Annotated in this window: 71 protein-coding genes, 2 rRNA genes, 1 pseudogene and 2 other annotated features (2 of these 76 cut by a window edge); of the genes and pseudogenes, 71 read left to right on the top strand and 3 right to left on the bottom strand. The window is 44.9% G+C overall.

Annotation, left to right across the window (positions count from 1 at the left end; translation table 11 throughout):
- From disA to CXL14_RS02495, 65 genes and pseudogenes are all read left to right on the top strand, one after another.
- Positions 1-54, top strand: the end of a protein-coding gene (disA, locus tag CXL14_RS02815) for a DNA integrity scanning diadenylate cyclase DisA (RefSeq protein WP_003156401.1). The gene continues 1,029 nt to the left of window position 1, outside the view; the window shows 54 of its 1,083 coding nt (coding positions 1,030-1,083); its start codon lies beyond the left edge, outside the window; the stop codon is at positions 52-54.
- 113 nt (positions 55-167) lie between these two features.
- Positions 168-1,268 carry a PIN/TRAM domain-containing protein gene (locus CXL14_RS02810; protein WP_003156403.1) on the top strand — a complete coding sequence of 367 codons (1,101 nt, stop codon included), beginning with the start codon at positions 168-170 and terminating at the stop codon, positions 1,266-1,268.
- Between the two features lie 12 nt (positions 1,269-1,280).
- Entirely contained in the window at positions 1,281-1,979 is a 699-nt protein-coding gene (gene ispD, locus CXL14_RS02805) for a 2-C-methyl-D-erythritol 4-phosphate cytidylyltransferase (protein ID WP_014416743.1), read from the top strand.
- Complete coding sequence (gene ispF, locus CXL14_RS02800; RefSeq protein WP_003156407.1) at positions 1,972-2,448, top strand: 2-C-methyl-D-erythritol 2,4-cyclodiphosphate synthase; 477 nt, start codon at positions 1,972-1,974, stop codon at positions 2,446-2,448. Before ispD ends, ispF begins: the two co-directional genes overlap by 8 nt.
- A 91-nt stretch (positions 2,449-2,539) precedes the next feature.
- Positions 2,540-3,991 (top strand): glutamate--tRNA ligase, encoded by a 1,452-nt coding sequence (gltX, locus tag CXL14_RS02795; protein WP_014416744.1) that lies wholly within the window; start codon positions 2,540-2,542, stop codon positions 3,989-3,991.
- Between the two features lie 2 nt (positions 3,992-3,993).
- Positions 3,994-4,227 (top strand) — a binding site (T-box leader).
- Between the two features lie 73 nt (positions 4,228-4,300).
- Positions 4,301-4,954: a serine O-acetyltransferase gene (gene cysE, locus CXL14_RS02790; RefSeq protein ID WP_014416745.1), complete on the top strand. Its 654-nt coding sequence runs from the start codon at positions 4,301-4,303 to the stop codon at positions 4,952-4,954.
- A complete protein-coding gene (gene cysS / locus CXL14_RS02785) occupies positions 4,951-6,351 on the top strand; it encodes a cysteine--tRNA ligase (protein ID WP_003156411.1) in 1,401 nt (466 codons plus the stop codon). The genes cysE and cysS overlap by 4 nt, the downstream gene beginning before the upstream one ends.
- A 4-nt stretch (positions 6,352-6,355) precedes the next feature.
- Positions 6,356-6,787 (top strand): Mini-ribonuclease 3, encoded by a 432-nt coding sequence (locus tag CXL14_RS02780; protein WP_003156412.1) that lies wholly within the window; start codon positions 6,356-6,358, stop codon positions 6,785-6,787.
- A complete protein-coding gene (gene rlmB, locus CXL14_RS02775) occupies positions 6,771-7,520 on the top strand; it encodes a 23S rRNA (guanosine(2251)-2'-O)-methyltransferase RlmB (RefSeq protein ID WP_003156413.1) in 750 nt (249 codons plus the stop codon). The genes CXL14_RS02780 and rlmB overlap by 17 nt, the downstream gene beginning before the upstream one ends.
- Before the next feature lie 6 nt (positions 7,521-7,526).
- A complete protein-coding gene (rae1, locus tag CXL14_RS02770) occupies positions 7,527-8,039 on the top strand; it encodes a ribosome-dependent mRNA decay endonuclease Rae1/YacP (protein ID WP_003156414.1) in 513 nt (170 codons plus the stop codon).
- A gap of 62 nt (positions 8,040-8,101) precedes the next feature.
- Positions 8,102-8,758 carry an RNA polymerase sporulation sigma factor SigH gene (sigH, locus tag CXL14_RS02765; RefSeq protein ID WP_003156415.1) on the top strand — a complete coding sequence of 219 codons (657 nt, stop codon included), beginning with the start codon at positions 8,102-8,104 and terminating at the stop codon, positions 8,756-8,758.
- A gap of 85 nt (positions 8,759-8,843) precedes the next feature.
- Complete coding sequence (gene rpmG / locus CXL14_RS02760; protein ID WP_003156421.1) at positions 8,844-8,993, top strand: 50S ribosomal protein L33; 150 nt, start codon at positions 8,844-8,846, stop codon at positions 8,991-8,993.
- A 32-nt stretch (positions 8,994-9,025) separates the two neighbouring features.
- Positions 9,026-9,205, top strand: a complete 180-nt coding sequence (gene secE, locus CXL14_RS02755) for a preprotein translocase subunit SecE (RefSeq protein ID WP_003156422.1) — start codon at positions 9,026-9,028, stop codon at positions 9,203-9,205.
- 167 nt (positions 9,206-9,372) lie between these two features.
- A complete protein-coding gene (gene nusG / locus CXL14_RS02750; RefSeq protein ID WP_003156423.1) occupies positions 9,373-9,906 on the top strand; it encodes a transcription termination/antitermination protein NusG in 534 nt (177 codons plus the stop codon).
- A 167-nt stretch (positions 9,907-10,073) separates the two neighbouring features.
- A complete protein-coding gene (gene rplK, locus CXL14_RS02745; RefSeq protein ID WP_003156430.1) occupies positions 10,074-10,499 on the top strand; it encodes a 50S ribosomal protein L11 in 426 nt (141 codons plus the stop codon).
- Positions 10,500-10,593: 94 nt separating this feature from the next.
- The gene (gene rplA, locus CXL14_RS02740) at positions 10,594-11,292 is read left to right on the top strand and encodes a 50S ribosomal protein L1 (protein WP_003156431.1); all 699 of its coding nucleotides are present in this window, start codon (positions 10,594-10,596) and stop codon (positions 11,290-11,292) included.
- 48 nt (positions 11,293-11,340) lie between these two features.
- Positions 11,341-11,483 (top strand) — a sequence feature (ribosomal protein L10 leader region).
- A 63-nt stretch (positions 11,484-11,546) separates the two neighbouring features.
- Positions 11,547-12,047 (top strand): 50S ribosomal protein L10, encoded by a 501-nt coding sequence (gene rplJ / locus CXL14_RS02735; RefSeq protein WP_014416746.1) that lies wholly within the window; start codon positions 11,547-11,549, stop codon positions 12,045-12,047.
- A gap of 41 nt (positions 12,048-12,088) precedes the next feature.
- On the top strand, positions 12,089-12,460 hold the full coding sequence (gene rplL / locus CXL14_RS02730) for a 50S ribosomal protein L7/L12 (protein WP_003156436.1): 372 nt from the start codon (positions 12,089-12,091) through the stop codon (positions 12,458-12,460).
- Between the two features lie 91 nt (positions 12,461-12,551).
- A complete protein-coding gene (locus tag CXL14_RS02725; protein WP_015388780.1) occupies positions 12,552-13,157 on the top strand; it encodes a class I SAM-dependent methyltransferase in 606 nt (201 codons plus the stop codon).
- 246 nt (positions 13,158-13,403) lie between these two features.
- Entirely contained in the window at positions 13,404-16,985 is a 3,582-nt protein-coding gene (gene rpoB, locus CXL14_RS02720) for a DNA-directed RNA polymerase subunit beta (protein ID WP_017419472.1), read from the top strand.
- 62 nt (positions 16,986-17,047) lie between these two features.
- A complete protein-coding gene (rpoC, locus tag CXL14_RS02715) occupies positions 17,048-20,647 on the top strand; it encodes a DNA-directed RNA polymerase subunit beta' (RefSeq protein WP_007410398.1) in 3,600 nt (1,199 codons plus the stop codon).
- A gap of 168 nt (positions 20,648-20,815) precedes the next feature.
- Positions 20,816-21,064, top strand: coding sequence for a 50S ribosomal protein L7ae-like protein (locus CXL14_RS02710; RefSeq protein ID WP_003156443.1), 249 nt, complete (start codon positions 20,816-20,818; stop codon positions 21,062-21,064).
- Positions 21,065-21,179: 115 nt separating this feature from the next.
- The gene (rpsL, locus tag CXL14_RS02705; protein WP_003156445.1) at positions 21,180-21,596 is read left to right on the top strand and encodes a 30S ribosomal protein S12; all 417 of its coding nucleotides are present in this window, start codon (positions 21,180-21,182) and stop codon (positions 21,594-21,596) included.
- Between the two features lie 39 nt (positions 21,597-21,635).
- Positions 21,636-22,106: a 30S ribosomal protein S7 gene (gene rpsG / locus CXL14_RS02700; RefSeq protein ID WP_003156447.1), complete on the top strand. Its 471-nt coding sequence runs from the start codon at positions 21,636-21,638 to the stop codon at positions 22,104-22,106.
- Between the two features lie 52 nt (positions 22,107-22,158).
- Positions 22,159-24,237, top strand: a complete 2,079-nt coding sequence (gene fusA / locus CXL14_RS02695) for an elongation factor G (RefSeq protein ID WP_007410399.1) — start codon at positions 22,159-22,161, stop codon at positions 24,235-24,237.
- A 119-nt stretch (positions 24,238-24,356) separates the two neighbouring features.
- Positions 24,357-25,547: an elongation factor Tu gene (tuf, locus tag CXL14_RS02690; RefSeq protein WP_007410400.1), complete on the top strand. Its 1,191-nt coding sequence runs from the start codon at positions 24,357-24,359 to the stop codon at positions 25,545-25,547.
- A 103-nt stretch (positions 25,548-25,650) separates the two neighbouring features.
- Positions 25,651-26,616, top strand: a complete 966-nt coding sequence (locus tag CXL14_RS02685; RefSeq protein ID WP_014416749.1) for an alpha/beta fold hydrolase — start codon at positions 25,651-25,653, stop codon at positions 26,614-26,616.
- A 248-nt stretch (positions 26,617-26,864) separates the two neighbouring features.
- On the top strand, positions 26,865-27,173 hold the full coding sequence (gene rpsJ / locus CXL14_RS02680; RefSeq protein ID WP_003156464.1) for a 30S ribosomal protein S10: 309 nt from the start codon (positions 26,865-26,867) through the stop codon (positions 27,171-27,173).
- Between the two features lie 39 nt (positions 27,174-27,212).
- The gene (rplC, locus tag CXL14_RS02675) at positions 27,213-27,842 is read left to right on the top strand and encodes a 50S ribosomal protein L3 (RefSeq protein WP_007410402.1); all 630 of its coding nucleotides are present in this window, start codon (positions 27,213-27,215) and stop codon (positions 27,840-27,842) included.
- Positions 27,843-27,869: 27 nt separating this feature from the next.
- Positions 27,870-28,493 (top strand): 50S ribosomal protein L4, encoded by a 624-nt coding sequence (gene rplD / locus CXL14_RS02670; protein WP_007615239.1) that lies wholly within the window; start codon positions 27,870-27,872, stop codon positions 28,491-28,493.
- The gene (gene rplW / locus CXL14_RS02665; protein ID WP_003156467.1) at positions 28,493-28,780 is read left to right on the top strand and encodes a 50S ribosomal protein L23; all 288 of its coding nucleotides are present in this window, start codon (positions 28,493-28,495) and stop codon (positions 28,778-28,780) included. The genes rplD and rplW overlap by 1 nt, the downstream gene beginning before the upstream one ends.
- 31 nt (positions 28,781-28,811) lie before the next feature.
- Positions 28,812-29,645: a 50S ribosomal protein L2 gene (rplB, locus tag CXL14_RS02660; RefSeq protein ID WP_003156470.1), complete on the top strand. Its 834-nt coding sequence runs from the start codon at positions 28,812-28,814 to the stop codon at positions 29,643-29,645.
- Positions 29,646-29,702: 57 nt separating this feature from the next.
- Positions 29,703-29,981 (top strand): 30S ribosomal protein S19, encoded by a 279-nt coding sequence (gene rpsS, locus CXL14_RS02655; protein ID WP_003156472.1) that lies wholly within the window; start codon positions 29,703-29,705, stop codon positions 29,979-29,981.
- A gap of 16 nt (positions 29,982-29,997) precedes the next feature.
- The gene (gene rplV / locus CXL14_RS02650; RefSeq protein WP_003156475.1) at positions 29,998-30,339 is read left to right on the top strand and encodes a 50S ribosomal protein L22; all 342 of its coding nucleotides are present in this window, start codon (positions 29,998-30,000) and stop codon (positions 30,337-30,339) included.
- Between the two features lie 3 nt (positions 30,340-30,342).
- A complete protein-coding gene (rpsC, locus tag CXL14_RS02645; RefSeq protein ID WP_003156476.1) occupies positions 30,343-30,999 on the top strand; it encodes a 30S ribosomal protein S3 in 657 nt (218 codons plus the stop codon).
- A 1-nt stretch (position 31,000) separates the two neighbouring features.
- Positions 31,001-31,435: a 50S ribosomal protein L16 gene (gene rplP / locus CXL14_RS02640; protein ID WP_003156478.1), complete on the top strand. Its 435-nt coding sequence runs from the start codon at positions 31,001-31,003 to the stop codon at positions 31,433-31,435.
- Positions 31,425-31,625, top strand: coding sequence for a 50S ribosomal protein L29 (gene rpmC / locus CXL14_RS02635; RefSeq protein ID WP_003156482.1), 201 nt, complete (start codon positions 31,425-31,427; stop codon positions 31,623-31,625). The genes rplP and rpmC overlap by 11 nt, the downstream gene beginning before the upstream one ends.
- Before the next feature lie 22 nt (positions 31,626-31,647).
- Positions 31,648-31,911 (top strand): 30S ribosomal protein S17, encoded by a 264-nt coding sequence (gene rpsQ / locus CXL14_RS02630; RefSeq protein WP_003156484.1) that lies wholly within the window; start codon positions 31,648-31,650, stop codon positions 31,909-31,911.
- Positions 31,912-31,951: 40 nt separating this feature from the next.
- On the top strand, positions 31,952-32,320 hold the full coding sequence (gene rplN / locus CXL14_RS02625) for a 50S ribosomal protein L14 (protein ID WP_007410404.1): 369 nt from the start codon (positions 31,952-31,954) through the stop codon (positions 32,318-32,320).
- A 36-nt stretch (positions 32,321-32,356) separates the two neighbouring features.
- Entirely contained in the window at positions 32,357-32,668 is a 312-nt protein-coding gene (gene rplX / locus CXL14_RS02620) for a 50S ribosomal protein L24 (protein ID WP_003156486.1), read from the top strand.
- A gap of 26 nt (positions 32,669-32,694) precedes the next feature.
- On the top strand, positions 32,695-33,234 hold the full coding sequence (rplE, locus tag CXL14_RS02615) for a 50S ribosomal protein L5 (RefSeq protein ID WP_003156487.1): 540 nt from the start codon (positions 32,695-32,697) through the stop codon (positions 33,232-33,234).
- 22 nt (positions 33,235-33,256) lie between these two features.
- The gene (gene rpsN, locus CXL14_RS02610; RefSeq protein WP_003156488.1) at positions 33,257-33,442 is read left to right on the top strand and encodes a 30S ribosomal protein S14; all 186 of its coding nucleotides are present in this window, start codon (positions 33,257-33,259) and stop codon (positions 33,440-33,442) included.
- Between the two features lie 31 nt (positions 33,443-33,473).
- On the top strand, positions 33,474-33,872 hold the full coding sequence (rpsH, locus tag CXL14_RS02605; RefSeq protein WP_003156489.1) for a 30S ribosomal protein S8: 399 nt from the start codon (positions 33,474-33,476) through the stop codon (positions 33,870-33,872).
- A gap of 30 nt (positions 33,873-33,902) precedes the next feature.
- A complete protein-coding gene (gene rplF / locus CXL14_RS02600; RefSeq protein ID WP_003156490.1) occupies positions 33,903-34,442 on the top strand; it encodes a 50S ribosomal protein L6 in 540 nt (179 codons plus the stop codon).
- Between the two features lie 34 nt (positions 34,443-34,476).
- Positions 34,477-34,839, top strand: coding sequence for a 50S ribosomal protein L18 (gene rplR / locus CXL14_RS02595; RefSeq protein WP_003156492.1), 363 nt, complete (start codon positions 34,477-34,479; stop codon positions 34,837-34,839).
- Positions 34,840-34,863: 24 nt separating this feature from the next.
- Positions 34,864-35,364, top strand: a complete 501-nt coding sequence (gene rpsE / locus CXL14_RS02590; protein WP_003328273.1) for a 30S ribosomal protein S5 — start codon at positions 34,864-34,866, stop codon at positions 35,362-35,364.
- A gap of 13 nt (positions 35,365-35,377) precedes the next feature.
- Positions 35,378-35,557: a 50S ribosomal protein L30 gene (rpmD, locus tag CXL14_RS02585; protein ID WP_003156497.1), complete on the top strand. Its 180-nt coding sequence runs from the start codon at positions 35,378-35,380 to the stop codon at positions 35,555-35,557.
- Between the two features lie 30 nt (positions 35,558-35,587).
- Positions 35,588-36,028: a 50S ribosomal protein L15 gene (gene rplO / locus CXL14_RS02580; protein WP_003156499.1), complete on the top strand. Its 441-nt coding sequence runs from the start codon at positions 35,588-35,590 to the stop codon at positions 36,026-36,028.
- A 1-nt stretch (position 36,029) separates the two neighbouring features.
- Positions 36,030-37,325 (top strand): preprotein translocase subunit SecY, encoded by a 1,296-nt coding sequence (gene secY, locus CXL14_RS02575; RefSeq protein WP_014416751.1) that lies wholly within the window; start codon positions 36,030-36,032, stop codon positions 37,323-37,325.
- 51 nt (positions 37,326-37,376) lie between these two features.
- Positions 37,377-38,030 carry an adenylate kinase gene (locus tag CXL14_RS02570; RefSeq protein WP_007410407.1) on the top strand — a complete coding sequence of 218 codons (654 nt, stop codon included), beginning with the start codon at positions 37,377-37,379 and terminating at the stop codon, positions 38,028-38,030.
- The gene (gene map / locus CXL14_RS02565; RefSeq protein WP_007410408.1) at positions 38,027-38,773 is read left to right on the top strand and encodes a type I methionyl aminopeptidase; all 747 of its coding nucleotides are present in this window, start codon (positions 38,027-38,029) and stop codon (positions 38,771-38,773) included. Before CXL14_RS02570 ends, map begins: the two co-directional genes overlap by 4 nt.
- A gap of 64 nt (positions 38,774-38,837) precedes the next feature.
- Positions 38,838-39,120: pseudogene (locus CXL14_RS20335) on the top strand (KOW domain-containing RNA-binding protein).
- Positions 39,098-39,316 carry a translation initiation factor IF-1 gene (gene infA / locus CXL14_RS02555; RefSeq protein ID WP_003156508.1) on the top strand — a complete coding sequence of 73 codons (219 nt, stop codon included), beginning with the start codon at positions 39,098-39,100 and terminating at the stop codon, positions 39,314-39,316. Before CXL14_RS20335 ends, infA begins: the two are co-directional and overlap by 23 nt.
- A gap of 33 nt (positions 39,317-39,349) precedes the next feature.
- Complete coding sequence (gene rpmJ / locus CXL14_RS02550) at positions 39,350-39,463, top strand: 50S ribosomal protein L36 (protein WP_003156543.1); 114 nt, start codon at positions 39,350-39,352, stop codon at positions 39,461-39,463.
- 22 nt (positions 39,464-39,485) lie between these two features.
- Positions 39,486-39,851, top strand: a complete 366-nt coding sequence (gene rpsM, locus CXL14_RS02545) for a 30S ribosomal protein S13 (protein WP_003156545.1) — start codon at positions 39,486-39,488, stop codon at positions 39,849-39,851.
- Between the two features lie 20 nt (positions 39,852-39,871).
- Positions 39,872-40,267, top strand: a complete 396-nt coding sequence (rpsK, locus tag CXL14_RS02540; protein ID WP_007410409.1) for a 30S ribosomal protein S11 — start codon at positions 39,872-39,874, stop codon at positions 40,265-40,267.
- A 176-nt stretch (positions 40,268-40,443) separates the two neighbouring features.
- Entirely contained in the window at positions 40,444-41,388 is a 945-nt protein-coding gene (locus CXL14_RS02535; protein WP_003156549.1) for a DNA-directed RNA polymerase subunit alpha, read from the top strand.
- 77 nt (positions 41,389-41,465) lie between these two features.
- Positions 41,466-41,828, top strand: a complete 363-nt coding sequence (gene rplQ, locus CXL14_RS02530) for a 50S ribosomal protein L17 (RefSeq protein WP_003156550.1) — start codon at positions 41,466-41,468, stop codon at positions 41,826-41,828.
- A gap of 131 nt (positions 41,829-41,959) precedes the next feature.
- On the top strand, positions 41,960-42,805 hold the full coding sequence (locus CXL14_RS02525; protein ID WP_101287649.1) for an energy-coupling factor ABC transporter ATP-binding protein: 846 nt from the start codon (positions 41,960-41,962) through the stop codon (positions 42,803-42,805).
- The gene (locus CXL14_RS02520) at positions 42,781-43,650 is read left to right on the top strand and encodes an energy-coupling factor ABC transporter ATP-binding protein (RefSeq protein WP_101287647.1); all 870 of its coding nucleotides are present in this window, start codon (positions 42,781-42,783) and stop codon (positions 43,648-43,650) included. The genes CXL14_RS02525 and CXL14_RS02520 overlap by 25 nt, the downstream gene beginning before the upstream one ends.
- Entirely contained in the window at positions 43,647-44,444 is a 798-nt protein-coding gene (locus CXL14_RS02515) for an energy-coupling factor transporter transmembrane component T family protein (RefSeq protein WP_014304219.1), read from the top strand. The genes CXL14_RS02520 and CXL14_RS02515 overlap by 4 nt, the downstream gene beginning before the upstream one ends.
- A gap of 12 nt (positions 44,445-44,456) precedes the next feature.
- Complete coding sequence (truA, locus tag CXL14_RS02510) at positions 44,457-45,200, top strand: tRNA pseudouridine(38-40) synthase TruA (protein WP_017419475.1); 744 nt, start codon at positions 44,457-44,459, stop codon at positions 45,198-45,200.
- A 159-nt stretch (positions 45,201-45,359) separates the two neighbouring features.
- Positions 45,360-45,797, top strand: coding sequence for a 50S ribosomal protein L13 (rplM, locus tag CXL14_RS02505; RefSeq protein WP_003225844.1), 438 nt, complete (start codon positions 45,360-45,362; stop codon positions 45,795-45,797).
- Positions 45,798-45,817: 20 nt separating this feature from the next.
- Entirely contained in the window at positions 45,818-46,210 is a 393-nt protein-coding gene (rpsI, locus tag CXL14_RS02500) for a 30S ribosomal protein S9 (protein WP_003225846.1), read from the top strand.
- 137 nt (positions 46,211-46,347) lie between these two features.
- Entirely contained in the window at positions 46,348-47,115 is a 768-nt protein-coding gene (locus CXL14_RS02495; protein WP_022552488.1) for a class I SAM-dependent methyltransferase, read from the top strand.
- 13 nt (positions 47,116-47,128) lie between these two features.
- Here CXL14_RS02495 and CXL14_RS02490 read toward each other — a convergent pair whose 3' ends face one another.
- Complete coding sequence (locus tag CXL14_RS02490; protein ID WP_022552489.1) at positions 47,129-47,602, bottom strand: DinB family protein; 474 nt, start codon at positions 47,600-47,602, stop codon at positions 47,129-47,131.
- A gap of 130 nt (positions 47,603-47,732) precedes the next feature.
- On the opposite strand from CXL14_RS02490, the gene CXL14_RS02485 reads away from it, so the two are divergent.
- The 3 genes from CXL14_RS02485 to CXL14_RS02475 all read left to right on the top strand — a co-directional run bounded on the left by CXL14_RS02485 (position 47,733) and on the right by CXL14_RS02475 (position 50,082).
- Positions 47,733-48,176, top strand: coding sequence for a DUF2521 family protein (locus tag CXL14_RS02485; protein WP_011996201.1), 444 nt, complete (start codon positions 47,733-47,735; stop codon positions 48,174-48,176).
- A 60-nt stretch (positions 48,177-48,236) separates the two neighbouring features.
- Positions 48,237-48,950 carry an N-acetylmuramoyl-L-alanine amidase CwlD gene (gene cwlD, locus CXL14_RS02480; RefSeq protein WP_014416759.1) on the top strand — a complete coding sequence of 238 codons (714 nt, stop codon included), beginning with the start codon at positions 48,237-48,239 and terminating at the stop codon, positions 48,948-48,950.
- A gap of 79 nt (positions 48,951-49,029) precedes the next feature.
- Positions 49,030-50,082, top strand: coding sequence for an Mrp/NBP35 family ATP-binding protein (locus tag CXL14_RS02475; RefSeq protein WP_014416760.1), 1,053 nt, complete (start codon positions 49,030-49,032; stop codon positions 50,080-50,082).
- Between the two features lie 32 nt (positions 50,083-50,114).
- Here CXL14_RS02475 and gerD read toward each other — a convergent pair whose 3' ends face one another.
- Positions 50,115-50,672 (bottom strand): spore germination lipoprotein GerD, encoded by a 558-nt coding sequence (gene gerD, locus CXL14_RS02470; protein ID WP_007615280.1) that lies wholly within the window; start codon positions 50,670-50,672, stop codon positions 50,115-50,117.
- 107 nt (positions 50,673-50,779) lie between these two features.
- On the opposite strand from gerD, the gene kbaA reads away from it, so the two are divergent.
- Entirely contained in the window at positions 50,780-51,376 is a 597-nt protein-coding gene (kbaA, locus tag CXL14_RS02465) for a KinB-signaling pathway activation protein (RefSeq protein ID WP_014416761.1), read from the top strand.
- Here kbaA and pdaB read toward each other — a convergent pair whose 3' ends face one another.
- The gene (gene pdaB, locus CXL14_RS02460) at positions 51,377-52,141 is read right to left on the bottom strand and encodes a polysaccharide deacetylase family sporulation protein PdaB (RefSeq protein WP_014416762.1); all 765 of its coding nucleotides are present in this window, start codon (positions 52,139-52,141) and stop codon (positions 51,377-51,379) included.
- Positions 52,142-52,481: 340 nt separating this feature from the next.
- Here pdaB and CXL14_RS02455 point away from each other — a divergent pair.
- Positions 52,482-54,031, top strand: a 16S ribosomal RNA gene (locus tag CXL14_RS02455).
- A gap of 175 nt (positions 54,032-54,206) precedes the next feature.
- Positions 54,207-55,166: ribosomal RNA gene (locus tag CXL14_RS02450) — 23S ribosomal RNA — on the top strand; it runs 1,970 nt beyond the window's last position.
- Together the 16S and 23S rRNA genes form the textbook arrangement of a ribosomal RNA operon.

The following is a 55,166-nucleotide window of genomic DNA, read 5'->3' as shown; positions in this document are numbered from 1 at the left end:
AAAAAAGGCTTAAAACGCCTTCAGGAAAAACACTATATAGATAGACAGCTTTAAGAATCGCTTAAACCTGTCGGAATCCGGGTATATTATTGTTAGTTTTTGTTTATTCTGAATTTGTAGGCTCTGACAGTCTGCTGAAAAAATGCTACTTAAAAGGAGGTGGAGGTATGTTAAAACGAATAGTTCAGGCGTTCTTCATTATTGTGGGCGGCGTTGTCGGTATCTTTTTAATACCTGAATTGTTTGTGCTGTCAAATATACAGGACATACCTTTAATAACAAACGCATATACGTCTGCTGCAATTGGTGCTATTATCTTTTTTCTCATCAGTATATGGACGACAGAATATGTGATTAATTGGGTAAAATGGATTGAAGATTCTTTGCTGAGAGCTCCGGTGCCGGATCTGTTATTCGGGAGTCTCGGATTGGTTTTTGGACTTATCATCGCATATCTCATTGTAAACGTGATTCCGCTGGACAATATTCCGTACCGTATATTCAGCACCATCATTCCGGTCTTTCTGGCTTTCTTTCTCGGTTACCTGGGCTTCCAAGTCGGATTTAAGAAAAAGGATGAACTGATCAGTCTTTTCTCCATTTCTGCAAGAATGCAGAAGAAAAAGGGAAGTGCTGATGAGGAGCAGGAGGAACAGGATAAAAGGCTGAAAATCTTGGATACAAGTGTTATTATTGATGGGAGAATTGCAGATATTTGTCAGACGGGCTTTTTAGAAGGCGTCATTGTCATTCCTCAATTTGTGCTGGAGGAATTACAGCATATCGCTGATTCTTCAGATGTTTTAAAACGTAACAGAGGACGCCGCGGACTGGATATCTTGAATCGCATTCAAAAGGAACTGGATATTACGGTTGAAATTTATGAAGGCGACTTCGAAGACATTCAGGAGGTTGACAGCAAGCTTGTCAAACTTGCGAAGCTGACATCCGGCGTCGTTGTGACGAATGATTTTAATTTAAATAAAGTATGTGAGCTTCAGAAGGTTGCGGTACTGAATATTAATGACCTTGCAAACGCGGTGAAGCCGGTTGTGCTTCCGGGCGAAGAGATGAATGTGCAGGTGATTAAGGACGGGAAAGAGCATAATCAAGGTGTGGCTTACTTGGATGACGGGACGATGATTGTTGTGGAAGAAGGCCGCAATTATATAGGGAAGCATATTGATGTGCTCGTAACCAGCGTACTGCAGACAGCGGCGGGACGAATGATTTTTGCCAAGCCCAAGCTGCTTGAGAAAGCTCTTTAAGAGGGAGTTAATATGGAGTATGTTGTCGTTATTCCGGCTGCCGGACAAGGAAAACGGATGAAGGCCGGGAAAAATAAGCTGTTCATCAGCTTAAAAGGTGCGCCTGTTATTATACACACACTGCGGGTTTTTGAAAGCCACGCACCCTGTCAGAAAATAATCCTGGTGATAAACGAGAGTGAACGGGAAGATTTTCACCAGCTGCTGGCCCAATTTCCGATTCAGACGGAAATTGAGCTTGTTACCGGAGGTGCGGAGCGTCAGCACAGTGTGTACGAAGGACTGAAAGTGATTGATAAGGAATCGGTCGTCCTTGTTCATGACGGAGCGCGCCCGTTTGTCACACATCAGCATATCGATAAGCTCGTTGAAACAGCAGAGGAGACGGGAGCGGCTGTCCTGGCTGTTCCTGTGAAAGACACGATAAAACGGGCGGAAGGCTCCCGGGTTGCGGAGACCTTTGATCGTTCAAGCTTGTGGGCCGTTCAAACGCCGCAGGCTTTTCGTCTTTCTTTATTGAAAACGGCGCATATGGAAGCGGAAAACAAAGGCTTCTTAGGGACGGATGACGCCAGCCTCGTCGAGCGTCTTGATGGATATCAGGTGAGTATCGTTGAAGGCAGCTATACCAATATTAAGCTGACAACGCCGGATGATCTGATATCCGCGGAAGCAATCATGAAAGCGGAAAGTGGGAATCATAATGTTTAGAATCGGACAAGGATTTGATGTGCATCAATTAACGGAAGGCCGTCCTCTCATCATCGGCGGAATTGAAATTCCTTATGAAAAAGGGCTGCTCGGACATTCAGATGCTGATGTATTGCTGCATACAGTCGCAGACGCGTGTCTCGGAGCGGCAGGTGAAGGAGATATCGGCAAGCATTTCCCGGATACTGATCCGGAATTCAAAGATGCGGATTCTTTTAAGCTGCTTCAGCATGTTTGGAACATTGTTAAAGAAAAAGGATACGTACTCGGAAATATAGACTGCACGATTATTGCGCAAAAGCCGAAAATGGCGCCGCATATTGATGCTATGAGAAAACGGATAGCGGAAGGCCTTGAGGCGGACGTTTCTCAAGTAAACGTAAAAGCAACGACGACAGAAAAGCTCGGGTTTACCGGAAGAGCCGAAGGAATTGCCGCTCAGGCAACCGTTCTGATCCAAAAAGCCTGATCATTGTTTTGATGCCCGGTCTATTTGGTGGTAGAATAGATACATATATTCGGCTAGAGGCTACAGACGAGATGAAAGGAAGTATTTGAACATGGGAAATGAAGTACGCGTTCGTTATGCACCGAGTCCGACCGGACATTTGCATATCGGTAACGCCAGAACGGCGCTTTTTAACTATTTATTTGCCCGCAGCCAAGGCGGAAAGTTTATTATCCGGATTGAGGATACGGACAAAAAGCGAAATATTGAAGGCGGAGAGCAAAGTCAGCTCAACTATTTGAAATGGCTCGGCATAGACTGGGATGAAAGTGTGGATGTCGGCGGAGAATACGGCCCGTACCGCCAGTCTGAGCGTAACGACATTTACAAAGAGTACTATGAAGAGCTTCTTGAAAAAGGGCTAGCTTATAAATGTTTCTGTACGGAAGAAGAACTTGAGAAAGAACGTGAAGAGCAAATCGCCCGCGGGGAAATGCCGCGCTATTCCGGCAAACACAGAAACCTGACTCAGGAAGAGCAGGAGCAGTTTTTAGCCGAAGGCAGACAGCCGAGCATCCGTTTCCGCGTGCCGGAAGGGAAAATCATCGCATTTAACGATATCGTAAAAGGTGAGATTTCTTTTGAATCAGACGGCATCGGCGACTTTGTCATCGTCAAAAAAGACGGAACACCGACGTATAACTTTGCCGTCGCGATTGACGATTACTTAATGAAAATGACGCACGTGCTCCGCGGTGAGGATCACATTTCAAATACACCGAAACAGATCATGATTTTCCAGGCATTCGGCTGGGATGTTCCTGTCTTCGGACATATGACGCTTATCGTAAACGAAAGCCGCAAAAAATTAAGTAAACGTGATGAATCAATTATCCAGTTTATTGAGCAGTATGATGAGCTGGGTTACCTGCCTGAAGCGCTGTTTAACTTTATCGGACTTCTCGGCTGGTCTCCCGTCGGTGAAGAAGAGCTTTTCACAAGAGAACAATTCATTGACATTTTTGATGTAAATCGTTTGTCTAAGTCACCGGCTCTGTTTGATATGCATAAACTGAAATGGGTCAACAACCAATACGTCAAAGCGCTGGATCTTGATCAAGTTGTTGAGCTGACCCTGCCGCACCTGCAAAAAGCAGGAAAAGTCGGCACTGAGCTTTCTGCCGAAGAGCAGGAATGGGTTCGTAAATTAATCTCTCTTTACCATGAGCAATTGAGCTACGGCGCTGAAATTGTCGAGCTGACTGATTTGTTCTTTAAAGATGAGATCGAGTATAATCAAGAGGCAAAAGCCGTTCTGGAAGAAGAACAGGTGCCTGAAGTGCTCAGCGTATTTGCTGCGAAGCTTGAAGAGCTTGAAGAATTTACGCCTGAGCTGATCAAAGCCTCAATCAAGGCTGTTCAGAAAGAAACAGGCCATAAAGGCAAAAAGCTGTTCATGCCGATTCGTGTAGCGGTTACCGGTCAGACACACGGTCCGGAGCTTCCGCAGGCCATTGAGCTGATCGGCAGAGAAACAGCCGTAAGACGCCTGAAAAGCATTTAAATATACGATTGTTGACAGGGAAGAGTATAAAACAATGACCATTACAGAAAGAATCTTCATCGGCTGAGAGAGATTCATGCGTCATGTTTTAGAAGTGCGCCCTTAAGACCTTTGAAGAACATTTCTGCGGAAATCAGTATTTAAAGGCGGCCGCCGCCGTTACCGGCTTTTAAGTTGGGAAAACAGTGACTTGTTTTTCAAACAGAGTGGAACCGCGCGGTAAAAGCGTCTCTGTCATGTTTACATGCAGAGGCGCTTTTTTTATAGGCGGAAAACAGACTGGAGCGGGGAGAGAATGGGGGGAAGCATGTGTTTTTTAAAATGCTAAAAGAAGACATAGATACAGTGTTCGATCAAGATCCGGCAGCAAGAAGCTATTTCGAAGTTGTTTTAACTTATTCTGGTTTACATGCTATATGGGCGCATCGGATTGCACATGCTTTATATAAACGGAGATTTTTCTTCCTGGCGCGCCTGATATCACAGATTGCCCGTTTCTTTACCGGAATTGAAATCCATCCCGGCGCGACCATCGGGAGAAGGTTTTTCATTGACCACGGTATGGGGGTCGTCATAGGGGAAACATGTGAAATCGGCAATAACGTGACGGTATTCCAAGGTGTCACTCTCGGGGGAACGGGAAAAGAAAAGGGGAAGCGGCATCCGACCATAAAAGATGATGCTTTAATTGCAACCGGAGCGAAGGTGCTCGGCTCTATTACGGTCGGGCAGGGTTCTAAAGTAGGGGCCGGCTCCGTTGTGCTTCGTGATGTTCCCGACTTTTCGACCGTTGTCGGCATACCGGGGAAAGTCGTCATTCGGAACGGAAGAAAAATCAAACGCGATCTCAATCACCAAGACTTGCCCGATCCGGTTGCTGACCGGTTTAGAGCATTGGAGCAGCAGATTTTTGAACTGCAGGCTGAACTGGAAGATAAAAAAGAAAGGATCAACCAAAAATGACCATTACACTTTATAATACATTGACACGGAAAAAGGAAACATTCGTTCCTCTTGAGGAAGGCAAAGTAAAAATGTACGTGTGCGGACCGACTGTATACAACTATATTCATATCGGAAACGCCCGTCCGGCGATTGTGTATGATACCGTACGCAACTATTTGGAGTATAAAGGATACGATGTTCAATACGTATCGAATTTCACCGATGTTGACGACAAACTGATTAAGGCGGCCAACGAGCTCGGCGAGGACGTCCCGACCGTTTCTGAGCGGTTCATTAAAGCGTATTTTGAAGACGTGGGCGCCCTCGGATGCCGGAAAGCGGATCTTCATCCCCGGGTCATGGAAAACATGGACGCCATTATTGAATTTGTCAGCGAGCTGATTAAAAAAGGCTACGCTTATGAATCAGAAGGCGACGTCTATTTCAAAACAAGGGCCTTCGAAGGCTACGGCAAGCTATCTCAGCAATCAATTGATGAACTCAGATCAGGCGCGCGTATCCGTGTCGGCGAGAAGAAAGAGGATGCGCTGGACTTTGCTCTTTGGAAAGCTGCTAAGGACGGAGAAATTTCATGGGATAGCCCTTGGGGAAAAGGCCGCCCGGGCTGGCATATTGAATGCTCCGCAATGGTGAAAAAGTATTTGGGTGACGAAATCGATATTCATGCCGGCGGTCAGGACCTGACATTCCCGCACCATGAAAACGAAATCGCCCAATCTGAAGCATTAACAGGCAAGACATTCGCAAAATACTGGCTTCACAACGGATATATCAATATCGATAATGAGAAAATGTCAAAATCGCTCGGCAACTTTGTTTTGGTGCACGATATCATTAAGCAATATGACCCGCAGCTTTTGAGATTTTTCATGCTGTCCGTTCATTACCGCCACCCGATCAACTATTCGGAAGAGCTGCTTGAGAAAACAAAAAACGCGTTTAACCGCCTGAAGACGGCCTACAGTAATTTAAACCATCGTTTGATTAGCAGCACGAATCTGACTGACAATGATGAGGAATGGCTCGCTAAAATTGAAGAGCACCGCACTGCGTTTGAAGAAGCAATGGATGATGATTTTAATACGGCGAATGCGATTTCCGTTTGGTTTGATCTGGCGAAGCTCGCCAATTACTACATGCAGGAAGACAATACGGCGGATCACGTCATTAAAGCCTTTATCAGCATGTTTGACAGAATCGGATCTGTTCTCGGACTTACGCTCGGCGAAGAAGAGCTTGTCGACGAAGAGATTGAAGAGTTGATTGAGAAGAGAAATGAAGCCCGCCGCAATCGCGATTTTGCTTTGTCAGACCAGATTCGCGATCAGCTGAAAAGCATGAATATCATTCTTGAAGATACGGCCCAGGGAACTCGCTGGAAGCGGGGAGAGTAAGCGGATGCTTCAATTTGAACAAATCAAAGATTCAAAGCAGTTAAACGGTCTTGCGCTTGCTTATATGGGTGATGCCATTTTTGAAATATACGTCCGGCATCACCTGCTTAAGCAGGGCTTTACGAAACCGAATGACCTTCATAAGAAGGCGAGCCGGATTGTATCGGCAAAATCACAGGCAGACATATTGTTCCGCCTTCAGGACGAATCCTTTTTCACGGAGGAAGAGGAAGCCGTGCTGAGAAGAGGCAGAAACGCGAAATCAGGGACGACGCCTAAAAACACAGATGTACAGACGTACCGCCATAGTACAGCTTTTGAGGCTTTACTCGGATACCTTTTTCTTGAGAAAAGAGAAGAAAGACTGAATCAGCTGATTGCTGAGGCTATACAAGTCGGGACGTCAGGGAGGAAAACAAATGAGTCAGCAACATGATTACGTCATAGGAAAAAACGCTGTGATTGAGACGTTAAAGTCAGATCGCAAGCTGTATAAGTTATGGATGGCGGAAAACACAGTAAAAGGACAGGCGCAGCAAGTTATGGAGCTTGCTAAAAAGCGCGGCGTCACCATTCAATTTGTACCGAGGAAAAAACTCGATCAGATGGTTGAGGGGCAGCATCAGGGTGTTGTCGCCCAGGTGGCGGCATATGAATATGCACAATTAGACGAATTATATAAAAGAGCGGAAGAGAGAAACGAACAGCCTTTCTTTCTCATACTGGACGAGCTGGAAGACCCTCATAATCTCGGTTCCATCATGAGAACGGCTGACGCTGTCGGTGCACACGGCATCGTGATTCCGAAACGCAGAGCGGTCGGACTGACTTCGACGGTCGCAAAAGCTTCGACCGGTGCGATTGAACACATTCCCGTCGTGAAGGTGACCAACCTTGCCCGGACACTTGATGAAATGAAGGAGCGGGGGATTTGGGTCGTCGGAACGGATGCATCCGCCCGGGAAGACTACCGCTCTATGGACGGCAAGATGCCTTTGGCGCTCGTTATCGGAAGCGAAGGCAGAGGAATGGGGCGGCTTGTGAAAGAGAAATGTGATTTTCTCATTAAGCTTCCGATGGCGGGAAAAGTCACGTCTCTGAATGCGTCGGTAGCGGCCGGCCTTCTCATGTATGAAGTCTACCGGAAGCGCAATCCTTTAGGGGAATGAAGACAGATGGACATCCTGTTAGTAGACGGATACAACATGATTGGAGCTTGGCCGCAGCTAAAGGATTTAAAAGCGAACAGTTTTGAAGAAGCGAGAGATGTACTGATCCAGAAGATGGCGGAATATCAGTCCTACACGGGAATCAGAGTCATTGTGGTGTTTGACGCACACCTGGTAAAAGGCATAGAGAAAAAACAAACGAATCACAGAGTCGAAGTGATTTTCACACGGGAGAATGAGACGGCGGATGAGCGGATCGAGAAGCTTGCCCAGGCGCTAAACAATATTGCGACACAGATTCATGTCGCAACTTCCGATTATACGGAGCAGTGGGCGATTTTCGGACAAGGGGCTCTCCGTAAATCCGCCCGGGAGCTCCTGAGGGAAGTGGATACGATAGAACGCCGGATTCAAAGGCGGGTTTCAAAGATCACTTCTGAAAAACCACCGGGTAAAATCGAGCTGTCCGAAGAGGTTTTGAAAACGTTTGAAAAGTGGCGCCGAGGCGGTCTGGATTAGGTTGACGCTTTTTCGCCCATTAATGTATAATATTTCTATCTACGTGCGCCGGGGGGATCGCAGTGAATCTACAGAACAGCAAGGGAAAGTTCAACAAAGTGCAATTTTGCCAGTTGGAGGACGAGCAGGTCATTGAAAAGGTTCATGTTGGGGATAGTGATGCGTTAGATTACTTGATTACGAAGTACCGTAATTTTGTACGGGCGAAAGCAAGGTCTTATTTTTTAATAGGGGCCGACAGAGAAGATATTGTACAGGAAGGGATGATAGGCTTATATAAGTCTATCCGAGACTTTAGAGAGGACAAGCTCACTTCATTTAAAGCTTTTGCAGAATTATGCATTACCCGCCAGATTATTACCGCAATAAAGACAGCTACCCGTCAGAAACACATTCCTTTAAATTCCTATGTTTCTTTAGACAAACCTATTTTTGATGAAGAATCTGACAGAACACTGCTTGATGTCATTTCAGGCGCTAAAACGTTAAATCCTGAAGAGATGATTATTAATCAGGAAGAATTTGATGATATCGAAATGAAAATGGGAGAACTGCTGAGCGATCTGGAGAGAAAGGTGCTTGTTCTGTACTTGGACGGAAGAAGTTACCAAGAGATTTCAGATGACTTAAACCGACACGTAAAATCGATCGATAATGCCCTGCAGCGCGTGAAGCGCAAGCTTGAAAAGTATTTAGAAATAAGAGAGATCAGCCTGTAGCAGGTTTCTGTGTCATATTGACAGAATTTTTCTGACTGTGCTATTTTATTAAGATAAATGAATGTTTAGGAAAAGGTGTAACGACATGAGAAAAAAGATTACGCTGGCATGCAAAACATGCGGAAATCGTAATTATACGACAATGAAAAGCTCTGCATCAGCGGCTGAGCGGTTAGAAGTTAAGAAGTACTGCAGCACTTGCAATTCACATACAGCTCATTTAGAAACAAAATAGTGTTCGCTTTTTAAATTGTGGAGGTCTTTTACATGCGCATGATGAGTTTCTTTAAAGATGTTGGGAAAGAAATGAAAAAGGTTAGCTGGCCTAAAGGCAAAGAGTTAACGCGCTATACGATCACGGTGATTTCAACGGTTATCTTTTTTGTTATCTTTTTTGCCCTCCTTGATACAGGAATTTCTCAATTAATTCGTTTAATAGTTGAATAATGATCAGCAATACGTGCTATAATAGATCATAATATCGTTTGCCAAAACCCGTTCAGCGGGTTTTTTATTGTGTTGTTGAAAAAAGGATTCATAGGCCCTGAGCCTATTTTTTGTTTTACACTTCATTTTTAAATGCGGGGAGGGAAGGACTGCAGAGTCCTGATAGAATGGAAAAGAATTGGTATGTTGTTCATACGTATTCCGGTTATGAAAACAAAGTAAAAGCGAACCTTGAAAAACGTGTGGAATCAATGGGAATGCAGGATAAAATTTTCCGCGTTGTCGTCCCTGAAGAAGAAGAGACTGATATTAAGAACGGCAAGAAAAAAGTAGTCAAAAAGAAAGTGTTCCCGGGTTATGTGCTTGTAGAAATCGTCATGACTGATGATTCCTGGTATGTGGTCCGCAACACGCCGGGCGTTACCGGATTCGTCGGATCAGCCGGTTCAGGCTCAAAGCCGACTCCGCTTCTTCCTGGCGAAGCAGAAACCATCTTAAAGCGGATGGGCATGGATGAGCGGAAAACCGACATTGATTTTGAATTGAATGAGACAGTCAAAGTCATAGACGGACCTTTCGCCAACTTTACAGGATCAATTGAAGAGATTGATTATGATAAGAGCAAAGTGAAAGTATTCGTTAACATGTTCGGCCGTGAAACGCCGGTTGAACTGGAATTTACCCAGATCGACAAATTGTAATGTGAAAAAACTTGAAATTGCTATATATTAATGATAATATAGCAAAGGTACGTCTTGGACTAATCCAAGGCAGCTAGCTTGATATTTCGTCATTCATATAAAGAATGAAACCTTGAGTGGGAGGGTTTACCCTATTACCACATCACGGACTTAAGGAGGTGTGTCTCGTGGCTAAAAAAGTAGTAAAAGTTGTAAAATTGCAAATTCCTGCTGGAAAAGCTAACCCAGCGCCGCCAGTTGGACCTGCACTAGGTCAAGCCGGTGTAAATATCATGGGATTCTGTAAGGAGTTTAACGCTCGTACAGCTGACCAAGCTGGTTTAATCATTCCTGTTGAAATTTCGGTTTACGAAGACCGTTCATTTACATTTATTACAAAAACTCCGCCTGCTGCAGTATTGCTTAAAAAAGCAGCTGGAATTGAGTCTGGTTCTGGTGAACCAAACCGTAATAAAGTGGCAACCGTTAAGCGCGATAAGGTTCGCGAAATCGCTGAAACGAAAATGCCTGACTTAAACGCAGCAGACGTTGAAGCGGCAATGCGCATGGTTGAAGGTACTGCCCGCAGTATGGGTATCGTTATCGAGGATTAATTTGTTTCTTGTCGGGTTGCGAGTTTTCACAAGTTCGCAACCCTTATTCGTGGGAGGTTATTCCGCTATAACCACATAAGGAGGAAATTTTAAAATGGCTAAAAAAGGTAAAAAGTACGTTGAAGCTGCGAAGCTTGTAGACCGTGCGAAAGCTTACGACGTCGCTGAAGCAGTGGCGCTTACTAAAAAAACAAACACAGCTAAATTCGACGCTACAGTTGAAGTTGCTTTTCGTTTAGGGGTTGACCCTCGTAAAAACGATCAGCAAATCCGCGGTGCAGTTGTACTTCCTAACGGAACTGGTAAAACTCAGCGCGTGCTTGTATTCGCTAAAGGCGAAAAAGCAAAAGAAGCTGAAGCTGCCGGTGCAGACTACGTTGGCGATTCTGATTACATCGCGAAAATCCAGCAAGGCTGGTTCGAATTCGATGTAATCGTTGCGACTCCTGACATGATGGGTGAAGTCGGTAAAATCGGCCGTGTGCTTGGACCAAAAGGTCTTATGCCAAACCCTAAAACAGGAACTGTTACATTCGAAGTAGAAAAAGCAATCGGCGAAATCAAAGCTGGTAAAGTAGAATACCGCGTTGACAAAGCTGGTAACATCCATGTTCCGATCGGAAAAGTTTCTTTCGAGGATGAAAAACTTGTTGAGAACTTCACAACAATGTATGATACAATCCTGAAAGCAAAACCGGCTGCGGCTAAAGGTGTTTACGTGAAAAACGTTGCCGTTACTTCTACTATGGGCCCTGGTGTCAAAGTAGACGCTTCTACTTTCAACGTAAAATAATATTTGACTTTAGATCAGCATTCTGATATGATTCAAAATGTTGTAAAATATAATATGTCATTTATACCGTAGACAGCAGGGGCCGTTGAGGCTTAATATCCTGCCGAGGTGTATATATATCACAGCTATTACGTTACGTATGCTTGTATATACAGCCTCCATGTCCACATGGAGGCTTTTTATATGAAATCGTCGTCACAGTCGTGATCACCTAGCGGTATAAGTGTTACACAAAATCTACAGGAGGTGTAACCATGAGCAGCGCAATTGATACAAAAAAAGTTGTTGTTGAAGAGATTGCTTCTAAACTGAAAGAAAGCAAATCAACGATCATCGTTGACTACCGCGGACTTAACGTTTCTGAAGTAACTGAACTCCGTAAACAGCTTCGCGAAGCTAACGTAGAGTTCAAAGTGTACAAAAACACAATGACTCGCCGTGCGGTTGAACAAGCTGAACTTGATGGTTTGAATGATGTCTTAACTGGACCGAATGCGATCGCATTCAGTACTGAAGATGTTGTCGCTCCGGCAAAAGTTCTTAACGAGTTCGCGAAGAATCACGAAGCTCTGGAAATCAAAGCGGGCGTTATCGAAGGAAAAGTATCTTCTGTTGAAGAAGTGAAAGCTCTTGCTGAACTTCCTTCACGCGATGGCTTACTTTCTATGTTGCTTAGCGTACTTCAAGCTCCAGTTCGCAACCTTGCACTTGCAGCTAAAGCAGTTGCAGAACAAAAGGAAGAACAAGGCGCTTAATCTGATTTTACCCTAAAATAAAACAAATGGAGGAATTTCAAATGGCTTTAAATATCGAAGAAATCATTGCTTCCGTTAAAGAAGCAACTGTACTTGAATTGAACGACCTAGTAAAAGCAATCGAAGAAGAATTTGGCGTAACTGCTGCTGCTCCTGTAGCTGTAGCTGGCGGAGCTGCTGCTGGCGGCGCTGCTGAAGAGCAAAGCGAATTCGACCTTATCCTTGCTGGTGCAGGTTCTCAGAAAATCAAAGTTATCAAAGTTGTTCGTGAAATCACTGGTCTTGGCTTGAAAGAAGCTAAAGAACTTGTTGACAACACTCCAAAACCACTTAAAGAAGGTATTGCGAAAGAAGAAGCTGAAGAGCTTAAAGCTAAACTTGAAGAAGTTGGCGCTTCTGTAGAAGTTAAGTAATCTTCACTTGCCTGTAGGGGAAGCTCGCTTTTATGAGGCGGGCTTTTTCTTTGCTTTTCTTTAAGTGCCATTATAAAAGGAGGTTCTAATGATGAGTGAACACTATTATTCAGAAAAACCTTCAGTTAAAAGCGATAAACAGACATGGTCATTTACACTGCGGAACAGATCTTATACATTCACAAGTGACAGCGGCGTTTTCTCGAAAAAGGAAGTTGATTTCGGTTCGCGTGTCTTAATTGAAGCGTTTGAAGAACCGGAGATCGATGGTGACTTCCTGGATGCAGGCTGCGGTTACGGCCCGATCGGTCTGTCACTCGCCGGTGCATTTACAGACCGCACCGTGCACATGATTGACGTGAATGAAAGAGCCGTAGAGCTGTCAAATGAAAATGCAGAAAAAAACGGAATAAAAAACGTTCGAATTTATCAGAGTGATTTATTTTCAAATATTGATTCTGCTCAAACATTTGCTTCTATTATTACAAACCCCCCAATCCGCGCCGGAAAAAAAGTTGTCCATGCCATTTTTGAAAAAAGCGCTGAGCATTTAAGGGCTTCAGGTGAATTGTGGATCGTTATACAGAAAAAACAGGGCGGGCCTTCTGCCATTGAAAAACTGAAGGAGCTTTTTGACGAAGTTTCTGTGGTTCAAAAAAAGAAAGGCTATTATATCATAAAAGCAAAAAAAGTTTGACTTGAATTTTCAGCTATGTTAATATTGTAAAATGCCAATGTATATATTTTGCATGATATGCTGAAATAATCATAGTGCATGTATAAATTATACAAACATGGAAATGCTAATAAAATCGGTATTTGTTTTTGGATGTGGTTTTCTTAATTAGAAACCCTTTTTTCTTTTGTCTTGTAAAAGTATTTTCTTTCTTTGGAAGAAATGCTTATTACACATATAATACGCATGATTTGAGGGGTGAATCAGTTGACAGGTCAACTAGTTCAGTATGGACGACACCGCCAGCGCAGAAGCTATGCTCGCATTAGCGAAGTGTTAGAATTACCAAATCTCATTGAAATTCAAACCTCTTCTTATCAGTGGTTTCTTGATGAGGGTCTTAGAGAGATGTTTCAAGACATATCACCAATTGAGGATTTCACTGGTAACCTCTCTCTTGAGTTCATTGATTATAGTTTAGGTGAGCCTAAATATCCTGTAGAGGAATCAAAAGAACGTGATGTGACTTACTCAGCTCCGCTAAGAGTGAAGGTTCGTTTAATTAACAAAGAAACTGGAGAGGTAAAAGACCAAGATGTCTTCATGGGTGATTTCCCTATTATGACAGATACAGGTACTTTTATCATTAACGGTGCAGAACGTGTTATCGTATCTCAGCTTGTTCGGTCTCCAAGTGTATATTTCAGTGGTAAAGTAGACAAAAACGGTAAAAAAGGTTTTACCGCGACTGTCATTCCAAACCGTGGCGCATGGTTAGAATACGAAACTGATGCGAAAGATGTTGTGTATGTCCGCATTGATCGCACACGTAAGTTGCCGGTTACGGTTCTTTTGCGTGCTCTCGGCTTCGGTTCCGACCAAGAGATTCTCGATCTCATTGGTGAGAACGAATATCTCCGCAATACACTGGATAAGGACAACACTGAAAACAGTGACAAAGCGCTTCTTGAAATCTATGAGCGCCTTCGTCCCGGAGAGCCGCCTACAGTAGAAAACGCAAAAAGCTTGCTGGATTCCCGTTTCTTCGATCCGAAGCGATACGACCTTGCGAATGTAGGACGCTATAAAATTAATAAAAAGCTTCATATCAAGAACCGCCTGTTTAACCAGCGACTTGCAGAAACACTGGTGGATCCGGAAACCGGTGAAATTCTCGCTGAAAAAGGGCAGATTCTTGACAGAAGAACACTTGATAAAGTACTGCCATACTTAGAAAATGGAATCGGCTTCAGAAAACTTTATCCTAACGGCGGCGTCGTCGAGGATGAAGTGATGCTTCAATCCATTAAAATCTATGCTCCTACCGATGCAGAAGGAGAGCAGACGATCAATGTGATCGGCAATGCTTACATCGAAGAGGCGATTAAAAACATTACGCCTGCTGATATTATTTCTTCTATCAGCTACTTCTTCAACCTCCTGCACGGAGTGGGCGACACTGATGATATCGACCATCTCGGAAACCGCCGTCTGCGTTCTGTAGGTGAGCTCCTGCAAAACCAATTCCGTATCGGTTTAAGCCGGATGGAACGTGTCGTACGTGAAAGAATGTCTATTCAAGACACAAATACAATCACGCCGCAGCAGCTGATTAACATCAGACCTGTTATTGCGTCTATTAAAGAGTTCTTCGGAAGCTCACAGCTTTCTCAATTCATGGATCAGACGAACCCGCTTGCTGAATTGACGCACAAACGCCGTCTGTCAGCTCTCGGACCGGGCGGTTTGACACGTGAGCGCGCAGGTATGGAAGTACGTGACGTTCACTACTCTCACTATGGCCGTATGTGTCCGATTGAAACGCCTGAGGGCCCGAACATCGGTTTGATCAACTCATTGTCATCATTTGCGAAAGTAAACCGCTTTGGTTTCATTGAGACGCCATACCGCCGCGTTGATCCTGAAACAGGAAAAGTAACGCCTAGAATCGACTACCTGACTGCTGATGAAGAGGATAACTATGTCGTAGCCCAAGCGAATGCTAAGCTGAGCGATGACGGTTCTTTCTTGGATGACAGCATCGTAGCGCGTTTCAGAGGGGAAAACACCGTTGTAGCCCGCAACCGCGTGGATTACATGGACGTATCTCCTAAACAGGTTGTTTCTGCTGCGACAGCATGTATTCCGTTCTTGGAAAACGATGACTCGAACCGCGCCCTCATGGGAGCGAACATGCAGCGTCAGGCTGTGCCTTTGATGCAGCCGGAAGCTCCGATCGTCGGAACGGGTATGGAATACGTATCCGGTAAAGACTCCGGTGCAGCCGTTATTTGTAAACACCCTGGTATCGTTGAACGGGTGGAAGCGAAAAACGTATGGGTGCGCCGCTATGAAGAAATTGACGGCCAAAAAGTAAAAGGCAACCTGGATAAGTACAGCTTGCTGAAATTTGTCCGCTCCAACCAAGGTACGTGCTACAACCAGCGTCCGATCGTCAGTGTCGGCGATGAAGTAGTCAAAGGAGAAATCCTTGCTGACGGACCTTCAATGGAGCTTGGTGAACTTGCTCTCGGCCGCAACGTAATGGTCGGCTTCATGACATGGGATGGTTACAACTATGAGGATGCCATCATCATGAGTGAACGCCTTGTGAAAGATGATGTATACACATCTATTCACATTGAAGAATATGAATCAGAAGCACGTGATACAAAGCTTGGGCCGGAAGAGATCACCCGCGATATTCCAAACGTAGGGGAAGACGCGCTTCGCAATCTTGATGACCGCGGAATTATCCGTATCGGTGCGGAAGTCAACGACGGAGACCTTCTCGTAGGTAAAGTAACGCCTAAAGGTGTAACTGAGCTTACGGCTGAAGAACGCCTTCTGCATGCGATCTTTGGAGAAAAAGCGCGTGAAGTCCGTGATACTTCTCTCCGTGTGCCTCACGGCGGCGGCGGAATTATCCACGACGTAAAAGTCTTCAACCGTGAAGACGGCGACGAACTTCCTCCGGGAGTGAACCAGCTTGTACGCGTATATATCGTTCAGAAACGTAAGATTTCTGAAGGTGATAAAATGGCCGGACGTCACGGAAACAAAGGGGTTATCTCGAAGATTCTTCCTGAAGAAGATATGCCTTACCTTCCTGACGGCACGCCGATCGATATCATGCTTAACCCGCTGGGTGTACCATCACGTATGAATATCGGTCAGGTATTAGAACTTCACATGGGTATGGCTGCCCGCTACCTCGGCATTCACATCGCGTCACCTGTATTTGACGGCGCGCGTGAAGAAGATGTGTGGGAAACACTTGAAGAAGCAGGCATGTCAAGAGACGCTAAAACAGTTCTTTATGACGGCCGTACGGGAGAACCGTTCGACAACCGTGTATCAGTCGGAATCATGTACATGATCAAACTGGCGCACATGGTTGATGATAAACTTCATGCCCGTTCTACAGGTCCTTACTCACTTGTTACGCAGCAGCCTCTCGGCGGTAAAGCCCAATTCGGCGGACAGCGTTTCGGTGAGATGGAGGTTTGGGCGCTTGAAGCTTACGGCGCAGCTTACACGCTTCAAGAAATCCTGACTGTGAAGTCCGATGACGTGGTCGGACGTGTGAAAACATATGAAGCCATCGTCAAAGGCGACAATGTTCCAGAGCCTGGTGTTCCGGAATCATTCAAAGTATTGATCAAAGAGCTTCAAAGCTTAGGTATGGACGTAAAAATCCTTTCAGGCGATGAAGAAGAAATAGAAATGAGAGATCTAGAAGACGAGGAAGATGCGAAACAGGCTGACGGCCTTGCATTATCAGGTGATGAAGCGCCGGAAGAAACAGCATCTCCAGACGTTGAACGTGACGCAGTAACGAAAGAATAGTCTCTGATTGATAAAGGCAAGTGACATCGGTTAATCCGAAGATAAAAAGGGAGGTAGGCCCCTTGCTAGATGTGAACAATTTTGAGTATATGAACATCGGTCTTGCTTCACCGGATAAAATCCGTTCATGGTCTTTTGGTGAAGTGAAAAAGCCTGAAACGATAAACTATCGTACATTGAAACCTGAAAAGGACGGCCTGTTCTGCGAACGCATTTTCGGACCGACTAAGGACTGGGAATGTCATTGCGGCAAGTACAAGCGGGTTCGTTATAAAGGCGTAGTTTGTGACCGTTGCGGAGTTGAAGTAACGCGGGCTAAAGTCCGTCGTGAGAGAATGGGGCATATTGAACTGGCTGCCCCGGTTTCTCACATTTGGTATTTCAAAGGTATTCCGAGCCGTATGGGTCTTGTATTGGATATGTCACCGCGTGCGCTGGAAGAAGTTATTTACTTTGCTTCTTACGTCGTAACTGACCCGGCCAATACACCGCTCGAAAAGAAACAGCTTTTATCTGAAAAGGAATACCGTGCGTATCTGGATAAGTACGGAAACAAATTCCAAGCCTCTATGGGTGCGGAAGCCATTAATAAACTTCTGCAGGACATCGACCTTGTCAAAGAAGTTGATATGTTAAAAGAAGAGCTGAAGACTTCTCAAGGACAGCGCCGTACACGTGCGATCAAACGCCTTGAAGTGCTTGAAGCCTTCCGTAATTCAGGAAACAAGCCGTCTTGGATGATCCTCGACGTGCTTCCGGTTATTCCGCCTGAATTAAGACCGATGGTTCAGCTTGACGGCGGACGTTTCGCAACGTCTGACCTGAACGACCTTTACCGTCGTGTCATCAACCGTAATAACCGTTTAAAACGTCTGTTAGACCTCGGCGCGCCAAGCATCATCGTTCAGAACGAAAAACGTATGCTTCAGGAAGCAGTCGATGCTCTGATTGACAACGGACGCCGCGGCCGTCCGGTTACCGGACCGGGTAACCGTCCGCTTAAATCTCTTTCTCACATGCTGAAAGGGAAACAAGGGCGTTTCCGTCAGAACCTTCTCGGTAAACGTGTAGACTACTCAGGACGTTCCGTTATCGTCGTAGGTCCGCATCTGAAAATGTATCAGTGCGGTTTGCCGAAGGAAATGGCGCTTGAGCTCTTCAAGCCTTTCGTCATGAAAGAGCTTGTTGAAAAAGGCCTTGCTCACAATATCAAGAGCGCAAAACGCAAAATCGAACGCGTGCAGCCTGAAGTATGGGATGTACTTGAATCTGTCATTAAGGAGCATCCGGTCTTACTGAACCGTGCCCCTACTCTTCACAGATTAGGTATCCAGGCTTTCGAACCGACGCTTGTTGAAGGACGCGCCATCCGTCTTCACCCGTTAGTATGTACAGCTTATAACGCTGACTTTGACGGTGACCAAATGGCGGTTCACGTACCTTTATCAGCTGAGGCTCAAGCTGAAGCACGTATTCTGATGCTTGCAGCCCAAAACATCTTGAACCCTAAAGATGGTAAACCGGTTGTTACGCCGTCTCAGGATATGGTATTAGGAAACTACTACCTGACGCTTGAGCGCGCCGGAGCAGTCGGCGAGGGTATGGTCTTCAAGAATACAGACGAAGCGCTTCTTGCTTATCAAAACGGTTATGTTCACCTTCATACGAGAGTAGCTGTTGCAGCGAACTCCCTTAAGAATGTGACATTTACTGAAGAACAGCGTTCAAAATTGTTAATTACAACTGTCGGTAAGCTCGTCTTCAATGAAATTCTTCCGGAATCATTCCCTTACATGAATGAACCAACGAAGAGCAACATTGAAGAGAAGACACCTGACCGTTTCTTCTTAGATAAAGGTGCTGACGTAAAAGCTGTGATTGCTGAGCAGCCGATCAACGCACCGTTTAAAAAAGGTATTCTCGGTAAAATCATCGCGGAAATCTTTAAACGATTCCATATCACGGAAACGTCTAAAATGCTTGACCGCATGAAAAACCTCGGTTTCAGATATTCAACGAAAGCCGGCATCACAGTAGGGGTTTCTGATATCGTCGTTCTCGATGACAAACAGGAAATCCTTGAAGAAGCACAAAGCAAAGTTGATAATGTCCTGAAACAGTTCAGACGCGGTTTAATCACCGAAGAAGAACGTTATGAAAGAGTCATTTCAATTTGGAGTTCAGCGAAAGATGTTATCCAAGGCAAACTGATGAAATCATTAGACGAAGTCAACCCGATCTACATGATGAGTGACTCAGGAGCCCGTGGTAACGCATCTAACTTTACACAGCTTGCGGGTATGCGCGGTCTGATGGCCAACCCGGCTGGACGAATCATTGAATTGCCGATTAAATCAAGTTTCCGTGAAGGTCTGACAGTATTGGAGTACTTTATCTCCACTCACGGTGCGCGTAAAGGTCTTGCCGATACCGCCCTGAAAACAGCTGACTCAGGTTACCTTACACGCCGTCTTGTTGATGTTGCGCAGGATGTTATCATTCGTGAAACAGATTGCGGAACAGACCGCGGTATTCTTGCAAAACCGCTCAAAGAAGGCACGGAAATCATCGAGCGTCTGGAAGAGCGTCTGATCGGACGTTTCGCCAGAAAACAGATCAAACATCCTGAAACGGGTGCTGTGCTCATTAACGAAAATGAATTGATCGATGAAGATAAAGCGCTGGAAATCGTTGAAGCCGGAATCGAAGAAGTGTGGATCCGTTCTGCGTTCACATGTAACACTCCTCATGGTGTATGTAAACGATGCTACGGACGTAACCTTGCAACCGGAACTGATGTTGAAGTCGGCGAAGCAGTAGGTATTATCGCCGCTCAATCTATCGGTGAGCCTGGAACACAGTTAACGATGCGTACGTTCCACACAGGCGGGGTTGCCGGAGACGATATCACACAAGGTCTTCCGCGTATCCAGGAGCTTTTCGAAGCGCGTAATCCGAAAGGTCAAGCGACGATTTCTGAAATTGACGGTACAATTGCCGAAATCAATGAAGTACGCGACAAACAGCAGGAGATTGTTGTTCAGGGCGCTGTTGAGACACGTTCATACACGGCTCCTTACAACTCACGCCTGAAAGTGGCTGAGGGTGATCAGATTACCCGCGGTCAAGTGCTGACAGAAGGTTCAATCGATCCGAAAGAACTTCTTAAAGTCACTGACCTGACAACGGTTCAGGAATATCTTCTGCATGAGGTTCAGAAGGTTTACCGTATGCAGGGGGTTGAAATCGGCGATAAACACGTAGAAGTAATGGTTCGCCAGATGCTTCGCAAAGTCCGTGTGATCGATGCCGGAGATACTGATGTTCTCCCTGGCACATTGCTTGATATTCACCAATTCACAGAAGCGAACAAAAAAGTGCTGCTTGAAGGCAATCGACCTGCTACAGGACGTCCTGTCCTTCTCGGTATCACGAAAGCTTCACTCGAGACGGATTCATTCTTGTCTGCCGCATCATTCCAAGAAACAACACGCGTTCTTACAGATGCTGCGATTAAAGGCAAGCGCGATGAACTTCTCGGCCTGAAAGAGAATGTTATCATCGGTAAACTGGTTCCGGCCGGTACCGGTATGATGAATTACAGAAAAGTAAAACCTGTTTCAAACGTTCAGCCTTCGGAAGATATGGTTCCGGCTGAATAACAGAAACTGCTGCAGGAAAGGCTGTTTCGACAGCTTTTCCTCAGTATTACAATTATTCTGGCGGGGGACTGCACTAAAAAATGTCATACGTTGTTGACATCCGTCCCGCAGAGTGATAATATAACCAAGGTGCTCGAAATAAAACCTGTTACTTTGGAGGATATGTTTATGTCTTATGATAAAGTATCACAGGCCAAATCAATTATTATTGGTACGAAGCAAACAGTGAAAGCTCTAAAACGAGGTTCAGTGAAGGAAGTCGTCGTGGCAAAAGACGCGGATTCAGTTCTTACGGCTGGCGTTATCCAGCTTGCAAAGAACCAAAATACCGCTGTCTGTATGGTGGATTCCATGAAAAAGCTCGGCAAAGCCTGCGGAATTGAAGTGGGAGCAGCAGCTGTTGCCATTATGTTATAGCGTACTTTTTGTTTTTATATAAGATATCAATCTTGTGTAAAGACATTGTTTTTTGCCTAATGATGAACCACCTGGGTATGTGGGTTATAAAACGTAATGAAGGGAGGAACACAACATGCCTACAATTAATCAGCTAATTCGCAAGGGACGCGTGAGCAAAGTTGAAAACTCTAAGTCACCTGCACTAAACAAAGGATACAACAGCTTTAAAAAAGAGCACACTAACGTATCTTCTCCACAAAAACGCGGGGTATGTACTCGTGTGGGTACAATGACACCGAAAAAACCGAACTCAGCACTTCGTAAATATGCTCGTGTTCGTTTGACTAACGGAATCGAGGTTACTGCCTACATTCCTGGTATCGGTCACAACCTGCAAGAGCACAGCGTTGTACTGATCCGCGGCGGACGTGTAAAAGACTTACCGGGGGTACGCTACCACATCGTTCGTGGCGCGCTTGATACTGCCGGAGTTGAAAACCGTGCGCAAGGCCGTTCTAAATACGGTACGAAACGTCCTAAAGCAAAGTAATCAAATAAATCATTAAAACTATGAAGGGAGGATATTCAGATGCCACGTAAAGGTCCTGTAGCAAAAAGAGATGTTTTACCTGATCCGCTTTACAACTCTAAGCTGGTATCCCGCCTGATCAACAAAATGATGATCGACGGTAAAAAAGGTAAATCTCAAACAATCCTATACAAGTCATTCGATATCATTAAAGAACGCACTGGCAATGATGCAATGGAGGTTTTCGAACAAGCATTGAAAAACATCATGCCTGTACTTGAAGTAAAAGCACGCCGTGTAGGTGGAGCTAACTACCAAGTGCCTGTAGAAGTTCGTCCTGAACGCCGTACAACTCTTGGTCTTCGCTGGTTGGTTAACTATGCGCGTCTTCGCGGAGAAAAAACAATGGAAGAGCGCCTGGCTAACGAAATTCTTGATGCAGCTAACAACACTGGTGCTGCCGTTAAGAAACGTGAAGACACTCACAAGATGGCAGAAGCGAACAAAGCATTTGCTCACTACCGCTGGTAGGATTCATATAATCAAAATAATAATTCCCTAATAAGGAAGGAGAAATTACCCAATGGCAAGAGAGTTCTCCTTAGAAAAAACTCGTAATATCGGGATCATGGCTCACATCGATGCCGGTAAAACGACTACTACAGAACGGATCTTGTTCTACACAGGCCGTATCCACAAAATTGGCGAAACTCACGAAGGTGCTTCGCAAATGGACTGGATGGAGCAGGAACAAGAACGCGGTATCACAATCACTTCTGCAGCAACGACTGCACAGTGGAAAGGTTACCGTGTAAACATCATCGATACACCGGGACACGTAGACTTCACAGTTGAAGTTGAACGTTCACTCCGTGTACTTGATGGTGCGGTTGCCGTACTTGATGCTCAATCAGGTGTTGAGCCTCAGACAGAAACAGTATGGCGCCAAGCAACAACTTACGGAGTACCGCGTGTTGTATTTGTCAACAAAATGGACAAAATCGGCGCAGACTTCCTTTACTCTGTAGGCACTTTAAGAGACCGTCTTCAAGCTAACGCTCACGCAATTCAATTGCCGATCGGCGCTGAAGACAACTTCGAAGGTATCATCGACTTAGTAGAAAACGTTGCGTATTTCTACGAAGATGACCTTGGAACTCGTTCAGATGCGAAAGAAATCCCTGAAGAGTACAAAGAGCAAGCTGAAGAGCTTCGCAGCAGCCTGATTGAAGCTGTAGCTGAGCTTGATGAAGAGCTTATGGAAAAGTACCTTGAAGGTGAAGAAATCACTATCCCTGAACTGAAAGCTGCTATCCGTAAAGGTACACTGAATGTTGAATTCTACCCTGTACTTGTTGGTTCTGCTTTCAAAAACAAAGGTGTTCAGCTTGTACTTGATGCTGTTCTTGACTACCTTCCTGCGCCAACTGATGTTGCTGCAATCAAAGGTGTACGTCCTGATACAGATGAAGAGATCGTTCGTCATTCTTCTGATGAAGAGCCGTTCTCTGCACTTGCATTTAAAGTTATGACTGACCCTTATGTCGGTAAGCTGACATTCTTCCGCGTATATTCCGGTACACTTGATTCCGGTTCATATGTAAAGAACTCTACAAAAGGCAAGCGTGAGCGCGTAGGACGTATCCTTCAAATGCACGCTAACAGCCGTGAAGAGATCTCTACTGTTTACGCTGGAGACATCGCAGCTGCTGTAGGTCTAAAAGATACTTCTACTGGAGATACTCTATGTGATGAGAAGGATCTTGTAATCCTTGAATCAATGGAATTCCCAGAGCCTGTTATCGACGTAGCGATTGAGCCTAAATCAAAAGCTGACCAAGATAAAATGGGTATCGCTTTAGCGAAACTTGCTGAAGAAGATCCTACATTCCGTACACAAACAAACCCTGAAACGGGTCAAACAATCATCTCTGGTATGGGTGAGCTTCACCTTGATATCATTGTTGATCGTATGAAGCGTGAGTTCAAAGTTGAAGCTAACGTTGGTGCTCCTCAAGTTGCGTACCGTGAGACATTCCGTACCGGTGCAAAAGTTGAAGGTAAATTCGTACGTCAATCAGGCGGACGCGGTCAGTTCGGTCACGTTTGGATCGAATTTGAACCGAACGAAGAAGGCGCTGGCTTTGAATTCGAAAACGCAATCGTCGGTGGTGTTGTTCCTCGTGAATACATCCCAGCCGTACAAGCAGGTCTTGAAGACTCTCTTGAAAATGGTGTCCTAGCCGGATTCCCGCTAATCGACATCAAGGCGAAACTTTTTGATGGATCTTACCATGATGTTGACTCAAATGAAATGGCGTTTAAAGTCGCTGCTTCTATGGCATTGAAAAATGCAGTCAGCAAATGTAACCCAGTTCTTCTTGAACCAATCATGAAAGTTGAAGTTGTTATTCCTGAAGAATACATGGGAGACATCATGGGTGATGTTACTTCTCGTCGCGGACGCGTAGAAGGTATGGAAGCTCGCGGTAACGCTCAAGTTGTGCGTGCGATGGTACCTCTTGCTGAAATGTTCGGTTACGCTACTGCCCTTCGTTCTAACACGCAAGGACGCGGTACGTTCACAATGTTCATGGATCACTACGAAGAAGTGCCGAAGAGCATCGCTGAAGAAATTATCAAAAAAAATAAAGGCGAATAATTGATTTTGCCACTTAACTCAAGTATAACTACTATTGTAAGATGAGGGAGTGAAAGCTTGCTTTCACTTTCTATCACTCTATACATTACTAATTAAAAGCTCTTAAGGAGGATTTTAGAATGGCTAAAGAAAAATTCGACCGTTCCAAATCACATGCCAATATCGGTACAATTGGACACGTTGACCATGGTAAAACAACATTAACTGCTGCTATCTCAACAGTACTTCATAAGAAATCTGGTAAAGGTACAGCTATGGCGTACGATCAAATTGATGGTGCTCCAGAAGAACGTGAGCGCGGTATCACAATCTCTACTGCACACGTTGAGTACGAAACTGACACTCGTCACTATGCACACGTTGACTGCCCAGGACACGCTGACTATGTTAAAAACATGATCACTGGTGCTGCGCAAATGGACGGAGCTATCCTTGTAGTATCTGCTGCTGATGGCCCAATGCCACAAACTCGTGAGCACATCCTTCTTTCTAAAAACGTTGGTGTACCATACATCGTAGTATTCCTTAACAAATGCGACATGGTAGACGACGAAGAGCTTCTTGAGCTTGTTGAAATGGAAGTTCGCGATCTTCTTAGCGAATACGACTTCCCTGGTGATGATGTACCAGTTGTTAAAGGTTCTGCTCTTAAAGCTCTTGAAGGTGACGCTGAGTACGAAGAAAAAATTCTTGAACTTATGGCTGCAGTTGATGAGTACATCCCAACTCCAGAACGCGACACTGACAAACCATTCATGATGCCAGTTGAGGACGTATTCTCAATCACTGGTCGTGGTACAGTTGCTACTGGCCGTGTAGAACGCGGACAAGTTAAAGTCGGTGACGAAGTTGAAATCATCGGTCTTCAAGAAGAGAACAGCAAAACAACTGTTACAGGTGTTGAAATGTTCCGTAAGCTTCTTGACTACGCTGAAGCTGGAGACAACATCGGTGCACTTCTTCGCGGTGTAGCTCGTGAAGACATCCAACGTGGACAAGTACTTGCTAAACCAGGTACAATCACTCCACACAGCAAATTCAAAGCTGAAGTTTACGTTCTTTCTAAAGAAGAGGGTGGACGTCATACTCCATTCTTCTCTAACTACCGTCCTCAGTTCTACTTCCGTACAACTGACGTAACTGGTATCATCAATCTTCCAGAAGGCGTAGAAATGGTTATGCCTGGAGATAACACTGAAATGATCGTTGAACTTATCTCTACAATCGCTATCGAAGAAGGAACTCGTTTCTCTATTCGTGAAGGCGGACGTACAGTTGGTTCAGGCGTTGTTTCTACAATCACTGAGTAATCGACTCGTTCATTAATGCGGGGTCCCTTATGGGGCCTCGTTTTTTTGTTTCCCCGCTGATTCCATGTATAATAGAACGTATACAAATTTTAGGAGCAGAGCGATGATCGATAACTTCAAGAAAACCAATCGTATTTCAATGCTTCAGCAATTGCTGATTAATGGCAGTGAACAAACCATTATGATTAATGGTGATGACAGGAGTAATCCGCTGCTTTTATTTTTGCACGGCGGTCCCGGCACGCCTCAAATCGGCTATGCGAGAAAATATCAGAATAAGCTGGAAAAGTATTTCACCGTTGTGAACTGGGATCAGAGAGGGGCGGGTCTCTCTTATTCAAAGGAAATTCCGGGTTCATCTATGACTTTGGATCAGCTGACAGCTGACGCCATTCATTTGACCGAACGCTTATGCAAGCAATTCAGCAGGCAAAAAATATATATCGCCGGCTATTCGTGGGGTTCAGTTCTGGCGCTTCATGTTCTTCAAGAAAGGCCTGATTTGTATTATGGGTATATCGGTATCAGTCAGGTGGTTAATATTCAAAAGGAAGAAACGGAAGCTTACCGGCTGATGATGGAATGGAGCAGGCAACGCAAACATTTCCTGCTGGAAAAGACGCTGAGCTTTATCGGAGCGCCTCCATGGGAGAAACAGCTGCAGCGAACGTTGTTTCTGCTTTGTATCGAGATGAGGGGAGGGGGCTTTACCCATCATCCGATCGGCGCTCTTAAAGCAGGGGGGCGAATGCTGTTTGGTGAACCGTACGGTGTGAGAGGGAGCTTCTTAGCCGTGCGGGGTCAAATGTTCAGCCTGAAACACCTGTGGGAGGATCTCATTTTCTTTGATGCCGGGGAATCAGTTTCTTCTATTATAATACCGTGCTGTTTTATGTCAGGGAGATACGATTTGACGGTCCCGGGGACGACGTCTTATGAATATTATCAGAAGGTTGATGTGCCGTATAAAGAATGGCATTGGTTTGAGAACTCAGCCCATTCGCCTCACTTGGAGGAGCCGGATCGCTTTGCCGAAGTTGTCAGCCGGTTCGCGTCGTTCCATCTCTGAAAGAAAACAGGCATATCCTTGATTAATCATGGTATCACCTGTATAATAATCAAAGTGTGAAAACCACAAGGTTCTTTAAATAAACCTTGCAACATACGTCTATTTTCTGTATAATAGTGTATGTTGGTCTTTGACTGCGATGAAGTGAGAGGTTGCTGACACACCCGGCCGCTTTGCCATGGCAAGGTGATCAGGTTTTTCTCACGGAGAACTGTCTAACGTGATGTAGGCGAAAAGGAGGGAAAATAATGGCAAAACAAAAAATTCGTATTCGTTTAAAAGCATATGATCATAGAATCCTTGATCAATCTGCAGAGAAGATTGTTGAAACGGCAAAACGTTCTGGTGCCAGCGTATCTGGTCCGATTCCGTTGCCAACTGAAAAATCAGTTTACACAATCCTTCGTGCGGTGCACAAATACAAAGATTCTCGTGAGCAATTTGAAATGCGTACACATAAACGTTTAATCGACATTGTGAACCCAACACCACAAACTGTTGATGCTCTCATGCGATTAGACTTACCATCTGGTGTCGATATCGAAATCAAACTTTAATTCTAAAATATAGAATGATCTTAATAGGAGGTGTGACGAATGACCAAAGGAATCTTAGGAAGAAAAATTGGTATGACGCAAGTATTCGCAGAGAACGGTGATCTTATCCCGGTAACTGTTATTGAAGCAGCTCCAAACGTTGTTCTTCAAAAGAAAACAGCTGAAAATGATGGCTATGAAGCGATCCAGCTTGGTTTTGACGATAAGCGTGAAAAGCTTTCAAACAAACCGGAAAAAGGACACGTTGCAAAAGCGGAAACTGCTCCTAAGCGCTTCGTTAAAGAATTACGCGGCGTGGATATGGATGCGTATGAAATTGGTCAGGAAGTCAAGGTTGAAATTTTCTCTGCAGGAGAAATCGTAGATGTAACAGGAGTATCTAAAGGTAAAGGTTTCCAAGGTGCAATCAAGCGCCACGGACAATCTCGCGGACCTATGTCTCACGGTTCACGCTACCACCGTCGTCCTGGTTCAATGGGACCTGTAGATCCTAACCGTGTATTCAAAGGTAAACTATTACCTGGACGCATGGGCGGAGATCAAATCACTGTCCAAAACCTTGAAATCGTAAAAGTAGATGCTGAGCGCAATCTTCTTTTGATTAAAGGTAACGTACCTGGTGCGAGAAAAACTTTAATCACTGTTAAAAGTGCTGTTAAATCTAAATAAGTCTCTTAGGAAAGGAGGAAATTGATCATGCCAAAAGTAGCATTATACAACCAAAACGGTTCTACTGCTGGTGATATCGAATTAAACGCTTCTGTATTTGGAATTGAGCCAAATGAGAGCGTAGTATTCGACGCTATTCTTATGCAAAGAGCTTCCTTACGTCAAGGATCTCACAAAGTAAAAAATCGTTCTGAAGTACGCGGCGGAGGTCGCAAACCATGGCGTCAAAAAGGTACAGGTCGTGCCCGTCAAGGTTCAATCCGTTCACCGCAATGGCGCGGAGGTGGTGTCGTATTCGGCCCAACACCACGCAGCTATTCTTACAAATTACCTAAAAAAGTTCGCCGCTTGGCAATCAAATCAGTATTGTCTTCTAAAGTGAACGACAACAACATTATTGTTCTTGAAGATCTTACTCTTGATACGGTTAAAACAAAAGAAATGGCAGCTATCCTTAAAGGATTATCTGTTGAGAAAAAAGCTTTAATCGTAACTGCGGATGCAAACGAAGCAGTATCTCTTTCTGCACGCAACATCCCTGGAGTTACAGTTGTTCAAGCTAACGGAATCAACGTGTTAGACGTTGTCAACCACGAGAAGCTTCTGATTACAAAAGCTGCGGTTGAAAAAGTAGAGGAGGTGCTTGCATAATGAAAGATCCTCGTGATGTTCTTAAGCGCCCCGTCATTACTGAACGTTCTGCTGATTTAATGACTGAAAAAAAATATACTTTTGAAGTTGATGTAAGAGCTAATAAAACAGAAGTGAAAGATGCAGTTGAAAGTATCTTTGGAGTGAAAGTTGACAAAGTCAACATCATGAACTACAAAGGGAAATCAAAACGTGTCGGCCGCTACACTGGTATGACTAGCCGTCGCAGAAAAGCGATCGTAAAACTTACTGCAGACAGCAAAGAAATCGAAATTTTTGAAGCTTAATTATCTGTAAAAAGAAGGAGGGAAATTCAAAATGGCGATTAAAAAGTATAAACCGACCTCTAACGGACGTCGTGGCATGACAACTTCAGATTTTGCTGAAATCACGACTGACCAGCCGGAAAAATCCTTGCTTGCGCCCCTTCACAAAAAAGGCGGACGTAACAACCAAGGTAAATTGACTGTACGTCACCAAGGTGGCGGACACAAACGCCAATACCGTGTTATCGACTTCAAACGCGATAAAGATGGTATACCTGGACGCGTTGCTACAGTTGAGTACGATCCAAACCGTTCAGCTAACATTGCACTAATCAACTATGTAGACGGAGAAAAACGTTACATTCTTGCACCAAAAGGAATTCAAGTAGGTACTGAAATCATGTCCGGCCCTGAAGCTGACATCAAAGTAGGTAACGCACTTCCGCTTATCAACATCCCAGTTGGTACAGTTGTGCATAACATTGAATTAAAACCTGGTAAAGGCGGACAGCTTGTACGTTCAGCTGGTACATCTGCTCAGGTTCTTGGTAAAGAAGGCAAATACGTTCTTGTACGTCTTAACTCTGGTGAAGTTCGCATGATCCTTTCTGCTTGCCGCGCTTCTATCGGTCAAGTAGGTAACGAGCAGCACGAACTGATCAACGTTGGTAAAGCAGGACGCTCTCGCTGGAAAGGCATCCGCCCTACAGTCCGCGGTTCTGTAATGAACCCTAACGATCACCCGCACGGTGGTGGTGAAGGTCGCGCGCCAATCGGACGTAAATCACCAATGTCTCCTTGGGGCAAACCGACTCTTGGATTCAAGACACGTAAGAAAAAGAACAAATCTGATAAATTTATCGTACGTCGTCGTAAAAATAAATAACGGGGTTGTCTACGGTTCATTTCGGACCGTAGTGCAATCACGAAGGGAGGTTCCAAAATGGCTCGCAGCTTGAAAAAAGGACCATTTGTCGATGGACACTTGATGACAAAAATCGAGAAATTAAATGAAACGGACAAGAAACAAGTTGTAAAAACTTGGTCTCGCCGTTCAACTATTTTCCCACAATTTATCGGTCACACTATCGCAGTATATGACGGACGTAAACACGTGCCTGTATTCATTTCTGAAGACATGGTAGGCCACAAGTTGGGCGAATTCGCACCGACTCGTACTTACAAAGGCCACGCCAGTGACGATAAAAAAACAAGACGCTAAGAGAGGAGGCTTTTAAATGCAAGCTAAAGCTGTTGCAAGAACAGTCCGTATTGCTCCTCGTAAAGCACGTCTAGTAATGGACCTGATTCGAGGTAAGCAAGTAGGCGAAGCAGTATCTATCCTGAACTTAACTCCGAGAGCTGCTTCTCCGATCATCGAAAAAGTTTTAAAATCTGCTATCGCAAATGCTGAGCACAACTACGAGATGGACGCTAACAATCTGGTTATTTCTCAGGCATTTGTTGACGAAGGCCCAACGTTAAAAAGATTCCGCCCGCGTGCTATGGGACGTGCGAGCCAAATCAACAAACGTACGAGCCACATTACAATCGTTGTATCAGAAAAGAAGGAGGGATAAGTAGTGGGTCAAAAGGTAAATCCAGTCGGTCTTCGTATCGGAGTCATTCGTGATTGGGAATCTAAGTGGTACGCTGGTAAAGATTACGCTGACTTCCTGCACGAAGATTTAAAAATTCGTGAATTCATTAGCAAACGCCTTTCTGACGCTTCTGTTTCTAAAGTAGAAATCGAGCGCGCAGCAAACCGCGTTAACATTACGATCCACACTGCTAAGCCTGGTATGGTAATCGGTAAAGGCGGATCTGAAGTTGAAGCACTTCGTAAAGCCCTTAACAGCCTTACTGGCAAGCGTGTACACATTAACATTCTTGAAATCAAAAGAGCAGATCTTGATGCTCAGCTTGTAGCTGACAACATCGCTCGTCAACTAGAAAACCGTATTTCTTTCCGCCGTGCGCAGAAACAACAAATCCAACGCACTATGCGTGCTGGAGCACAAGGTGTGAAAACAATGGTTTCCGGCCGTCTTGGCGGAGCTGACATTGCTCGTTCTGAATACTACAGTGAAGGAACTGTTCCATTGCACACTTTACGTGCTGACATCGACTATGCAACATCTGAAGCTGACACAACTTACGGTAAGCTTGGTGTAAAAGTCTGGATCTATCGTGGAGAGGTTCTTCCTACTAAGAAGAAAACTGAGGAAGGAGGAAAATAATATGTTATTACCAAAACGCGTTAAATATCGCAGAGAGCATCGCGGAAAAATGCGCGGTCGCGCTAAAGGCGGTACTGAAGTACATTTTGGTGAGTACGGTATCCAGGCTCTTGAAGCTTCTTGGATCACGAACCGCCAAATCGAAGCTGCACGTATTGCGATGACTCGTTACATGAAACGTGGCGGTAAAGTTTGGATTAAAATTTTCCCTTCAAAACCTTACACTGCTAAACCGCTTGAGGTACGGATGGGTTCCGGTAAAGGGGCTCCTGAAGGCTGGGTAGCTGTTGTAAAACCGGGCAAAGTTTTATTTGAAATTTCTGGTGTGTCTGAAGAGGTAGCTCGTGAAGCTCTTCGTCTTGCATCTCACAAATTGCCAATTAAAACGAAGTTCGTAAAACGTGAAGAAATTGGTGGTGAATCAAATGAAAGCTAATGAAATTCGTGACCTTACCACTGCTGAAATTGAACAAAAAGTAAAGTCTCTTAAAGAAGAACTTTTCAATCTTCGCTTTCAATTAGCGACAGGACAACTTGAAAATACTGCTCGCATTCGTGAAGTGCGCAAAGCTATCGCGCGCATGAAAACTGTGATTCGTGAAAGAGAAATTGCTGCCAACAAATAATCACTGAGGGGAGGTCGTGAGCATGAGCGAACGTAACCAACGCAAAGTTTACCAAGGCCGTGTTGTTTCTGACAAAATGGATAAAACCATCACTGTTGTTGTTGAAACATACAAAAAGGATCCTATTTACGGTAAACGCGTAAAATACTCAAAGAAATTCAAAGCACATGATGAAAATAACCAAGCTAAAATCGGAGACATCGTAAAGATCATGGAAACTCGTCCATTATCTGCAACTAAGCGTTTTCGTCTAGTAGAAGTTGTCGAAGAAGCTGTTATTATCTAATAAAGTTCGGAATTCTTTTTCCGAAGGGAGGTAACAAATAATGATTCAACAAGAGACTCGTTTAAAAGTTGCTGACAACTCCGGTGCGCGTGAGGTACTTACTATTAAAGTTCTTGGCGGTTCTGGACGTAAAACGGCTAACATTGGTGATGTAATTGTTTGCACGGTTAAACAAGCAACACCAGGAGGCGTTGTCAAAAAAGGTGAAGTCGTAAGAGCTGTTATCGTTCGTACAAAAAGCGGAGCACGCAGAACTGACGGATCATACATCAGCTTCGATGAGAATGCATGTGTTATCATCCGTGACGACAAGAGCCCGCGTGGAACTCGTATCTTCGGACCGGTTGCCCGTGAATTACGTGAAAACAACTTCATGAAAATTGTTTCTCTGGCTCCAGAAGTTATCTAATGAAATAAATGCCTTACTCAAGGAGGTGCGATCAGGATGCATGTGAAAAAAGGCGATAAAGTAATGGTTATCTCTGGTAAAGATAAAGGCAAACAAGGTACGATCCTTGCTGCTTTCCCTAAAAAGGACCGCGTTCTAGTTGAGGGCGTAAACATGGTGAAGAAGCACTCTAAACCAACTCAAGCAAACCCTCAAGGCGGTATTTCTAATCAAGAGGCGCCAATTCATGTATCAAACGTTATGCCGCTCGATCCTAAAACAGGTGAAGTGACTCGCGTAGGATACAAAGTGGAAGATGGCAAAAAAGTTCGTGTTGCAAAAAAATCTGGGCAAGTCTTAGATAAATAGTATTTAAAGGAAGGGAGGTCTATCTCATGAACCGCCTTAAAGAAAAGTACAATAAAGAAATTTCACCTGCTTTGATGACGAAGTTCAACTACGACTCTGTTATGCAGGTGCCAAAAATCGAAAAAATCGTAATCAACATGGGTGTCGGTGATGCTGTTCAAAACGCGAAAGCAATCGACAGTGCTGTTGAAGAATTAACGTTTATCGCAGGTCAAAAACCTGTCGTTACTCGTGCGAAGAAATCAATTGCTGGATTCCGTCTTCGTGAGGGAATGCCTATCGGTGCGAAAGTAACTCTTCGCGGAGAGCGCATGTATGATTTCCTTGATAAACTTATTTCTGTATCTTTACCGCGTGTACGTGACTTCCGCGGGATTTCTAAGAAATCTTTCGACGGTCGCGGAAACTACACTCTTGGTATTAAAGAACAGTTAATCTTCCCTGAAATTGACTACGATAAAGTAACAAAGGTTCGCGGAATGGACATCGTTATCGTAACGACTGCTAACTCTGACGAAGAGGCTCGTGAGCTATTAACTCAAGTAGGTATGCCGTTCCAGAAATAATCAATGAAAGGGAGGCGAAATCGTGGCTAAAAAGTCAATGATTGCGAAACAACAACGTACACCAAAGTTTAAAGTGCAAGAGTACACTCGCTGTGAACGCTGCGGACGTCCGCACTCAGTCATTCGTAAATTTAAACTTTGCCGTATTTGTTTCCGTGAGCTTGCATATAAAGGACAAATTCCTGGCGTGAAAAAAGCCAGCTGGTAATCCCCAAGAATGGGAAGGAGGTAATTATATAATGGTTATGACAGATCCAATTGCAGATATGCTGACTCGTATTCGCAATGCAAACATGGTACGTCATGAGAAGCTTGAAATTCCTGCTTCTAAATTGAAAAGAGAAATTGCTGACATTTTAAAGCGTGAAGGTTTCATTCGTGACGTTGAGTTCGTAGAAGACAGCAAACAAGGTATCATCCGCGTTTTCTTGAAATACGGACAAAACAACGAGCGCGTTATCACTGGTCTTAAAAGAATCAGCAAACCAGGTTTGCGTGTATACGCTAAATCAAATGAAGTACCTCGCGTACTTAACGGTCTTGGAATCGCGATTATTTCTACATCACAAGGTGTTTTAACGGACAAAGAAGCCCGTGCAAAACAAGCTGGTGGAGAAGTTCTAGCATACGTTTGGTAAGAAGTTTAACAAGAATGGAGGTGTTTTAGTATGTCTCGTGTAGGTAAAAAACTGCTTGAGATCCCTTCTGGAGTTACAGTAACGCTGAACGAAGGCAACACTGTAGCTGTAAAAGGACCAAAAGGAGAATTAACTCGTACTTTCCATCCTGATATGGAAATCAAAATTGAGGACAACGTGCTTACAGTTACTCGTCCTTCTGATCACAAAGAGCACCGTGCGCTGCATGGTACGACTCGCAGTCTGCTTGGAAACATGGTTGAAGGCGTATCTAAAGGATTTGAAAGAGGTTTGGAATTAGTCGGTGTCGGTTATCGTGCGGCTAAATCCGGAAACAAACTTGTTTTAAACGTTGGATACTCTCACCCTGTTGAGATCGTTCCTGAAGAGGGCATCGAAATCGAAGTTCCTTCTCAAACTAAAGTAGTTGTAAAAGGTACAGACAAAGAGCGTGTAGGAGCTATCGCTGCTAACATCCGCGCTGTACGTTCTCCAGAGCCTTACAAAGGTAAAGGAATCCGCTACGAAGGTGAAGTTGTTCGCCGTAAAGAAGGTAAATCTGCTAAGTAAGACCGCTTAAAGTGAAGAAAGGAGTGACCTAAGGATGATTACGAAAACTAGCAAAAATGCTGCTCGTCAAAAAAGACATGCCCGTGTTCGTGCTAAACTTTCAGGCACAGCTGAAAGACCTCGTCTGAATGTGTTCCGTTCAAACAAACACATTTATGCTCAAATCATCGATGATGTAAATGGCGTTACACTTGCTAGTGCCTCTACTCTCGATAAAGATTTGAACGTGGAAAGCACTGGTGACAGCGCTGCTGCTGCTAAAGTCGGTGAACTCGTTGCGAAACGCGCTTCTGAGAAAGGTGTTTCTGACGTAGTATTTGACCGCGGCGGATACTTATACCATGGACGTGTAAAAGCTCTGGCCGATGCAGCTCGTGAAGCCGGACTGAAATTTTAATAAAAAAAGGAGGGACACATGATTATGCGTCGTATTGACCCAAGCAAATTAGAGTTAGAAGAACGCTTAGTTACGGTTAACCGCGTAGCGAAAGTTGTTAAAGGTGGTCGTCGTTTCCGTTTCGCAGCTCTAGTCGTTGTCGGTGACAAAAACGGTCACGTAGGTTTCGGTACTGGTAAAGCACAAGAAGTACCTGAAGCAATCCGCAAAGCTGTTGAAGATGCGAAAAAGAATTTGATTGAAGTACCAATGGTTGGAACTACGATTCCACACGAAATCATCGGACGTTTCGGTGCAGGCAATATCTTGTTGAAACCTGCTTCTGAAGGTACTGGAGTTATCGCTGGAGGCCCTGTACGTGCGGTACTTGAGCTTGCTGGCGTTGCTGATATCCTTTCTAAGTCTTTAGGTTCTAACACACCGATCAACATGATCCGTGCAACACTTCAAGGTTTAAGTGAGCTTAAACGTGCCGAAGACGTTGCGAAGCTTCGTGGAAAATCTGTAGAAGAACTGTTAGGATAAGGAGGGAACATTAATGGCTAAATTAGAAATTACCCTCAAACGCAGTGTAATCGGTCGCCCGGAAGATCAGCGCGTTACTGTAAGAACACTTGGTTTAAAGAAAACAAACCAAACTGTCGTTCATGAAGATAACGCTGCGATCCGCGGTATGATTAATAAAGTATCTCATCTAGTTTCTGTTAAAGAACAATAAAAATAAATTATAGGCTAAGGAGGTGTCCTAATGAAACTTCATGAATTAAAGCCTTCAGAAGGTTCACGTAAAGTACGCAATCGCGTAGGTCGTGGTATTGGTTCTGGTAACGGTAAAACAGCTGGTAAAGGTCACAAAGGTCAAAACGCTCGTTCTGGCGGCGGTGTACGCCCTGGATTCGAGGGGGGACAAATGCCTTTATTCCAACGTCTTCCTAAGCGCGGTTTTACAAACATCAACCGTAAGGAATACGCTATTGTGAACGTAGACAAATTGAACGGTTTTGCGGAAGGAACGGAAGTCACTCCTGAACTTCTTCTTGAGACTGGTGTTATTAGCAAACTTAATGCAGGAGTAAAGATTCTTGGCAACGGTAAATTAGAGAAAAAATTAACTGTAAAAGCCAATAAATTCTCTGCTTCTGCGAAAGAAGCTGTTGAAGCTGCTGGCGGTACAGCTGAGGTGATCTAACTTGTTTAAGACAATCTCCAACTTTATGCGTGTGAGTGATATTCGGAATAAAATCATTTTTACATTACTCATGCTTATCGTCTTTCGCATAGGTGCGTTTATCCCTGTGCCATATGTAAATGCTCAGGCGTTGCAGACACAAAGTTCGATGGGGGTTTTTGATCTCCTTAACACATTTGGCGGCGGTGCGCTTTATCAGTTTTCCATTTTTGCGATGGGAATTACGCCTTACATCACTGCTTCGATCATCATTCAGCTGCTTCAGATGGATGTTGTGCCGAAGTTTACCGAGTGGTCTAAGCAAGGTGAAGTCGGCCGCCGTAAATTAGCTCAGTTCACGAGATATTTTACGATTGTGCTTGGTTTTATCCAGGCATTAGGTATGTCTTACGGGTTTAACAACCTGGCAAACGGTATGCTGATTGAAAAATCCGGCATATCGACATATCTGATTATTGCTTTAGTACTCACTGGAGGAACTGCTTTTTTAATGTGGCTGGGAGAACAAATTACTTCCAATGGAGTAGGTAACGGAATTTCGATCATCATCTTCGCGGGGATTGTGGCTAGTATTCCGAAAACTGTTGGGCAGATTTATGAGACTCAATTTGTCGGCAGCAGCGATCAGCTGTTTATTCATATTGTGAAAATCGCCTTACTGGCGATTGCGATTTTGGCCGTTATTGTTGGTGTTATTTTCATTCAGCAGGCCGTACGCAAAATCGCGATTCAATATGCAAAAGGGCAAGGTCGTTCACCTGTTGGCGGAGGCCAGTCAACTCACCTTCCGCTTAAAGTGAATCCGGCAGGGGTTATTCCGGTAATCTTTGCGGTTGCGTTTCTTATTACGCCGCGTACTATCGCGTCATTTTTCGGAGAAAACAATGTGACAAAGTGGATTCAAGCCAACTTTGACAATACACATCCGGTGGGCATGGCGGTTTATGTCGCATTAATTATCGCCTTTACGTACTTCTATGCTTTTGTGCAGGTAAACCCTGAACAAATGGCTGATAACCTAAAAAAACAGGGTGGCTATATCCCGGGGGTTCGTCCAGGGAAAATGACTCAAGATAGAATTACGAGCATTTTGTATCGACTTACGTTTGTGGGTTCTATATTCTTAGCCGTGATTTCCATTCTTCCTATCTTTTTCATTCAATTCGCTGGATTGCCTCAAAGTGCACAGATTGGCGGAACATCATTGTTAATTGTCGTCGGGGTAGCCTTGGAGACAATGAAGCAGCTGGAGAGCCAGTTAGTGAAACGTAATTACCGAGGATTTATGAAAAATTAGAGGACTGGTTTTAACCATTCCTCTAAATAAGAGAGGACGGGGGAAATCCGAATGAACTTAGTCTTAATGGGACTTCCTGGAGCCGGTAAAGGCACACAGGGAGAACGAATTGTTGAGGATTATGGGATACCTCATATCTCAACGGGAGATATGTTCCGTGCTGCTATGAAAGAAGAAACACCACTCGGACTCGAAGCAAAGTCTTATATTGATAAAGGCGAGCTCGTACCGGACGAAGTCACAATCGGCATTGTCAAAGAAAGACTCGGCAAAGATGATTGTGAAAGAGGTTTTCTTCTGGACGGATTTCCGCGAACAGTCGCTCAGGCTGAAGCTCTTGAAAACATTCTTGAGGAATACGGCAAGCCGATTGATTATGTCATTAACATTAAAGTAGACAAAGACTCTTTAATGGAACGTTTGACTGGACGCAGAATTTGCAGTGTTTGCGGCACAACCTATCATTTGGTTTTCAATCCGCCGAAAACGCCGGGTGTTTGTGATAAAGACGGAGGAGACCTTTATCAACGGGCAGATGATAATGAGGAAACCGTCTCAAAACGGCTTGAGGTCAACATGAAGCAGACTCAGCCTTTACTCGATTTTTATTCTGAGAAAGGGTATCTTGTCAACGTCAATGGCCAGCAGGACATTAACGACGTGTACAAAGATGTGAAAGAGCTTCTTGGAGGATTGAGCAAATGATTATCTGTAAGACCCCTCGTGAGCTTGGCATCATGCGGGAAGCAGGGCGAATCGTGGCTTTGACTCATGAAGAGATGAAAAAGCACATTAAACCAGGAATCTCGACAAAAGAATTGGATCAAATTGCCGAACGTTTTATTGAGAAGCAGGGTGCAATCCCATCTTTTAAGGGGTATAATGGGTTTCGCGGGAGCATTTGTGTATCAGTTAATGAAGAACTCGTTCACGGAATTCCCGGTAAAAGGGTTTTGCGTGACGGTGACATTATCAGCATTGATATCGGTGCTAAATTAAATGGTTATCATGGTGACTCTGCTTGGACATATCCGGTAGGAAACATCAGTGATGATGATAAACGATTGCTGGAAGTGACAGAGGAGTCTTTATATAAAGGCTTGAAGGAAGCAAAACCAGGTGAACGTTTGTCGAATATTTCCCACGCAATACAAACGTATGTCGAAAATGAGCAGTTTTCAGTTGTTAGGGAGTATGTCGGACATGGTGTTGGTCAAGACTTGCATGAGGATCCGCAAATTCCTCATTACGGTCCGCCAAACAAAGGACCTAGGCTGAAGCCTGGTATGGTTCTCGCTATAGAACCGATGGTTAACGCTGGCAGCCGATATGTGAAAACATTGGCTGATAACTGGACGGTTGTAACGGTAGATGGGAAAAAGTGTGCTCATTTTGAACATACGATTGCGATTACGGAAACGGGTTTTGATATACTGACAAAAGTCTAGATGATGAAATGAATTCCATGACACATGTTTTTCATTCCGCACCTGGGCAGATTGTAGGTTTACAATTGGTCGGAAGAAAAACCGGCTAGCTGCTGTCATCGGAATGAAGATTCATCATCGTGTACTAAAGCAGACGGAGAAAAGCGTACATTTCATTCTCCTTAGAAAAAGAATATCAATCATTCACCCTTTATGATTGCGTATCTCCGGAAGTTCAGAACAGTATAAACGAAACAGGGCGTGTGACAAACGGATAACTGAGATTTTCTCTTTTGAAATTTGTCAGAGAGCAAGTTACTGATTTGAAGAAGGGAGAACACTTGAATGGCGAAAGACGATGTAATTGAAGTGGAAGGTACGATTGTCGAAACACTGCCAAACGCGATGTTCAAAGTTGAACTCGAAAATGGCCATACGGTTTTGGCTCACGTATCTGGTAAAATCCGCATGCACTTCATTCGCATTTTACCTGGAGACAAAGTTACGGTAGAATTATCTCCATATGACTTAACTCGTGGCAGGATTACGTACCGTTACAAATAAAGCACTCCGGAAACTGAAGGAGGTTGGAAACACATGAAAGTGAGACCATCAGTTAAACCAATCTGCGAGAAATGTAAAGTTATTCGCAGAAAAGGAAAAGTAATGGTGATCTGTGAAAATCCAAAGCATAAACAAAAACAAGGATAATTAATAAGGAGGTGCCCAGAGAATGGCTCGTATTGCTGGTGTAGATATCCCACGTGACAAACGTGTTGTTATTTCTTTAACATATGTCTTCGGAATTGGCCGCACAACGGCTCAGCAAGTCTTGAAAGAGGCTGGTGTTTCTGAAGATACTCGTGTGCGTGATCTTACTGAAGAAGAACTTGGTAAAATCCGTGATGTTATTGACAAACTGAAAGTAGAAGGTGACCTTCGCCGTGAAGTTTCTCTTAACATCAAGCGTCTGATCGAAATCGGAAGCTACCGCGGAATCCGCCATCGCAGAGGTTTGCCTGTTCGCGGACAAAACTCTAAAAACAATGCGCGTACTCGTAAAGGTCCGCGTCGTACTGTAGCTAACAAGAAAAAATAAGTAAGGGAGGTACCTAAACAATGGCTGCTGCTCGTAAACAAAACACGCGTAAACGTCGCGTGAAAAAGAATATTGAGTCAGGAATCGCTCATATTCGTTCAACTTTCAACAACACGATCGTTACGATCACTGATACTCATGGTAATGCTCTTTCTTGGTCTAGTGCCGGAGCTCTAGGATTCAGAGGTTCTCGTAAATCTACTCCTTTTGCTGCGCAAATGGCTGCTGAAACAGCTGCTAAAGGTTCAATCGAACACGGACTTAAAACTCTTGAAGTAACTGTTAAAGGACCAGGTTCTGGCCGTGAAGCTGCAATCCGTGCTTTACAAGCTGCCGGACTTGAAGTTACAGCTATCAGAGACGTAACTCCTGTTCCTCATAATGGATGCCGTCCACCAAAACGTCGCCGCGTGTAATTTGTTTGTATAGATTTTGTGTCCCTGTCAATAATGGGTTATGATACAGTTATTTATGAAACGAATGCACCGACTCGTTGCCTGAGCACATACGGGACTAAACAATGGGGAATTTCGGATGGAATCTCATATGATTCTATTCGAGGTTTCGACGTTTTGAAGGAGGGTTTTAAGTAATGATCGAGATTGAAAAACCAAAAATCGAAACGGTTGAAATCAGCGACGATGCCAAATTTGGTAAGTTTGTCGTAGAGCCGCTTGAGCGTGGATATGGTACAACTCTGGGTAACTCCTTACGTCGTATCCTCTTATCCTCACTCCCTGGTGCCGCTGTAACATCGATCCAGATAGATGGTGTACTGCACGAATTCTCGACAATCGAAGGCGTTGTGGAAGATGTTACAACGATAATCTTGCACATTAAAAAGCTTGCATTGAAAATCTACTCTGATGAAGAGAAGACGCTTGAAATTGATGTACAGGGCGAAGGAACTGTCACAGCAGCTGATATTACACACGACAGCGATGTTGAAATCCTTAATCCGGATCTTCATATCGCGACTCTTGGTGAGAATGCGAGTTTCCGAGTTCGCCTTACTGCACAAAGAGGACGTGGGTATACACCTGCTGATTCGAACAAAAGAGACGATCAGCCAATCGGCGTGATTCCGATCGATTCAATCTTTACGCCAGTTTCTCGTTTATCTTATCAGGTAGAAAACACTCGTGTAGGCCAGGTTGCAAACTATGACAAACTTACACTTGATGTTTGGACTGACGGAAGCACTGGACCGAAGGAAGCAATTGCTCTCGGTTCAAAGATTTTAACTGAACACCTTAATATATTCGTCGGTTTAACTGACGAAGCTCAGCATGCTGAAATCATGGTTGAAAAAGAAGAGGACCAAAAAGAAAAAGTTCTTGAAATGACGATTGAGGAACTTGATCTTTCTGTCCGTTCTTACAACTGCTTGAAGCGTGCGGGCATTAACACGGTTCAAGAACTTGCGAACAAGACGGAAGAAGATATGATGAAAGTTCGCAACCTGGGACGCAAATCGCTTGAAGAAGTGAAAGCGAAACTAGAAGAACTTGGACTCGGCCTTCGCAAAGACGATTGATCTAGTTTCCATGTGAACTAGGATTTTCGTGTGTTTTTTATTTAGAAACAGCATTCCATTAAAGGAGGGGACATCACATGTCATACAGAAAACTAGGACGTACGAGTTCACAGCGTAAAGCTATGCTTCGTGATCTTACAACAGATTTGATCATCAACGAAAGAATTGAAACAACTGAAACACGTGCGAAAGAACTTCGCTCTGTTGTTGAAAAGATGATCACTCTTGGTAAGCGCGGTGACTTGCATGCTCGTCGTCAAGCTGCTGCATACATTCGCAACGAGGTTGCTAATGAAGAAAATAACCAAGATGCACTTCAAAAATTATTCTCTGACATTGCAACTCGTTACGAGGAGCGCCAAGGCGGATACACACGTATTATGAAGCTTGGTCCTCGCCGTGGTGACGGTGCACCAATGGCAATCATCGAATTGGTTTAATCACATATTTTTGTGTATCTAAAGAAGGGCGGGACAGTTTCTAACTGGATCTATGCCCTTTTTTTAGATATCAGAACTTTTTATCATGAGACAGAAAAGCAGAGCTATAGCTGAGAGGAGGTCAGGCGCCCGTGGATCAAAAACAGCTTATATCCGTAAAAGACATTCTATTCCGATACCGCAAAGATGCAGAAAGACCGGCGCTGGACGGTGTGAGTCTGGAGGTATACGAAGGAGAATGGCTTGCTATCGTAGGCCACAACGGTTCAGGGAAGTCGACTTTGGCCAGAGCGTTGAACGGGCTGATTTTGTCTGAGGCCGGAGAAATTGAAGTCGGCGGCATCAAGCTGACTGAGGATACCGTGTGGGATGTGCGAAAAAAAATAGGGATGGTCTTTCAGAATCCCGATAACCAATTTGTCGGAACGACTGTTCGCGATGATGTGGCTTTTGGTTTAGAAAACAATGGTGTTCCGCGCGAAGAAATGATTGAGAGAGTAGATTGGGCTGTCACACAAGTCAATATGCAGGATTTTCTTGATCAAGAGCCGCACCATCTCTCCGGAGGTCAAAAACAAAGAGTGGCGATCGCGGGAATTATTGCCGCGCGTCCTGATATTATGATTTTGGATGAAGCGACATCCATGCTTGACCCGATTGGGAGAGAAGAAGTCCTTGAGACTGTCAGACGCTTAAAAGATCAGGGCATGGCCACCGTCATTTCGATAACACATGACCTGGAAGAAGCCGCAAGGGCGGACAGGATCATTGTGATGAACGGCGGCAGGAAATATGCAGAGGGCACGCCTGAAGAGATTTTTAAATTAAACGAAGACTTGGTTCGCATCGGTCTTGATTTGCCTTTCTCATTCCAGCTCAGCCTGCTTTTGAAAGAAAGCGGACTGGGGTTAACGAAAAACCATCTGACTCAGGAAGGGCTGGTGAATGAGCTGTGGACATTAAAATCAAAGATGTAGAACACCGCTATCAAATGAAGACACCGTTTGAACGGCTGGCTCTGTATGATATCAATGCCATGATAAAAGAGGGCAGCTACGTTGCCGTCATCGGGCATACAGGGTCGGGCAAATCGACGCTCCTGCAGCATTTAAACGGTTTGCTGAAACCGACTAAAGGACAGCTTGAACTCGGGAGCACGATTCTGGCAGCCGGTAAAAAGAATAAAGACCTTAAGACTTTGCGAAAAAAAGTCGGAATCGTTTTCCAATTTCCCGAACATCAGCTGTTTGAAGAGACTGTGCTGAAGGACATCGCATTCGGACCGATGAATTTCGGTGTAAAAAAAGAAGACGCTGAACGGAAAGCAAAAGAAATGCTGGGGCTTGTGGGCCTTCCGGAAGACATTTTGAATCGTTCACCATTTGAGCTCAGCGGCGGCCAGATGCGCAGAGTGGCGATTGCCGGCGTTCTCGCGATGGAGCCGGAAGTGCTGGTTTTGGATGAACCGACGGCCGGTCTTGATCCGAGAGGGCGCCAGGACATTATGGACATGTTCTATGCGCTTCATCAGCGGGGAAACCTGACTACCGTTCTCGTCACCCACAGCATGGAGGACGCCGCCCGCTATGCTGACGAAATGATCGTCATGCACAAAGGAACCATTAAAGCGACGGGGAGTCCGCGTGACTTGTTTGTAAAAGGTGAAGAGATGGCCGAAATGGGACTGGATCTTCCTGAATCGGTAAAGTTTCAGAGACGGCTTGAGAAGGCTCTCGGAGTCAAGTATGAGAAACCCATGCTGACCCTGCAGGATGCCGCCAGTGAAATTAAGGCTTTCTTTCAGGAGGAAAAGGACCAATGATGGACAGCATGATTATCGGAAAGTATGTTCCCGGATCATCGCTTATTCACCGATTGGACCCGCGAACAAAACTTGTCAGCATCTTTCTTTTTGTATGTATCGTTTTTTTAGCAAACAACGTACAGACGTACGCTTTGCTCGGTTTGTTTACATTCGGGGTGATTGCCTTAACACGCGTGCCGTTCAGCTTTTTGCTGAAGGGGCTTAAGCCGATTATCTGGATTGTGGCGTTTACCTTTTTATTACACATTTTCATGACACATGAAGGATCTGTCATTTTTCAGCTTGGCTGGTTTAAAGTGTATGAGGGCGGACTTATACAGGGGATTTTTATCTCCCTCCGTTTCGTTTACCTTATCTTTATGACGACGCTGCTGACGCTGACAACAACGCCGATTGAAATAACGGATGGAATGGAGCAGCTCCTGAATCCTTTTAAAAAGGTGAAGCTGCCCGTACACGAACTCGCATTGATGATGTCGATATCGTTGCGATTTATCCCGACATTGATGGAAGAGACAGATAAAATCATGAAGGCGCAAATGGCAAGGGGTGCGGACTTTACAAGCGGCCCGGTGAAAGACAGAATCAAAGCGGTTGTTCCGCTGCTTGTCCCGCTGTTTGTCAGCGCCTTTAAACGCGCGGAAGAGCTCGCGGTCGCCATGGAGGCGAGAGGCTACCAGGGCGGTGAGGGGAGAACGAAATACAGAAAGCTCGTCTGGACCGGAAAGGATACCGGAGCTATTCTGCTCATCATCGTATTAGCCGTGTTATTGTTTTTCTTAAGAAGTTAGAGGTGCTGCTGAATGAGAGTGAAATGTACCATTGCTTATGACGGGCATTTATTTAACGGATATCAGGTTCAGCCTGGAAAGCGGACCGTTCAAAGTGAATTGGAAAAAGCCCTGGCCGTCATCCATAAAACGGACGGCAGAGTGCCTGTTTACTCATCCGGCCGCACGGACAGCGATGTTCATGCTGCCGGGCAGGTCATTCATTTTGATACGCCGCTGTCCATCCCGGCTGAGAAATGGCCGTTTGCGCTCAATGCCCTGCTGCCTGATGATATTGCCGTCAAAACAGCAGAGATTGCGGATGATGGGTTCCATGCACGATTTAGCGCGGTCCAAAAGGAATATCGCTACATTGTATATACGGAGAAACACCCGGACGTATTTAAACGACATTACGCTTACCATTTTGCATATCAGCTTAATGTGCAGAAAATGAGGGAAGCTTCAAGGCACCTCATCGGGACACATGATTTCACAAGCTTTTGCGCGGCTGATACCGCGGTTCAGGATAAAGTCAGAACGATTTACGAGCTGGATTGGACTGAGACCGGAGACGGCCTGCAGATGCGGATCACCGGAAACGGTTTTCTCTATAATATGGTCAGAATCATTGCCGGAACATTATTGGATACAGGAGCTGGAAAATTTTCTCCCGATGATGTAAAAGCAATGCTCGAAGCGAAGGATCGCGAAGCCGCGGGGCGCACCGCACCGGGGCACGGGCTGTATTTATGGAGCGTTTGCTATGACAACTAAACCAGGTGTAACATTTTCTTGACAGAGTCTGCATAAAGTTATAAGATATCATATGGTATGTATTTCAACCCCACGATAAGCCCCGGAACTTATTGTGTTGTGAAATAGAACGTAATCGTAGATTATTGAAAATGACAGATCATTTAGGAGGGAAATTCAATGCGTACAACACCTATGGCTAACGCAAGTACTATTGAACGCAAGTGGTTAGTTGTTGATGCAGCAGGCAAGACTTTAGGACGTCTTTCTACAGAAGTTGCATCTATCCTTCGCGGAAAACACAAACCGACTTACACACCGCACGTTGATACTGGAGATCATGTGATCATCATCAACGCTGAAAAAATCGAGTTAACTGGTAAAAAGTTAACTGATAAAATCTACTACCGTCACACTCAACATCCAGGCGGATTAAAATCAAGAACAGCTCTTGAAATGCGTACAAACTACCCTGAGAAAATGCTTGAGCTTGCTATCAAAGGCATGCTTCCAAAAGGTTCTCTAGGTCGTCAAATGTTCAAAAAATTGAACGTATACCGTGGTTCTGAGCATCCACATGAAGCACAAAAACCTGAAGTTTACGAACTTCGCGGTTAATTAAAAAGGAGGTTACCAATTTGGCACAGGTTCAATATTACGGTACTGGCCGTCGTAAAAGTTCTGTAGCGCGTGTGCGCTTAGTTCCAGGAGAAGGTCGTATCGTCGTTAATAATCGTGAAATCAGCGAGCACATCCCATCTCCGGCTCTAATCGAAGATATCAAACAACCATTAACTTTAACTGAAACAGCTGGTACTTATGATGTTTTAGTAAACGTACATGGAGGCGGCTTATCTGGTCAAGCTGGAGCAATCCGTCATGGTATCGCTCGTGCTTTGCTTGAAGCAGATCCAGAATACCGTGCAACACTTAAACGTGCTGGTCTTCTGACTCGTGACGCTCGTATGAAAGAACGTAAAAAATACGGTCTTAAAGGCGCTCGTCGTGCACCTCAGTTCTCAAAACGTTAATCGTTTTGGATTGCAAAAACCACAACTTCTTGGTTGTGGTTTTTTTGTATTTTTTTCTCATATTCAAGAGGTTATCCGATGTTTTTCTAGAATTGTTTGTTATACTCTATTCATTACCAATAAGGAGCGCAGTTATAATGAATAAGTTAGTCATACATAACAGCAAGGCATGGGATAAAAAAGTCGAAACAGGCAATGAATGGACGGTTGCGGTTGATTCTCATACGATTGGTGAAGCGAAAAAAGGCAATTGGAGCATCAGGATGACCCCCGGAAAAGATGTGCCGGCGGATTGGTTTCCGCCCATAGACGGTCTGAAGGTTCTTTGTCTCGCTTCAGGAGGAGGACAGCAAGGCCCGGTCCTGGCTGCTGCAGGAGCGGATGTCACCATCTTTGACAATTCGGAAAAACAGCTTGCGCAAGACAAAATGGTTGCCGAGCGGGACGATCTTACGCTTCGGACTGTAAAAGGCAGCATGAATGATCTGAGCTGTTTTGATGATGAGTCATTTGATTTTATCGTGCACCCGGTATCGAATTGCTTTGTTGATACGGTTCTTCCGGTATGGAAAGAAGCTTATCGCGTATTGAAAAAAGGCGGGTCTTTAGTCTCCGGTTTTGTAAATCCCGTCGTGTTCTTATTTGATATGGATTTAGAGCAGGAAGGCGTACTAAAAGTAAAGTATTCCATTCCGTTTTCGGATGAAAAAGATCTGAGTAAGAAAAAGGTAAAGGAACTTATTGATAATCATGAAGCGCTTGAATTCGGCCATACGCTGGAGGATCAAATTAAAGGTCAGATTGACGCAGGCTTTATGGTTGCCGGTTTTTACGAGGACAAAGGCGGCCTCGTGCTGGATGAATACATTAATACATACTCCGTAACAAGAAGCATTAAAATATAAAAACGGCATCCCGTCAGAGGTGCTGTTTTTTTGCGGCTTTTTCCTGCGGACGGCTGATCACATTAGCCGAAACCGGCTCTATCCCAATTTCTCTGGCCCAAACCGACAGTTGTCCCATATGGTGAATCTCATGCGCAAGGATGTGGCGGAGAATATCTTCTTTAGGAAAGGTTTGGTCCATCCAGTCCGGATTAACAAGATCCGGTCCTTTGCGGGAGACCGCATGAATGACATCCTCCCGATACTGTTCAGACAGCTTTCTGAGATCCTGAATGCTCGTATAGTCAGACTCAGCAGGTAAAACATCATCTTTACCTAAAATGGCACGAGCCCAGCTGATCTCGACATCAATGATATGAAATAAAGTCCGCAAGATGCTCTCCATTCCGCCCGTCCGGGTTTTCGTCAGTTCCTCCCGGCTCAGCTTTTCACATATCATAAACCACTCGTCACGCACCATCCAATTGTATTGAAACAGCTTTTTCATAACGTCACCTCAGCTCTTTCTTCTTCCAGTTAACATAAAACTCCTTCATTTGGGAGGATTTCCACTATCAACAAAGCATGCTTTTTCCCTTTTCCTTTCAAAATAACAGTAAAAAGGAGCGTGGCTGGCAATGGCAGAAGTATTATCTTTTTCAGACGTGAAACGGCAGAAGGATTTTGAGCTTGAGAAGAGTTTACTAAAGGAGCTGTCACTGACGCAGATCATTCAGTCCGTAAAAGCATGTCTTACCCCTTTGTTTCCCTTTCTTCAAGACGAAAACGGCATTCTGAGTGAAGGATGCATAGATTTTGCAATTGAAGCGTATTTATTAGGCGGCCGGTTCGGCGTCTTTGGCTATTATGGTGAGTCTTTGCAGAGGGCAAACGCCCGTTCGGCTGAAGAAGAGGAAGAACTGACGGTCGATTTTTTTGAATATCTTTGCAATTGGACGCATGAGCAATATTCTTCCGTTAAACAAAAAGAAATCTATGAAGCGTCCTGCCGGTTTATCAACAGCTGGTGGACGGAAGGATTTCTGCAAAGAGAAAAACAATGTAAGCTCCGCATGAGGTAATCATAATTTCTTCCCTTGTCCCATACTTATTAATAACGGGGACAAGCGGGAGGGAAAGGTATGGCAAAAAAGCTGAAATGGCTCGGTTTTTTACTTGGCTTTATCATATTATTGTGTTTATTCCGGTTTCAATTCCATAATGATGATTCCTGGCGGCCGTGGAGTCTGCCGCTGAGCGGAAAAATCATCTATCTCGATCCGGGACACGGCGGGCCGGACGGAGGCGCCACGGGAGGCAGTCACCTTGAAAAGGACATTACTCTCGAAGTGGCCTCCAGGGTAAGAGACTATTTGCAGGAGCAGGGAGCTTTGGTCATTATGACGCGGGAGACGGATACTGATTTAGCTCCTGAAGGGACGAAAGGCTACAGCAGACGCAAAGCGGAAGATCTGAGAAAGCGCGTGGAAATCATCAACCGTTCAGAGGCGGAGCTTTATATCAGCATTCATCTGAACGCCATACCGTCACCGAGATGGAGCGGCGCCCAAAGCTTCTACTATGGAAAATACGAAGAAAATGAAAAAGTGGCAAAATATATACAGGACGAATTGAGAATCAATTTGGAGAATACAACGAGAAAGGCAAAACGGATACACGGCATTTACTTAATGCAGAATGTAACCAAACCGGGCGCGCTGGTGGAAATCGGATTTCTGTCCAATCCCGCGGAAGCGAAAAGGCTCGGACAGCCCAAATATCAGGACAAAATCGCTTCTTCCGTGTATAAGGGCGTATTGAGATACTTCACAGAGAAAGGAGACCCTCCCGAGTAAGGAGGGTTTTTCGCCGATTCTATGTTTAATATATGGTATAATACCATTTGTAAACGAATACACAAAGGGTGAGGGTTCGATGATAAGAGAAGATGAAGTAAGAAATATAGTCGGAAACATGCGCGAACCTTTTCTTCATAGACCGCTGGGAGAATTGGATGCCATTAAAGAAGTAAAGATCAAGCCGGAAAAACGGCATGTCAGTGTAAAAATTGCACTGGCAAAAACGGGGACGGCTGAACAGATGGGCATTCAGCAGGAAATCGTATCCGTTCTGAAAGAAGCGGGTGCGGAAACTGTGGGACTGCGGTTTGAAGAGCTGCCGGAAGAAACATTGGCGAAATTCAGCCGGCCGGCTGCTGAAAGCGAAACCCTGCTGAATAGGAAACATCCGCCGGTCTTTCTTGCGGTGGCAAGCGGAAAAGGCGGTGTCGGCAAATCAACGGTTTCCGTCAACCTGGCCATTTCTCTTGCGCGGCTCGGAAAAAAAGTCGGCTTGATTGACGCGGATATATACGGATTCAGCGTGCCGGACATGATGGGTATTACAGTTCGCCCGACAGTAGAAGGAGAAAAACTGCTTCCTGTCGAAAGATTTGGAGTAAAGGTTATGTCGATGGGCTTTTTCGTCGAAGAAAACGCTCCGGTTGTGTGGAGAGGGCCGATGCTGGGCAAGATGCTGAATAACTTCTTCCATGAAGTTGACTGGGGAGAGGTTGACTATATCGTTCTTGATCTGCCGCCCGGCACGGGTGATGTGGCGCTCGATGTACACACAATGCTTCCGAGCTGCAAAGAGATTATCGTATCAACGCCGCACCCTACAGCCGCATTTGTAGCGGCGAGAGCGGGTTCTATGGCGATTAAGACCGATCATGAAGTTGTAGGGGTCATTGAAAATATGGCTTACTATGAAAGTGCAAAAACCGGCGAGAGAGAATATGTGTTCGGTCAAGGCGGGGGAGATAAGCTTGCAGAGGAATTGCAAGTCCCGTTGCTTGGCAGAATTCCTTTAAAACAGCCTGATTGGGACAAGGACCAGTTTGCGCCTTCTGTCTATGACAGAAGTCATTCGATCGGGGAAATTTATATGGGGATCGCCCAGAAAGTCATTGAAAAAACAGCTGAATAAAAAAGGGGCCGGGATCAACACGGCCCGGCCTTTTATTGGCTTTCTTTTTCAGAGCTTGAAGCCGCTTTTTTCAATTCATCCTCGAATTGCTTTTTGAAAAGCGGGCTGGAAAGTGTCTCTGTAATTACATCTTCTAAGTAACTGCGGAACTTTTGGCTTTTCACCAGCTCATAGTATTTTTTATCCATGCCGGGGTCCTGCATGATCTGCATAAAACTTTTCTGATAATCAGGGTCTTTCATCAGTTTTTTTATGATTTTTTCATGCTCAGGCTGAAGAGTTTTTGCAAAGCTCTCGGCGAACTTTGAGTCTTCAAAGATGGTTTTCCAGAACTCCGCCCCTTTTTTAGAGGTGAGGGTTTTCTCTATTGTGCCTTTAATGGCATTTTGATCAATCACCAATGCCTCATTCATCGCATCATCATTTAATATTTCCTTAATTGCCTTTTTTCCATCATCGGTCTTTAATATATCAACAACCATTTTTTTAGTCTGGTCATAATCCATATCCGCTGCTTGGTCTTTTGGAGCACAAGCTGTTACAGATAATACAACAAAACAGCTTATCAATAGCGTTTTGGCTTTTGACATGCATAAGCTCCTTCCTTACTTGTACTTATTTTTAATATGATTCATCGGAATGGATTTATACATAACAAAATATCGCTGAACGCGATTGTCAGGGGGATGAATAAGAGATGAAAAGCCGCGGGCTTGTTCGATTTTTCTTTTCGATTTTAGCTGTGGGCGCTCTTATTACAAGCGTCGTGGGATTTGCTCTGAAGTGGGGGGAGTACAAGGGGTTCTTCCTGAATTTTGATGCCGGTCAGATTTTCTCCGTTCTGATCTGGTTTATCGGGGTAGGCATGATTTTCAGTGTGATCAGCCAGATGGGATTCTTCGTTTTTTTGACGGTGCACCGGTTTGCCCTTGAAATTCTCAGATCAAGCTCGCTTTGGAATCTGCTTCAGCTGTTTATCATTCTGTTTGTCGCTTTTGATTTAATGTACGTCAGATTTTTGTTTTTCGGAGAGCGGGATGACTCGATTGCGGGGTTTGTCTGGCTGCCGCTGGCTCTGCTTGCCGTCGGCCTGTTGACGGCATATATAAAACAAAAGCAGTCCTCAAAAAATACGTTCGTTTCATCATTATTTTTAATGGTCGTTATTACAGCGCTTGAATGGGTTCCCGCGCTACGAGTGAATAATGAGGACTGGCTTTATTTAATGCTGATTCCGCTGATGGGCTGCAATGCGTTTCAGCTGCTAATGCTGCCGAAGTTTGCCCAGAGGTAGTTATTTCACTTCTGATGACTTGACGTCAGTATTTGCGATCAGGTCGCCGACTGTCACGTTTTTCAGTCCTTTTTGCTTTAAATTGTGAATAATGGCGGGGAGCGCTTCTTCAGTCTGTGTTGCTGAATCAGAGGCGTGCAGCAGGACAATGTCGCCGCCTTTTATATGACTGTTTACATTTTCAATGATTTTATCAGGGCCGGGATTTGTCCAATCCTGCGAGTTAACGCTGTAATGAACCACTGAATAGTGGTACTTCTGTGCAATGGTAAGAACCTTTTTATTAAATTGTCCGGTCGGCGGGCGGAGTAAATGAACATTCTTCACACCCAGCTTTTTAAATGCAGTCTGGGCCCGGAGGATATCTTTTTTTATTTCATTGTCCTCTAGGTTGGTATAATTCTTATACGCATATCCCATGCTGCCGATTTGATGTCCGTCTTTTACCATACGTTCAACTGTGTCCGGGTGCCGTTCCGCCCAAGAAGCTGACAGAAAAAAAGTGGCGTTTTTAATACCGTTTGCTTTTAGCGCGTTCAGAATAGGAACCGCCTTTTCGTCGCCCCAGCTGATATCGAATGTTAATGCGACTTCGCCCGCTTTCGTCTCCCCTTTTGAAATAGCCTTCGGGCCGCTATCAGTTAAAAATACAGGAAGGGGGACGGCTCTCTGTATATAAAAAAAGCTGGCTGCTGCAAATGCGGCAATGATAATAATAAGCAGCTGTTTTATCCTTCTGATGTGCCACACGTAGAAGTGATTCACTGATGACGCCTCCTTATCTTGTCCATGCTTGATTACATCGTATGCCGCGGCGGAGATGAATATAACGAAATACGTTTTAAAAAAAATGAAAAAAACACTTGCTAAATTTAAAGAATGCATGGTATATTATTAAACGTCGCTGATGAACAGCAGACAACAACAAAAAGCTTCGGAAACAACTTAAAAAAAGTTGTTGACATAAAAGAAGCTGAGTGGTAAGATAATAAAGTTGCTTCAACAAGCGGTAATGATCTTTGAAAACTAAACAAGACAAAACGTACCTGTTAATTCAAAGTTTTAAATAAATCGCACAGCGATGTGCGTAGTCAGTCAAACTACTTTATCGGAGAGTTTGATCCTGGCTCAGGACGAACGCTGGCGGCGTGCCTAATACATGCAAGTCGAGCGGACAGATGGGAGCTTGCTCCCTGATGTTAGCGGCGGACGGGTGAGTAACACGTGGGTAACCTGCCTGTAAGACTGGGATAACTCCGGGAAACCGGGGCTAATACCGGATGCTTGTTTGAACCGCATGGTTCAGACATAAAAGGTGGCTTCGGCTACCACTTACAGATGGACCCGCGGCGCATTAGCTAGTTGGTGAGGTAACGGCTCACCAAGGCAACGATGCGTAGCCGACCTGAGAGGGTGATCGGCCACACTGGGACTGAGACACGGCCCAGACTCCTACGGGAGGCAGCAGTAGGGAATCTTCCGCAATGGACGAAAGTCTGACGGAGCAACGCCGCGTGAGTGATGAAGGTTTTCGGATCGTAAAGCTCTGTTGTTAGGGAAGAACAAGTGCCGTTCAAATAGGGCGGCACCTTGACGGTACCTAACCAGAAAGCCACGGCTAACTACGTGCCAGCAGCCGCGGTAATACGTAGGTGGCAAGCGTTGTCCGGAATTATTGGGCGTAAAGGGCTCGCAGGCGGTTTCTTAAGTCTGATGTGAAAGCCCCCGGCTCAACCGGGGAGGGTCATTGGAAACTGGGGAACTTGAGTGCAGAAGAGGAGAGTGGAATTCCACGTGTAGCGGTGAAATGCGTAGAGATGTGGAGGAACACCAGTGGCGAAGGCGACTCTCTGGTCTGTAACTGACGCTGAGGAGCGAAAGCGTGGGGAGCGAACAGGATTAGATACCCTGGTAGTCCACGCCGTAAACGATGAGTGCTAAGTGTTAGGGGGTTTCCGCCCCTTAGTGCTGCAGCTAACGCATTAAGCACTCCGCCTGGGGAGTACGGTCGCAAGACTGAAACTCAAAGGAATTGACGGGGGCCCGCACAAGCGGTGGAGCATGTGGTTTAATTCGAAGCAACGCGAAGAACCTTACCAGGTCTTGACATCCTCTGACAATCCTAGAGATAGGACGTCCCCTTCGGGGGCAGAGTGACAGGTGGTGCATGGTTGTCGTCAGCTCGTGTCGTGAGATGTTGGGTTAAGTCCCGCAACGAGCGCAACCCTTGATCTTAGTTGCCAGCATTCAGTTGGGCACTCTAAGGTGACTGCCGGTGACAAACCGGAGGAAGGTGGGGATGACGTCAAATCATCATGCCCCTTATGACCTGGGCTACACACGTGCTACAATGGACAGAACAAAGGGCAGCGAAACCGCGAGGTTAAGCCAATCCCACAAATCTGTTCTCAGTTCGGATCGCAGTCTGCAACTCGACTGCGTGAAGCTGGAATCGCTAGTAATCGCGGATCAGCATGCCGCGGTGAATACGTTCCCGGGCCTTGTACACACCGCCCGTCACACCACGAGAGTTTGTAACACCCGAAGTCGGTGAGGTAACCTTTTAGGAGCCAGCCGCCGAAGGTGGGACAGATGATTGGGGTGAAGTCGTAACAAGGTAGCCGTATCGGAAGGTGCGGCTGGATCACCTCCTTTCTAAGGATTTTAACGGAATATAAGACCTTGGGTCTTATAAACAGAACGTTCCCTGTCTTGTTTAGTTTTGAAGGATCATTTGATTCTTCGAGATGTTGTTCTTTGAAAACTAGATAACAGAAGTAATTCACATTCAATTAGTAATGCAAGATATCACGTAGTGATTCTTTTTAACGGTTAAGTTAGAAAGGGCGCACGGTGGATGCCTTGGCACTAGGAGCCGATGAAGGACGGGACGAACACCGATATGCTTCGGGGAGCTGTAAGCAAGCTTTGATCCGGAGATTTCCGAATGGGGAAACCCACCACTCGTAATGGAGTGGTATCCATATCTGAATACATAGGATATGAGAAGGCAGACCCGGGGAACTGAAACATCTAAGTACCCGGAGGAAGAGAAAGCAAATGCGATTCCCTGAGTAGCGGCGAGCGAAACGGGACCAGCCCAAACCAAGAGGCTTGCCTCTTGGGGTTGTAGGACACTCTGTACGGAGTTACAAAGGAACGAGGTAGATGAAGAGGTCTGGAAAGGCCCGCCATAGGAGGTAACAGCCCTGTAGTCAAAACTTCGTTCTCTCCTGAGTGGATCCTGAGTACGGCGGAACACGTGAAATTCCGTCGGAATCCGGGAGGACCATCTCCCAAGGCTAAATACTCCCTAGTGACCGATAGTGAACCAGTACCGTGAGGGAAAGGTGAAAAGCACCCCGGAAGGGGAGTGAAAGAGATCCTGAAACCGTGTGCCTACAAGTAGTCAGAGCCCGTTAACGGGTGATGGCGTGCCTTTTGTAGAATGAACCGGCGAGTTACGATCCCGTGCAAGGTTAAGCAGAAGATGCGGAGCCGCAGCGAAAGCGAGTCTGAATAGGGCGAATTGAGTACGTGGTCGTAGACCCGAAACCAGGTGATCTACCCATGTCCAGGGTGAAGTTCAGGTAACACTGAATGGAGGCCCGAACCCACGCACGTTGAAAAGTGCGGGGATGAGGTGTGGGTAGGGGTGAAATGCCAATCGAACCTGGAGATAGCTGGTTCTCTCCGAAATAGCTTTAGGGCTAGCCTCAAGGTAAGAGTCTCGGAGGTAGAGCACTGATTGGACTAGGGGCCCCTACCGGGTTACCGAATTCAGTCAAAC

Origin of the sequence: Bacillus sp. SJ-10 (assembly GCF_002843505.1) — a bacterium.
Classification (GTDB): domain Bacteria; phylum Bacillota; class Bacilli; order Bacillales; family Bacillaceae; genus Bacillus; species Bacillus velezensis.
The sequence above is the reverse complement of the archived record's forward strand: the minus strand, read 5'-3'. Positions and strand labels throughout refer to the sequence as shown.

Excerpts from the sequence above, each read along its gene's own strand:
- CXL14_RS02490 (WP_022552489.1), bottom strand. The coding sequence starts at position 47,602 with ATGAAAAAGCTGTTTCAATACAATTGGATGGTGCGTGACGAGTGGTTT.
- rplE (WP_003156487.1), top strand. The coding sequence starts at position 32,695 with ATGAACCGCCTTAAAGAAAAGTACAATAAAGAAATTTCACCTGCTTTG.
- rplX (WP_003156486.1), top strand. The coding sequence starts at position 32,357 with ATGCATGTGAAAAAAGGCGATAAAGTAATGGTTATCTCTGGTAAAGAT.
- rpmJ (WP_003156543.1), top strand. The coding sequence starts at position 39,350 with ATGAAAGTGAGACCATCAGTTAAACCAATCTGCGAGAAATGTAAAGTT.
- rplJ (WP_014416746.1), top strand. The coding sequence starts at position 11,547 with ATGAGCAGCGCAATTGATACAAAAAAAGTTGTTGTTGAAGAGATTGCT.
- CXL14_RS02780 (WP_003156412.1), top strand. The coding sequence starts at position 6,356 with ATGCTTCAATTTGAACAAATCAAAGATTCAAAGCAGTTAAACGGTCTT.
- rplQ (WP_003156550.1), top strand. The coding sequence starts at position 41,466 with ATGTCATACAGAAAACTAGGACGTACGAGTTCACAGCGTAAAGCTATG.
- truA (WP_017419475.1), top strand. The coding sequence starts at position 44,457 with ATGAGAGTGAAATGTACCATTGCTTATGACGGGCATTTATTTAACGGA.
- map (WP_007410408.1), top strand. The coding sequence starts at position 38,027 with ATGATTATCTGTAAGACCCCTCGTGAGCTTGGCATCATGCGGGAAGCA.
- CXL14_RS02570 (WP_007410407.1), top strand. The coding sequence starts at position 37,377 with ATGAACTTAGTCTTAATGGGACTTCCTGGAGCCGGTAAAGGCACACAG.
- rplC (WP_007410402.1), top strand. The coding sequence starts at position 27,213 with ATGACCAAAGGAATCTTAGGAAGAAAAATTGGTATGACGCAAGTATTC.
- rpsK (WP_007410409.1), top strand. The coding sequence starts at position 39,872 with ATGGCTGCTGCTCGTAAACAAAACACGCGTAAACGTCGCGTGAAAAAG.
- rpsQ (WP_003156484.1), top strand. The coding sequence starts at position 31,648 with ATGAGCGAACGTAACCAACGCAAAGTTTACCAAGGCCGTGTTGTTTCT.
- rpsL (WP_003156445.1), top strand. The coding sequence starts at position 21,180 with ATGCCTACAATTAATCAGCTAATTCGCAAGGGACGCGTGAGCAAAGTT.
- CXL14_RS02725 (WP_015388780.1), top strand. The coding sequence starts at position 12,552 with ATGAGTGAACACTATTATTCAGAAAAACCTTCAGTTAAAAGCGATAAA.
- rae1 (WP_003156414.1), top strand. The coding sequence starts at position 7,527 with ATGGACATCCTGTTAGTAGACGGATACAACATGATTGGAGCTTGGCCG.
- nusG (WP_003156423.1), top strand. The coding sequence starts at position 9,373 with ATGGAAAAGAATTGGTATGTTGTTCATACGTATTCCGGTTATGAAAAC.
- ispD (WP_014416743.1), top strand. The coding sequence starts at position 1,281 with ATGGAGTATGTTGTCGTTATTCCGGCTGCCGGACAAGGAAAACGGATG.
- rpsM (WP_003156545.1), top strand. The coding sequence starts at position 39,486 with ATGGCTCGTATTGCTGGTGTAGATATCCCACGTGACAAACGTGTTGTT.
- rpsH (WP_003156489.1), top strand. The coding sequence starts at position 33,474 with ATGGTTATGACAGATCCAATTGCAGATATGCTGACTCGTATTCGCAAT.
- rplV (WP_003156475.1), top strand. The coding sequence starts at position 29,998 with ATGCAAGCTAAAGCTGTTGCAAGAACAGTCCGTATTGCTCCTCGTAAA.
- cwlD (WP_014416759.1), top strand. The coding sequence starts at position 48,237 with ATGGCAAAAAAGCTGAAATGGCTCGGTTTTTTACTTGGCTTTATCATA.
- rplW (WP_003156467.1), top strand. The coding sequence starts at position 28,493 with ATGAAAGATCCTCGTGATGTTCTTAAGCGCCCCGTCATTACTGAACGT.
- CXL14_RS02485 (WP_011996201.1), top strand. The coding sequence starts at position 47,733 with ATGGCAGAAGTATTATCTTTTTCAGACGTGAAACGGCAGAAGGATTTT.
- rlmB (WP_003156413.1), top strand. The coding sequence starts at position 6,771 with ATGAGTCAGCAACATGATTACGTCATAGGAAAAAACGCTGTGATTGAG.
- fusA (WP_007410399.1), top strand. The coding sequence starts at position 22,159 with ATGGCAAGAGAGTTCTCCTTAGAAAAAACTCGTAATATCGGGATCATG.
- CXL14_RS02710 (WP_003156443.1), top strand. The coding sequence starts at position 20,816 with ATGTCTTATGATAAAGTATCACAGGCCAAATCAATTATTATTGGTACG.
- rpmD (WP_003156497.1), top strand. The coding sequence starts at position 35,378 with ATGGCTAAATTAGAAATTACCCTCAAACGCAGTGTAATCGGTCGCCCG.
- rplB (WP_003156470.1), top strand. The coding sequence starts at position 28,812 with ATGGCGATTAAAAAGTATAAACCGACCTCTAACGGACGTCGTGGCATG.
- gerD (WP_007615280.1), bottom strand. The coding sequence starts at position 50,672 with ATGTCAAAAGCCAAAACGCTATTGATAAGCTGTTTTGTTGTATTATCT.
- rpmC (WP_003156482.1), top strand. The coding sequence starts at position 31,425 with ATGAAAGCTAATGAAATTCGTGACCTTACCACTGCTGAAATTGAACAA.
- CXL14_RS02810 (WP_003156403.1), top strand. The coding sequence starts at position 168 with ATGTTAAAACGAATAGTTCAGGCGTTCTTCATTATTGTGGGCGGCGTT.
- rplP (WP_003156478.1), top strand. The coding sequence starts at position 31,001 with ATGTTATTACCAAAACGCGTTAAATATCGCAGAGAGCATCGCGGAAAA.
- rplR (WP_003156492.1), top strand. The coding sequence starts at position 34,477 with ATGATTACGAAAACTAGCAAAAATGCTGCTCGTCAAAAAAGACATGCC.
- ispF (WP_003156407.1), top strand. The coding sequence starts at position 1,972 with ATGTTTAGAATCGGACAAGGATTTGATGTGCATCAATTAACGGAAGGC.
- rpmG (WP_003156421.1), top strand. The coding sequence starts at position 8,844 with ATGAGAAAAAAGATTACGCTGGCATGCAAAACATGCGGAAATCGTAAT.
- CXL14_RS02495 (WP_022552488.1), top strand. The coding sequence starts at position 46,348 with ATGAATAAGTTAGTCATACATAACAGCAAGGCATGGGATAAAAAAGTC.
- rpsE (WP_003328273.1), top strand. The coding sequence starts at position 34,864 with ATGCGTCGTATTGACCCAAGCAAATTAGAGTTAGAAGAACGCTTAGTT.
- gltX (WP_014416744.1), top strand. The coding sequence starts at position 2,540 with ATGGGAAATGAAGTACGCGTTCGTTATGCACCGAGTCCGACCGGACAT.
- rplD (WP_007615239.1), top strand. The coding sequence starts at position 27,870 with ATGCCAAAAGTAGCATTATACAACCAAAACGGTTCTACTGCTGGTGAT.
- secE (WP_003156422.1), top strand. The coding sequence starts at position 9,026 with ATGCGCATGATGAGTTTCTTTAAAGATGTTGGGAAAGAAATGAAAAAG.
- rpsG (WP_003156447.1), top strand. The coding sequence starts at position 21,636 with ATGCCACGTAAAGGTCCTGTAGCAAAAAGAGATGTTTTACCTGATCCG.
- rplA (WP_003156431.1), top strand. The coding sequence starts at position 10,594 with ATGGCTAAAAAAGGTAAAAAGTACGTTGAAGCTGCGAAGCTTGTAGAC.
- CXL14_RS02685 (WP_014416749.1), top strand. The coding sequence starts at position 25,651 with ATGATCGATAACTTCAAGAAAACCAATCGTATTTCAATGCTTCAGCAA.
- rplF (WP_003156490.1), top strand. The coding sequence starts at position 33,903 with ATGTCTCGTGTAGGTAAAAAACTGCTTGAGATCCCTTCTGGAGTTACA.
- tuf (WP_007410400.1), top strand. The coding sequence starts at position 24,357 with ATGGCTAAAGAAAAATTCGACCGTTCCAAATCACATGCCAATATCGGT.
- rplN (WP_007410404.1), top strand. The coding sequence starts at position 31,952 with ATGATTCAACAAGAGACTCGTTTAAAAGTTGCTGACAACTCCGGTGCG.
- infA (WP_003156508.1), top strand. The coding sequence starts at position 39,098 with ATGGCGAAAGACGATGTAATTGAAGTGGAAGGTACGATTGTCGAAACA.
- rpsJ (WP_003156464.1), top strand. The coding sequence starts at position 26,865 with ATGGCAAAACAAAAAATTCGTATTCGTTTAAAAGCATATGATCATAGA.
- kbaA (WP_014416761.1), top strand. The coding sequence starts at position 50,780 with ATGAAAAGCCGCGGGCTTGTTCGATTTTTCTTTTCGATTTTAGCTGTG.
- CXL14_RS02515 (WP_014304219.1), top strand. The coding sequence starts at position 43,647 with ATGATGGACAGCATGATTATCGGAAAGTATGTTCCCGGATCATCGCTT.
- cysS (WP_003156411.1), top strand. The coding sequence starts at position 4,951 with ATGACCATTACACTTTATAATACATTGACACGGAAAAAGGAAACATTC.
- rplL (WP_003156436.1), top strand. The coding sequence starts at position 12,089 with ATGGCTTTAAATATCGAAGAAATCATTGCTTCCGTTAAAGAAGCAACT.
- rplM (WP_003225844.1), top strand. The coding sequence starts at position 45,360 with ATGCGTACAACACCTATGGCTAACGCAAGTACTATTGAACGCAAGTGG.
- CXL14_RS02475 (WP_014416760.1), top strand. The coding sequence starts at position 49,030 with ATGATAAGAGAAGATGAAGTAAGAAATATAGTCGGAAACATGCGCGAA.
- rplO (WP_003156499.1), top strand. The coding sequence starts at position 35,588 with ATGAAACTTCATGAATTAAAGCCTTCAGAAGGTTCACGTAAAGTACGC.
- rpsS (WP_003156472.1), top strand. The coding sequence starts at position 29,703 with ATGGCTCGCAGCTTGAAAAAAGGACCATTTGTCGATGGACACTTGATG.
- CXL14_RS02535 (WP_003156549.1), top strand. The coding sequence starts at position 40,444 with ATGATCGAGATTGAAAAACCAAAAATCGAAACGGTTGAAATCAGCGAC.